The sequence below is a fragment of the Streptomyces sp. NPDC014006 genome (assembly GCF_043088925.1).
Taxonomy (GTDB): domain Bacteria; phylum Actinomycetota; class Actinomycetes; order Streptomycetales; family Streptomycetaceae; genus Streptomyces.
The window spans coordinates 115343-166838 of record NZ_JBICAJ010000014.1; the positions used below are offsets into that span (position 1 = coordinate 115343).

Below are 51496 nucleotides of genomic sequence, written 5' to 3' on the forward strand. Positions count from 1 at the left end.
CGGCCGGTGCGGGCAGTGCGAGTTCCGCCGCGTCTCCGGCGGCTCCCGCTCCCGCGCCTACGGCTTCACCGGCGACCCGTTTGCCGAGGAGCCGTGGTGCGGCTACCAGCCGGGCTCCTTCCCGCACCAGAGGGAACTGGCCGCGCTGCTGTCCGGCGACACGGGCGAACCCTCGCCGGCCCGTCCCGGTCCGACCGCCGCAGAGGGCGGCAAGGAGCACCGTGTACAGCAAGAACGATGACCCGGCCGGGGGCGGTGACCGCCCGCCCAGCAAATTCAAGGCGTCCGGCCTGCGCAGCCGCCACCTGTGCGCCCACGTCCTGGTCGCCGCCTGGGTGGTGCTCACGCTGACGGCGGCGAGCATCCAGCAGACACTGCCGGTGGCCCGCTGGCTGGCCATCCACCTGTTCCTGCTCGGCGCCGCCACCACCGCCATCGTGGTGTGGAGCGAGCACTTCGCCGTCGCCATGCTCCACGCCCGACTACCGGACCGGCGGTGGAGCAACGCCCGGCTGGCCGGCGTCAACACCGGCACGCTGGGCGTCCTTGCCGGCGTGCGGGCCGACCTGGCCGTCCTGACCGGCGTCGGCTGTGCGCTGCTGATCACCGCCATCGCCGCGCACCTGGTCGTGCTGGTCCGCATGGGCCGGGGCGCGCTGGGCGGACGGCTCGCCCCGATCGCCGACTACTACCGGGCCGCCGCCGCCGCACTGATCATCGGCGCGGTGCTGGGCTGGCTGCTGGCCACCGGCAAGGCAGGCCCGCAGCACTACAGCGGCCTGAAGCTGGCCCACGTGCACGTCACACTCCTCGGCTGGATCGGACTGCCCGTGCTGGGCACGCTGTTCATGCTGTGGCCCACCGTGCTGGGCGTGCGCATGGCCGAGCGCACCACCCGGCTGGCGCGCTGGGTGCTGGCGCTGACCGGGGGCGGCCTGCTGACCGCCGTCGCCGGACTGTCGGCCGGCTGGCGCCCCGCCGCCGCATGCAGTGTCGCCTGCTACGCGGCCGGTGTCGCCGTCGCAGCGCAGCTGTTCGCCCGGACGGTGCGCGGGCGGCCCGCGATCTCCGCGGCCGCCGCATGGATGCTGGCCGCCGCCACGGGATGGCTGTGCGTCGGCGTGACGGCGGACCTGGTGCTCCTGGTCGCACAGCCGCTCGACAAGGTCCGGGACGACATCGGCTCTCTTCTCCCGGTACTGCTCGTCGGCCTCGTCGCGCAGGTCCTCATCGGAGCCCTCACCTACTTGCTGCCCATCGTGCTGTCCAGCGGTCCCAAGGAGCGGGCTTCGCTCCGGGCGGTACTCGAGCGGGGCTGGGTGGCGCGGCTGAGCGCGCTCAACCTCGGCGTGGCCTTGCTGCCGCTGCCGCTGTCCGGTCCTCTCCGTACGGCGGGCATGCTGTTGGCCGGCGGGGCCGGGGCCGCTTTCCTCGCCCTTGTCGTGCGCGTACTGGTCCGCAGCGGAAGGGGTCTCCTCCACGACGCGGAGCAGGGCGGGGCATCACGGCGTCCGGTCCTGTGGGGCACCGTCGCCGGGACCGTCCTGATCGTGCTGGCCGTGCTCGTGGCCAACAGTGGCGGGGACACCAGCCCAGAGGCGAGCGCCGCCGGGGCAGCAGGTGCGGGAGCCGGAACCACCCGCACCGTCGCCGTCACCCTCGCCGACATGCGCATCCACCCGGCCCGGATCGAGGTCGCCGCAGGCACCGCCTTGAAGCTGAAGGTCACCAACACCGACGCCCAGCGCCACGACCTGAGGGTCGAGGACGGCCCCACCACCCCGATGCTCGCCCAGGGCCACACCCGCACACTCGACCTCGGACCGGTCACCGAGAACCGCGAGGCATGGTGCACTCTGCCGGGCCACCGGGCGGCCGGGATGACGATGGACATTGTCGTCGCCGGCGCCGCCGACGGCGCGAGCGCGCATGACGGACACTCCATGACTGCCACCACCGGTGGCGCTCTCGACCTGTCCGCTGACTTCACCAAGGGCTGGAAGCAGCGCACGGCCACCCTGGCCCCTGCGCCCGGTGGCACGGTCCACAAGGTCGAACTGCACGCCGCCCGTACGACGGTCGAGGTCGCTCCAGGCGTGAAGCAGCAGATGTGGACCTTCGGCGGCACCGCACCAGGCCCCACCCTGCACGGCAAGGTCGGCGACGTCTTCGAGGTAACCCTCGTCAATGACGACCCGAGCATGGGCCATGGCATCGACTTCCATGCCGGCTCCCTCGCCCCCGACAAGCCCATGCGCACCATCCCGCCCGGAAAACGCCTCGTCTACCGCTTCCGCGCCGAGAAGGCCGGGGCATGGCTGTACCACTGCAGCACCGCACCCATGCTCCAGCACATGGGCAACGGCATGTACGGCGCCGTGATCACCGACCCGCCCGGCTTGCCCAAGGTCGACCACGAGTACGTGCTGGTCTCCTCCGAGCTCTACCTCGGCACGCCTGGCAGCACCGCCCAGGTGACGAAGATGCGCCAGAATGCCCCGGACGCCTGGGTGTTCAACGGCGTCGCCGACCAGTACGAGCAGCGGCCCCTGAAGGTGAAGGCCGGGGAGCGGGCCCGCTTCTGGGTCATCGCCGCCGGTCCGTCCGACGGCATCGCCTTCCACATCGTCGGCACCGTCTTCGACACCGTGTACAAGGAGGGCGCCTACCTGCTCAAGCCCAGCCAGGCAGGAGGTTCACAGGTGCTGGATCTGGTCACGGCGCAGGGCGGCTTCGTCGAGACGACGTTCCCCGAGGCCGGCCACTACGCGTTCGTCGACCACGACATGCGCCACGCCGAAGCCGGCGCGCACGGAATGGTGGAGGTGAGTGGCTGATGGACGCCGTCGGCTGGTGGTCCCTCATCCGGTTCGTGCATGTGGCTGGCGCCGCCCTGTGGGTCGGCGGCCAACTGGCCCTGACCCTGGTGGTCCTGCCGCTGGCCCGCCGTCTGCTCGACCCGGAGGCCAAGGACCGCTTCACCGCGGCCGCCGGTCGCCGCTTCGGAATGCTGACCGGGGCGCTGTTCCTGCCGGCGCAGCTGGCCACTGGCTGGGCCATGGCGTGGCACAGGGGAGTCACCTGGGCCTCGCTCGCCGAACCCGGCTACGGCCGCACCCTCGCGGCCAAACTCGCCCTGTTCGTGGTGGTGATGGCCGCCGCGGGCGGGCACGGTATCGCCCACGCCAAGGGCCGCGCCGAACTTGCCCGGATCCTGGCGGTGGTCTCCCTCGTCGGCTCGCTCGGCGTCGTGCTGCTGGCCACCGCCCTGCCCTCCACCTGACCCGCGGCCGCGACGAAGAGAGAAGAGGAGGCATCATGCGTACCCAACCCCGGCGGCTGGACGCCGCCACCGTGGAGTCGCTCCTGGCGGCGGCCGTGGCGGCGCCGTCGATGCACAACACCCAGCCCTGGCGCTTCCGCCTGGCCCCCGACCACCCAGGTGCTGGAGGCGCATTCGGCCCCGGAGCGCACCTTGTCCCTGACCGACCCGATGCACCGCGCCCAGTACGTGTCCGTGGGCGCGGCGGTCTTCAACCTCCGGCTCGCCGCCGTCCACCAGGGCTGGCGGCCGGAGGTGAGGCTGCTGCCGGATCCACGCCGATCAGGGCTGCTGGCGACCGTACGGCTGACTGAACCACTCGGCGACGACCAGTTGGCGGACCTCGGTCTCTACGAGGCGATCGCACGGCGGCACACGAGCCGGATGCCCTTCACCGGCCGGCCGGTGCCGGAGCCGATCGTGGCGGAGATGATCAGCTCGGCCCGTGCCGAGGGCGCGCACCTGGACGTCCCCGACATCATGGGGACCCGACGCCTGTTGCGCCTGACCGCGGCGGCGGAGGCGCGCAACGCCGTCCACCCGGCCCGTGCGGCCGAGGCCCGTGCCTCGATCACAGCTCCGCGAACGAACACCTCCTACGGCCTTCCCGTAACAGCCCTCGGCCCGCGGGACGCGTCCGGGCGAATGCCGGTAAGGGACTTCACCGGAGCGCCGCCTGCCCCGTGGCTACCCGCCCTGCGATTCGAAGGCCACGCCCAGGTGGCCCTGCTGTGGACCTCCCGCGACCGGCGGGAGGACTGGCTGCGGGCGGGTCAGGCCCTTCAGCGCGTGTCGCTCACGGCGACCGGGCGCGGAGTGCGCCCTCGATGCTGCACCAGGCGATGGAGTGGCCGGACCTGCGGGCGGCGATGGCCGGATCGAGGCAGGGGTGCTGCCCGCAGCTGCTGATCCGCTTCGGATACGGCCTGGACGGCGCCAGGACGCCCCGCGCGTCTGCTTACCTTGTGTCTGGTTCCGTCGTGGAGGCGGAGCCGGAGGTGCTCATGTGAGGAGCGATTCCAGGTCCGGGCCGACGGACTGCCTCCGCACCCTCGGCTCGTGCCTTGCCCGCGCGGCAGTCGTCACAACTCAGCGGTCGCTGCGGGGTGCGGCTCACTGCGCGCCGCACGCCCCGTGAGCTCGCGGCCGGTGACCATCTCGGACTCGATCCGTACGAACACGGGGTCCTGCAGGGGCATCCAGGAGCTGGGGCCGGCCTGCAACAGGCGTTCGTGCTCGGCGATGTCGGTCACCACGGTGGCCCGGCCGGTGACGACCACGCTCCAGCCGGAGCGGGCGGCCGCGTCGAACTCGTCCGCCTCGAAGGCGACCACAACGCCGTCGATGGCGCGTACGAGGTCGGAGTCCGGCGAGGTGCACAGCAGGACGGAGGCGTCCGCGTCCAGGGAGAAGTTGATGGGCAGGACCGCGGGCAGTGCCTGCCGGGTGTACACCACGCGGCCGACAGGCACCCTGCTCAGCAGGCGCAGGCACTCCTGCCGGTCGAGTGCGCGAAAGGCGTCGTTCTGTGACATCAGTCCAGCGTCCCCGTAGGCGCCGCCAGGGGGTAGGGCCGACCGGCCCTCCTTTTGGAAGATCCCGTCGGGAGCGCCGGCCGAGGCCGCTCTTTCCCGTGCGCCGGGCCGGCAAGCCGGCGCACGGAGCAGTGGGAGCGGGGAGGGGCGGCCGGACCCGAACCCAGGGCCCGTCTGTCCGCCGATAGGGACCCATGGCCCATCCCGTCGGAAAGTCCGGATGCGGACAGTGGTTACCGGACGCCGACGGCAGGCAAGGGGCCTGCTGTGCGCGTGCGTACCCGGTGGCGCTGTACCACCAGGCAGAGGAAAGGGACGGACAACATGGTCCAGTCGTTGAAGTCGAAGAGCGGGAGCTCGCCGTCAGGTGCGCCGGTGTCCGGCCGGGCGTGGCTGATGCTGGCTCTGGCCACGGTCGGTTTCGCTGTGAACTTCTGGGCCTGGGCGCTGCTGAGCCCCCTGGGTCCGCGGTTCAAGGACGGCCTCGACCTCTCGTCGTTCCAGCAGTCGCTGCTGGTGGCGGTGCCGGTCGTGGTCGGTTCCCTGGGCCGGATTCCGGTCGGTGCGCTGACCGACCGGTTCGGCGGCCGGATCATGTTCCCGATCGTGTCGGCGGTCACCATCGTGCCGGTCCTCTACCTCGGCCTGGCCGGGCACTCCTCACTCGCCGCGCTGCTGGTCGGCGGGTTCTTCCTCGGCATCGGTGGCACCGCCTTCGCCGTCGGCGTGCCCTTCGTCAACGCCTGGTTCCCGCCCGAGCGGCGCGGCCTTGCCATCGGCGTCTTCGGCGCCGGCATGGGCGGCACCGCCATCAGCGCCCTGACCACCGTGAAGCTGGTCGACGCGAACAGCATGTCGACCCCGTTCCTGATCACCGCCGCGGTCCTGGCCGTGTACGCCGTGGCCGCCGCGCTGCTGCTGCGCGATGCTCCCGGCCGCACCGTGCCGACCGAGCCGCTGGCCCGCCGTCTGGCAGCCACCGCCCGCCTCGGCATCACCTGGCAGGCATCCGCGCTGTACGCGGTCGCGTTCGGCGGTTACGTGGCCTTCTCCGTCTACCTGCCCACCTACCTCAAGACCGGCTACGGCCTGACCCAGGCGGACGCCGCGAACCGCATGGCCGGCTTCGTCCTGCTGGCGGTCGCGATGCGCCCGATCGGCGGCTGGCTGTCGGACCACATCGGCCCGGTCAGGGTGCTGGGCGGCTCGCTGGCAGTGGTCGTGGCCGGAGCGGTCGTGCAGTCGTTCACCCCGGCGCTGGCCCCGGTGGGCACCATCGCCTTCCTGGCCATGGCCGCGGCGCTCGGCGCGGGCAGCGGGGCGACCTTCGCCCTGGTGGCCCTGCTGACCCCGGCGAACCAGGTCGGCTCCGTCACCGGCGTGGTCGGCGCCGCGGGCGGTCTGGGCGGCTTCCTGCCGCCGCTGGTCATGGGCTCGCTGTACGGCGAGTACGGCTCGTACGCGGCTGGTCTCGTCCTGCTCGCGATCGTGGCCGCCGCGGCGCTGGCCTACACCGTCACCGGTGTCCGCGCCGCAACCGAAGGCGGCAAGCGGAAGCCGCGCACCGGCGGTCGGCGCGAGCACCGCACCGCCGGCACCACCGCGTAGCACGACTCAGCCGAAGCCAAGGGGAACGAAGGACAGGGAGAAGACCGGTGTGTGAGTACTGCGGATGCCAGTCTCTGGCGTCGATCGACGAGCTGACCCGTGAGCACGACGAGGTGGTCCGCCTGATCAGCCACCTGCGCCCGGCCCGCCAGGAACAGGAGGGCGGGGTGGCCCGGATGGCGGAGGTCGCCCGGGAGATCGTCGCCGTGCTGGGCCCGCACACCCAGGTGGAGGAGCACGGCCTGTTCCCCGCTCTGGCCGGGGACTTCCCCGACCAGATCGCAGCCCTGGAGGCCGAGCACCGCCGCATCGAGTCGGTGCTCGAGGAGGCCGCCGACGGCGCGACGCCCTCGGACCCGGCCTGGCCGGAGAGGCTGATGGAGGCGATGGCCCTGCTGCGCGACCACATCCTCAAGGAGCAGGACGGCGTCTTTCCTGCCGCACTCGCGAACCTGAGCACCGAGGAGTGGGAAGCGGTCGAGACGGTGCGCACCGAGGCGGGCGGCGCCCTGTCCCGGCCGGCCGCCTGACCGGCCACGATCCCGCCCCTCGGGAGCACACCCACCCAACCCCGCACCCTCCGCCTCATCCCGAGCCGGGGGGTTGCGGGTGGTAGCCGTCGGCATGACCTCGTGGAGCCCGGTAACCACCCCTGCACGCAGACGGTCTTTACCGAGCCACATGTTGTCCGTGGTGTGGCGGTTGACCTTCGGGTGGGCAGCGGTCGTAGAGTCGTGTGCGGCCGGAACCGATCACGATTTCGAACGGGCCCGCGGTGCCCGGGGCGGAGTGGCACGGTGAGCGCGGAGATCAGCCCGGGACGGGCAGGCATGGACAGTGATCTGGCGGAGGCCCTGGTGCGCTCCCGCCGGTTCTTCACCCGGGCGGAGGTCTCCGACGACCTGCGCACGCTGCACCGCAAGGGCGGCCGGCAGGCGGACGAGTTTTATCGGGACCGCTGGTCGCACGACAAGGTGGTGCGCTCCACCCACGGCGTGAACTGCACCGGCTCCTGCTCGTGGAAGGTGTACGTCAAGGACGGCATCATCACGTGGGAGGCGCAGCAGACCGACTACCCGTCCGTCGGCCCGGACCGTCCCGAGTACGAGCCTCGCGGCTGCCCGCGTGGCGCGGCCTTCTCCTGGTACACCTACTCGCCCACCCGCGTGCGCTACCCGTATGTCCGGGGGGTGCTGCTGCAGATGTACCGCGAGGCCAAGCAGCGGCTGGGCGATCCGGTGGCAGCTTGGGCGGACATCGTCTCCGACCCCGAGCGCTCGCGCCGCTACAAGCAGGCGCGCGGCAAGGGCGGTCTGGCGCGGGCGAGCTGGGACGAGGCGACCGAGATGGTTGCCGCCGCGCACGTGCACACCATCAAGGAGTACGGGCCCGACCGGCTGGCCGGCTTCTCCCCGATTCCGGCGATGTCGATGGTCTCGCACGCCGCCGGCGCACGGTTCTACTCGCTGCTCGGCGGCGTGATGCTGTCGTTCTACGACTGGTACGCGGACCTGCCGGTGGCCTCGCCGCAGGTGTTCGGTGACCAGACCGACGTACCGGAGTCGGGGGACTGGTGGGATGCCGGGTATCTGATCATGTGGGGATCGAATCTGCCGGTGACCCGTACGCCGGACGCGCACTGGATGGCCGAGGCCCGCTACCGGGGCCAGAAGGTCGTGGCGGTGGCGCCGGACTACGCGGACAACGTGAAGTTCGCCGACGAGTGGCTGCCCGCCCAGCCCGGCACCGACGGCGCGCTGGCGATGGCCATGGGGCATGTGATCCTCAAGGAGTTCTTCGTCGACCGGCCGACTCCGTACTTCACCGGCTACGTCAAGCAGTACACGGATCTGCCGTTCCTGGTCACCCTCGACGAGGCCGAGAGCGAGCCGGGCACCTACGTGCCGGGCAAGTTCCTGACCGCCGCCGACCTGGGAGGCGCGGCTGCTTCGGCCGAGCACGCGGAGTTCCGGACCGTGCTGCTGGATGCGGCCACCGGGCAACCGGTGGTGCCGAACGGCACGCTGGGAGACCGCTACGGCGAAGCCGGGGCCGGAAAGTGGAACCTCGACCTCGGCGACACCGACCCGCTGCTGTCCGCCGAGGGCGGCGGGGAGGCACCGGTCGACGTCGACCTGCCCCGCTTCGACGCCCCCGACGGCGGGGCGGGACGGCTGCGGCGGGGGGTGCCGGTGCGCAGGATGGCCGGGCACCTGGTGACCACGGTGTATGACCTGCTGCTGGCCCAGTACGGGGTGGCCCGCGAAGGTCTGCCCGGCCGGTGGCCGTCTTCGTACGAGGACGCGGAGGAGCCGTACACCCCCGCCTGGCAGGCCGCCATCACGGGCGTCGATGCGCACCGGGCGGCCCGTATCGCCCGGGAGTTCGCGGCCAACGCCGAGGAGTCCGGCGGCCGCTCCATGATCATCATGGGGGCGGGCACCAACCACTGGTTCCACTCCGACACCATCTACCGTGCCTTCCTCACGCTGACCACGCTCACGGGATGTCAGGGCGTCAACGGCGGCGGCTGGGCGCACTACGTCGGTCAGGAGAAGGTCCGGCCGATCACCGGCTACTCGGCCATCTCCACCGCGGCCGACTGGAACCGACCGGCCCGTCAGATGATCCAGACCGCCTACTGGTATCTGCACGGAGACCAGTTCCGCTACGACCCGTTCTCCGCCGATAGCCTCGCGGCGGCCGGGGCCGGCGGCCCGTTCGCCGGGAAGACAACGGCGGATGTGATCGCGCAGTCCGCGCGGATGGGCTGGATGCCGTCGTATCCGACCTTCGACCGCAACCCCCTCGACCTGGCCGACGAGGCAGAGGTGGCGGGGCGGACGGTGGGTGAGCATGTGGTGGAGGAACTCAAGGCGGGGCGGCTGGGGTTCGCGGGCGAGGACCCGGATGCCCCGGAGAACTTCCCGCGGGTGCTCACCGTGTGGCGGGCCAACCTGCTCGGCTCCTCGGCCAAGGGCAACGAGTACTTCCTCAAGCACCTGCTGGGCACCGACGCATCGGTGCGCGCCACCGAGGCGCCGCCCGAGGCGCGGCCGAAGGACGTGGTGTGGCGCGAGGAGGCCCCCGAGGGCAAGCTCGACCTGCTGCTCACCCTCGACTTCCGGATGACCAGCACCACGGTCTTCTCCGACGTGGTGCTGCCGGCCGCGACCTGGTACGAGAAGCACGACCTGTCCAGCACGGACATGCACCCGTTCGTGCACGCGTTCAACCCGGCGATCGCCCCGCCATGGCAGACCCGCACCGACTGGGACGCTTTCCAAACGATCGCGAAAGAGTTCAGCCGCCAGGCCGCCGGGTATCTCGGCGTGCGCAAGGACGTGGTGGCCGCGCCGCTGTTGCACGACACCCCGGACGAACTGGCCAACCCACACGGCCGGGTGCTCGACTGGAAGGCGGGCGAGTGCGAGCCGGTGCCCGGCCGCACCATGCCCAAGCTGATCACGGTGGAACGCGACTACGCGGGCGTCGCCGACAAGATGGGCGCCCTCGGCCCCCTGCTGGACAGCCTGGGCGCCACCACCAAGGGCGTCACCTTCAGGCTGGAGCGCGAGCTGGAGTACCTGCGGCACAAGAACGGCACCGTGCGCGGCGGAGCGGCCGACGGCCGGCCCTCCATCGCCCGCGACGTTCACGCCTGCGAGGCGATCCTCGCGATGTCCGGCACCACCAACGGCCATCTGGCCACCCAGGGCTTCCACGCCCTGGAGGCCCGCACCGGAACGCAGTTGGCGGACCTTGCCGCCGAGCACGAGGGCAAGCAGATCACCTTCGCCGACACCCAGGCCGCCCCGGTGCCGGTCATCACCTCACCGGAGTGGTCCGGATCGGAGACCGGAGGACGCCGCTACTCCCCGTTCACCGTCAACGTCGAGCGTCTCAAGCCCTGGCACACCCTCACCGGCCGCCAGCACTTCTACCTCGACCACGACTGGATGACCGCGCTGGGCGAGCAACTGCCCGTCTACCGGCCACCCTTGAACATGCAGGCACTCTTCGACGAACCCCGTGTGGGGGAGGTCGGCGAGCTCGGCGTGACCGTGCGCTACCTCACCCCGCACAACAAGTGGTCCATCCACTCCGAGTACCAGGACAACCTGTTCATGCTGTCGCTGTCCCGCGGCGGGCCGACGATCTGGATGAGTACCCAGGATGCGGCCAAGGTCGGGGTCAAGGACAACGACTGGATCGAGGCGGTCAACCGCAACGGCGTGGTGGCCGCCCGCGCGATCGTCTCGCACCGCATGCCGGAGGGCACCGTGTACATGCACCACGCCCAGGACCGCCTGATCGACGTGCCCCGCACCGAGACGACCGGCCGGCGCGGCGGCATCCACAACTCCCTGACCCGCCTGCTGATCAAACCCAGCCATCTGATCGGCGGCTACGCGCAGCTGTCCTACGCCTTCAACTACCTCGGCCCGACCGGCAACCAGCGCGACGAGGTCACCGTCATCCGCCGCCGCACGAACCAGGACGTGGAGTACTGACATGCGCGTGATGGCCCAGATGGCGATGGTGATGAACCTCGACAAGTGCATCGGCTGCCACACCTGCTCGGTCACCTGCAAGCAGGCGTGGACCAACCGCACCGGCGTCGAGTACGTGTGGTTCAACAACGTGGAGACCCGCCCCGGCCAGGGCTACCCGCGCCGCTACGAGGACCAGGAGAAATGGCGCGGCGGCTGGGAGCTGAACAAGAAGGGCCGGCTCGCGCTGAAGGCGGGCGGCCGGTTCAAGAAGCTGATCACGATCTTCTCCAACCCGGTGCTGCCCACGCTCGACGACTACTACCAGCCCTGGACCTACGACTACGAGACCCTGACCAACGCCCCGCTGCAGGAGCACACCCCGGTCGCCCGCCCCAAGTCCCTGATCACCGGCAAGGACATGAAGATCGCCTGGTCGGCGAACTGGGACGACGACCTCGGCGGCTCGGCCGAGCACGGCGAGAAGGACGTGCTGCTGAACCAGGTCTCCCAGAAGATCAAGCTCGAGTTCGAGCAGACCTTCATGTTCTACCTGCCGCGGATCTGCGAGCACTGCCTCAACCCGTCCTGCGCGGCCTCCTGCCCCTCCGGCGCCATCTACAAGCGGGAGGAGGACGGCATCGTCCTGGTCGACCAGGACCGCTGCCGGGGCTGGCGGATGTGCGTGACCGGATGCCCGTACAAGAAGGTGTACTTCAACCACCGCACAGGCAAGGCCGAGAAGTGCACCTTCTGCTTCCCGCGCGTCGAGGTCGGTCTGCCCACTGTCTGCTCCGAGACCTGTGTCGGCCGGCTGCGCTACATCGGCCTGGTCCTCTACGACGCCGACAAGGTGCTGGAGGCCGCCTCCACCCCTGACGACACCGACCTGTACGAGGCACAGCGGAAGGTCTTCCTCGACCCGAACGACCCCGATGTCATGCGTGAGGCGGAGAAGGCCGGCATCCCCCGGGACTGGATCGAGGCCGCCCAGCGCTCCCCGATCCACGCCCTGATCAACACCTTCGAAGTGGCCCTGCCGCTGCACCCGGAGTACCGCACCCTGCCCATGGTCTGGTACATCCCGCCGCTGTCCCCGGTCGTCGACGCGGTCCGTGACACCGGCCGGGACGCCGAGGACCACCGCACCCTGTTCGCCGCCGTCGACGCCCTGCGTATCCCCGTCGACTACCTCGCCCAGCTGTTCACCGCCGGCGACCCGGCCCCCGTCGACGCCGTGCTGCGCCGCCTGGCCGCGATGCGCGCGTACATGCGCGACATCAACCTCGGCCGCGAGCCGGACGCCTCCATTCCCGAGGCGGTCGGGATGGGCGAGGAGCAGATGTACGACATGTACCGGCTGCTGGCGCTCGCCAAGTATGACGAGCGGTACGTCATCCCGCCCGCGCATGCCGAACAGGCCCACAAGCTCGAGGAGCTGGCCACCGAGTGCAGCCTGGATTACGAGGGCGGCCCCGGCATGGGCGGCTCGGGCCCCTTCGGCGAGACCTCCGGCGGCGCCGCGCCGATCGCGGTGGAGAACTTCCACGCCCTGCGTGACCGGCAGACCTCCGACACGCCTGCCACGCCCACCGGCAAGGCCACCCGCGTCAACCTCCTCAACTGGGACGGCAAGGGCTCCCCACCCGGCCTCTTCCCGGACCAACCACCCGCCGGCGGCACCAGCGCTGCTGGGAACAGCGGCGGGGAGGTTGAGCCGAAGCCATGAAAAAGAAGACCACGCGCGCAACCCGCCCCCAGTCCTGGCACCCGCTCGCCTGGCAGGCCCAGTCCCTGCTGCTCGCCTATCCCGACGAGCAGTTCGAGCAGCGCCTGGCCCTGGCCGCCCGTGTCGCCGCCACCCTGCCGGCCCCGGTCGCCCGCCCCCTGCTCCGCTTCACCACACACGCCGAGCGGACCGCCCCCGCCGACCTGGCCACCGCCTACGTCGCCACCTTCGACCACCGCAAACGCTGCTGCCTGTACCTGACGTACTACGCGCACGGCGACACCAGGAAGCGCGGCCTCGCCCTACTGCGGCTGAAACAGACCTACGCCGCAGCCGGATGGCAACTGGGCGACGACGAACTGCCCGACCACCTCGCCGTCGTCCTCGAATTCGCCGCCACCGACCCGGAAACCGGACACCGTCTCCTCACCGACCACCGCGCCGGCCTGGAACTGCTGCGCCTGGCCCTGAACGAGGACGCCTCGCCCTGGGCACCCGTCCTCGACTCCGTCTCCACCACCCTGCCCGCCCTCGTCGGCGACGACCGCGAAGCCGTCCTGCGTCTCGCCGCCCAGGGCCCGCCCGAGGAACAGGTCGGCCTCGACCCGTACACATCCAAGGTGTTCCTGCCCGACCCCGTCGTAGGAGGTCCCCGATGACCGCACCCGCGCAGCCCCTCCCGCTGGCGGCCGAGGTCGGCACCGGCGGCATTCTGCTGTGGGTCGTCCTCCCGTACGTCGCCCTGGCCGTCTTCGTCCTCGGCCACGTCTGGCGCTACCGCTACGACAAGTTCGGCTGGACCACCCGCTCCTCCCAGCTCTACGAGAACCGCCTGCTGCGCATCGGCAGCCCGCTGTTCCACTTCGGCATCCTCGTCGTGCTCCTGGGCCACATCGGCGGCCTGGTCATCCCCAAGAGCTGGACCGAAACAGCCGGCGTCAGCGAAGACACGTACCACATCGGCGCGGTCGTCCTCGGCACGATCGCGGGCGTCGCCACCCTCGGCGGACTGGCCGTCCTGATCTACCGCCGCCGCACCGTCGGCCCGGTCTTCTCCGCCACCACCCGCAACGACAAGGCCATGTACGTCTCCCTGGCACTGACCATCGTGCTCGGCCTGTCCGCCACCGTGGCCGCGAACATCGTCGGCGGCGGCTACGACTACCGCGAAACCATCTCGCCGTGGTTCCGCAGCATCTTCTACTTCCAGCCCGACCCGGACCTGATGACCGGCACGCCGATCCTGTTCCAGCTCCACGCCATCAGCGCCCTGCTGCTCTTCGCGGCCTGGCCCTTCACCCGGCTCGTCCACATGCTCACCGCGCCCGTGGGCTACCTGACCCGCCCCTACATCGTCTACCGCAGCCGCGACGTCCAGCTCGGAGCCCGCGCGCCCCGCCGCGGATGGGAGCGCACCCGATGACCTCGACCCCGAACGACTCCGGTGCGGTCGTGCCCCTGCGCAGGCTGGGCCAGGACCTGCTGGCCGAAGCCCGCACTGCCAGCGCCGGGCGGGCCGCACGCACCGTCGTAGCCGTGCCCGGATTGCGAACCACGCTGCTGGCCCTGACGGCAGGACGTGAACTCGCCGAGCACCAGGCCCCCGGCGCCGCGACCCTGATCTGCCTGGCCGGACGAGCCCGACTGGCCACCGCCGAGCGAGAATGGGATCTGCAGGAGAACGTCCTCGTGGCCATCCCCGATCAACGTCACAGGCTTATCGCCGACAGCGACACGCTCGTCCTGCTCACCGTCCGGCTGGACTGACAAAGCGACCGATCCGAGTAGCAAGGGCTGCGGTATCAGGTCCAGCACGGTGCCGCTGGTGAAGATGACCAGGACCGCCCATCCGACTTGATTCCGTCCGGCTGCGGCAGGGCGTACACGATCAGGCCGACCGCGATCGGAATGATCGCGCACTACGGGGCTCAGGCTAACGGAGAGGGGCACCGTCCATTCCACGATGGTGCCGGTGGGATCGTTCGGCTTGAGAGTGAAGCTGCCCCCGAGGTCGGTGGCGCGCCGGCGGAGGTTGTCGAGGCCACTGCGGCGGTTGACGGCCGGGTCCATGCCGGTTCCGTGGTCGGCGACGCGCAGGCGGACCCGGGTGCCGTCAGTCTCGGCAGTGATCTCGACGCCGGTGGCGTGTGCGTGCCGGGCGGCGTTCGACAGCGTTTCGCGCAACACCCGCCAGTTCGACAGCGTTTCGCGCAACACCCGCCAGCAGGTGCTCGGCATGGTCGGCGGGCACGTCGGTGTCCAGCAGGCCGGTCATGCGCAGGGCGGGAGCGAATCCGAGTACGGCGGCGGCCCGGTCGGTCTCGGCGAGCAGCTTCGAGCGCAGTCCGCCGCGCCCGTCGGAGCGGTCGCGCTCGCGCAGGGCGTAGATCGTGCCTCGTACGGTCTTGATGGTGTCGTCGAGGTCGTCGACGACCCGCTGGACCCACAGGGCCACCTCGGGCCGGTCGGACACCCGGCCGAGCACCGAGTTCAGGGTCAGTCCGGAGGCGAACAGCCGCTGGCAGCCTCTGATGAAGCGGGTCGCGGGTCGGGGCCGCGAGCGTTCCGCTGACCGCGAGCCACACCCGCGGCACCGCCTCGGCCAGCACTCGCACTTGCAGGATGACGATCTCCACCGGTTCCCCCGTTACTCACAGCACGCCGCGCTGGGCGTCGCCGAGGACCAGTACACGATCGTCCACAAGTACCTGTTCCGCGCCATCGCCGACGTGCTCGGCGACGCGGTCACCTGAGAGATGGCCGCCGCCTGGGACGAGGTGTACTGGCTGATGGCCGGCGCTCTCCTCGCCCAGAAGGCCCGCCTCTACCAGCAGGCGCACGTCGACCCCCGCAAGCGAGAGGGCTGACCTTCGCCCACCTGTAGAGCCGGGTCAGCGCAGCGGCCTCCCGGTTCCACTTCGTGCCGCCGATCCGCTGCGGATTCAACGGTGAATCGAGGCGCCATTCCTTGTATGCCTGCAGGTCCTTGCTGGTCGCCGGCCGCCAGGGAGCGCCCCGTCGCCAAAGCCACGACAGAAGCAGCCGGATATCCGTCGCACAATTTCCCGCGGCCATTTCGGCACGGACGGTGCGCACCGACTGCGTACTGACCGTGCCGAAAGGGCCGGCGCCGTGCCGGCCCCCTCACCCGTGGGTGAACACACATGCGATCCGGGTGCCCGGGTTGCTGCTCAGGCCCACGATCGCACCGCCGTCCGCCCGGTTCACGCGGGCGTGCGCCCCCGCGAAGCCGCGCGAGGTGAGGAAGATGCCGAGGACCGCGATGCACTCCTCGACCGCGCGGGTCGTCGGATCGAGGACCGGCTCGGTGCGCGGGGTCACCCGCTCCTGCACCACGTAACCCCGCTCGACGGCCGTCGCCAGCGCCGCGCGCCACTCGGCGTCGGAGCACTCCCAGCCGGCGAAGGTGTCCAGGCCCCCGTGGCCCGCGCCCGGCTTGAGGATCAGCTCCTCGCGGCGCTCGTGGCACTCCGCCAGGAGAGCTTCGGGGGCCGCCGGGCCCAGCGTGCGGCTCCACGGCAGCACCCGTTCCACCAACTCCCGTTCCGCGTCGTCGAAGGCGTCCGCCGAGCGCGGGTCGGACAGCATGGCGAGGGCGTTCTTGTGCGCGTACAACCCGCTCTCCAGCGTGGTGAACAGCACCGTCCGCCCCGCGTCGTGCGCGCGGAACAACTGCTCGGCGACCTCCGGGCCCGCCGGGTCGTCGAGCAGCTGGCTCGCGCCGAAGTTGCGCAGCACCAGGTCGAGGGGCGCGCCGTCCAGGGTCAGCTTCCCGTCGGAGCGGGTGCGCAGTTGGCCCACCTCGCCGATCCGCAGGTCGAGGCCCTGCATGGCCATCGCCTCCCGCATCGACCGCATCAACGGCCCGTACGAGGCGACGCCCCTGTGTCCCTCGACCAAGCCGATCACCGGCTCCACCGAACCGCCCGGCAGCACCGGCCGGGCCCGCTCGCGCAGGTCCTCCGCCAGCCGCGCGGCCGTGTCGACGTACTGCAAGCCGTGAGAGGCGGCGAAGTCGGAGAACTCAGGGACGCCGAGCAGCGCCGCGTTGCACACGGCCATGTCCATGCCGCCGATCTCGCTGCCGATGTTGAACTCCAGGAGCCGGTAGCCACGTCCGTCGTGGTAGGCGTCGGCGCGCGCCAGCTTCGCCGGGTGCCCGTCCGCCGAGCGCCGCAGGAGGGCCGTGTGCCGGGGCGCGAGCCCGAGCGCGGCCGCGTACCGCTCCCGGTCCCCATCGAACAGGCGGTCCGGCAGCGAGACGAGGAGAGCGAACAAGTCCTCCACGTCACGTGCGAAAACGGCAGTTTCCTCCGCGTCCACGAACCAGGGCCGAGGCAGCAGATGCCTGCGCCAGGCGCCGCCGTACACGGGCGGCAGCGCGGCACGCGCGACCACGTCCCGCAGCCCCTCGTTCCCGTTCCGGCACTCGTCCACGTAGATGCGGCTCAGCTGTGTCATGGGCCCAGTCGATCACGGACCCGCGCACGAAGGGGAGGCCCGCCGCACGAGTGAAGCCCGGCGGGAACCACACCTACTGCCCCCTGGCGGGGCCTTCGGGCACGGACCTTGAGCTCAACACCCACCGGAAACCGGCGGCGGCCGTAAGACGGCCGAGTCGGCGCCGCGACGTTCCCTCGTTCTCGTGTCAGCTCCCGGCGCGCTCGTGGCGTTGATCGCCCCGGGGCGCAGGGCGGCGGTCGGCCAATTCCCCTGCGCGCAACCAGCGCCGTATGTCCCTTGTCAGCAGCCCGGCGCAGCACGCGGACGAGGCAACGCAGCCGAGCGCCACTGCGGCGACCGACAGTTTCAGCGCGACATGGTCGGGTGCCCCCGGCGGCGGTCCCAGCCGGTTGTCGACGTGGTGAACCGGGTCGACTGTCATGACGACCTGCGTTCCTACCGGCGACTGTTCCCCCTGCAGCTTGTGCGTGGTGCCATCCGGAAGCCGTACGAACACCCCGGAGGTGGTTCCGTCCGGTGTCGTCGACTCCCACTGCTCGGCTACGACACCGGTCATCGCGATGCCGCGGTCATGCAGGGCCTGCTGGTCGGAGTCCTGCCAACCGAAGTACAGAACACAACCGAACGCACACGCGACCAGGAGGCCCAGGCCGAATCCGACGACGGTGGACGCCTGTTCATGCTCACGAGCATGGAGATACACAGCCGCCAGCACGGGGACGACCAAGGACACCGTGGCCCCACCGCACCCCATGAAGAGAGCCGCCGGCTCCCGGTGCCCATGTGCCCAGAGCGCCAGCGGCACCCATGCCATGAACAGGGTGAACCCGGTCGCCACGAACGACCCGATGGCGCACGCTGCCAGCCACGAGGCAGCACGCCCGGCTGCGCCTCGCATGGCCCGTCCCCACGACCTCACCATGCCGCTAGCGTGACCGCGGCTCCCGGCCACGAGCAAGCTGTCGGCTCACCTCAAATCGAGCCAATGTGCCGCCGCGAGTGACTTGGCCAGTCCGGCGCTGCGGTCTGCCCGGTTCCGCAACTCCACTGCTGATCCTTCCGCATGACGGATATTCACATTGCTTGCCCCTGCGGGAGGGCGGACACCACGAGCGGGATGCCCAGGCTCGACCGAGGCTCGAGGAGGCGCCACCCTTGGGTGAGGTCACCCCGCGTAAGCGCGCTTCCGGGTGGCTCTCCCGGCATCCGGGGTCACCCCGGTGAACGGGCGCTTCGATAGTGGCCGAGGAAGCGGAAGCGGCCGTTCGTGGACCGGAAGAGATAGAGGGCGTCCTCGTCGCGCACGTATGTGGTGGTGGTCGAGTATCGCAGCGTCTTGGTGATGCCGCGGTACTCGGTGTCGCGCAGCTGGTTGAGGACAGCCGCGCGTGCCGCGCCGCTCGGACCCAGTGCGGCCATCGCCGTGATGGCGAACAGTGCCGCGTCATACGCCTCGGCGGCGTACCAGGGCGGGGAGGCCGACCGGAAGCGTTTGCGGTAGGCGGTCACGAAGGGCTTCGCGGCGGACACCGCCGCGGGGTCGACGAACACCGTCGCGAACAGCCAGCCTTCCGTGGCGAGTCGGTCCGCTCCCCGCAAGAACGCCGGGGCGAGGGCGCGTTGTGTGGCCAGCCGCGCGCCGGAGTAGCCGGCCGTGCGCAGCGCCCGGGCCAGGCGCGCGGTGCGCTCGGGGCCGCCGGTGAAGACGACCGCGTCGACGTGTGAGTCGGTGATGCGGGTGGCGAGAGCGGAGAAGTCGCCGTCGGCTGCCAGGGTGCCCGCTACCGGCGCGACGGACCCGGCCGACCTCAGGCCCTCCGCGGCGTAGGAGCAGACGACGGAGCCGAACGTGCCCTCCGTCCGGTCGTCGATGAGCATCGCTCTGCGCGCGCCCGGGAGACGGTTGATGCAGGCGACGAGTGGGGCGGCCAGCGCGGCGTCCGACGGGTTCGTGGGCACGGCCTCCCGGGTGGTGACGGAGGACGCGGGCAGCTCGGTGGTGCTTTCGCCGACGGACACCCAGAGCGTGGGCACCTGCGCTTCTTGATAGGTGCGATGGACTGCCGTCGCACATGCGTCGGTGGTCGGGCCGATCACCGCGCGGATCCTGTCGTCGGCAGCCAACTGCTCCGCGATGGCCACGGCCCGTTTCGTCTGCCCCGCGTCGTCGTGGATACGCAGGTCCAGCAGGAAGGGTCGCCCGGCGCGGGAGTTGAATGCGTCCACGGCGAGCAGCACGCCGTCGCGCTGGGCGATGCCCGCAGCCTGGTGAGGTCCGGTGAGATCCGCCTGGACGGCGATGGTCAGACGCGGCGTTTTCGCCGCCGTCCCCGATGACGGGGTGCCTTGGCCGCGGTGTGCCGTCCACCAGGCCGCCGTGCCGCCGGCCGACACCACACCCGCCGCTGATCCCAGCACGAGGAACCGGCGGCGTGTGTACCGGGCGGATGGGGCGGTGATCCCGGCTGGCGGTGCCGCGGTCCCGGTCGGCGCAGGCGTGGTGCTTTCGGGTGTCGGCCCGCCGGCAGCGCGCCCGAGGCCCGCGGACGCCTCCGTCGCCTCGACCGCGGGCAGGGCGAGCACTGCCGCGGAGCGATGGGCGATCAGCCGCATGACCGGTTCGGGCAGCCACGCGTCGCCCGTCAGCGGTTGCGGTGGAGACGGTCGTGCGTCGTCCGTCAGCGATTCCGGTGGAGACGGCCGTGCGTCGTCCTTCTGCGGTTGCGGGGCGGGCGGCCAGGCCTCGCCTTGCCTCGGATCCGGGGCGGTCAGGGTCCGGCGCACCTCGGCGGCGGTCGGCCGGGACCCCGGGTCCTTCTCCAGACACGCCCGCAGCAGTGATGTCAGCCCGGTCGGTACACCGTCCAGGTCGGGTTCGTCGTAGACCGTGCGGGCGAGCATGCCGGCCGGCGAGCCCTCTCCGAAGGGCCGGACGCCGGTCACGGCGTAGGCCAGCAGACAACCGAGGGAGAAGACGTCACTGGGCGGGCCGATCTGCCCGCCGCTGCCCCGTGCCTGTTCCGGCGACAGGAACCCGGGAGAGCCGACCACCATGCCGGTGGCAGTGAGCGCCGTGTCCTCGGCCTCCCGGGCGATACCGAAATCGATCAGGCGGGGGCCGTCATGGGCGATCAGCACGTTGCCCGGCTTGACGTCACGGTGGACCAGGCCGGCCTCGTGCACGGCGTCCAGCGCCTCGGCGAGCCGGGCACCCAGACGCCGTGCCGGTGCCGGCGGCAGCGGCCCGCACTCCTCCACGACGTCGGCGAGCGTCGGCCCGGGTACGAACGCGGCGGCCAGCCAGGGCAGGGCCGCATCCGGGTCCGCGTCGACGAGGGGCACCACCCAGGGGCTGCGGACCCGGCCGGCCACCTCCACCTCGCGGCGGAAACGGGCACGGAAGCCGGAATCGTCTGCGTACCCGGCCCGAATGACCTTGACGGCGAGGAGGGCACCCCCGGGCGAGCGCGCCAGATACACCACGCCCATGCCGCCCGCGCCCAGCCGGTGCAGCACCCGGTGGCGGCCGACCCATGGCGGGTCGGTGGCGCGCAAGGGCTGCATCAGACCGGCACCTGGAACGGCGCCGGACCGACGTACTGGAACCTGCCGCCTGTGACCTTCCACAGGAAGACGCCGCTGCCGTCGATGCGCAGCGCACCGGTTGCCGTGTCGAAGGCGAAGTTCTTCGTGATGCCCCGGTAGGTGACGGCGCGGATGGCCTCCGTCAGTTTCCCGCGGTTGCGCTGTGCGGCGGGCAGGGCCTGCAGGGCGCTCGTGACGAGGCCGGCCGCGTCGTAGGCCTCGGCGGCGTACCAGTGCGGTGCGGTGCGGAAGCGTCTGCGGTGGGCGGCGGCGAACTTCCGTCCCTCCGGTTTCACGGACGGGTCGGTGGCGGGGGCGACGATCGTCCAGCCGTCGGCGGCGCCCCCCGCCGCACTCAGGAAGCGCTCGTCGAGGACGCCGTGAGCAGCCGCGCGCGCCCCGGTGAAGCGCCGGTCGTGCAGTTCCCTTGCCAGCAGCGCCGCCCGGTCGTGGTAGCCCGCGAACACGAGGGAGTCGATTCCTCCCGCGATCAGCTCGTCCAGCACGGCGGCGAAATCGGTCTGCAGCGCGCTGACCACCTTGGGCACGGTCGGCCGCCCGGCCTCCCGCAGCAGCTTGCTCAACGGGCCGCAGATCTCCCAGGCGTAGTCGTCCGCCTTCCGGTCGTCGATGAGCCCGACGGTCCGCGCGCGGGCCGTCCCGAGCAGGAACGCGCGCAGGTAGAACCCCAGGATCGAATCCTGGGGGCGGGCCTGGAAGAAGGACTTGTGCCCCTGGACGGACAGGCTGATCGCCCCCGGCGAGACCGCGACGACCGGCAGCAGCGCGGTGTCGTACGTCGTCAGGGACACCGCTGCCGTGGCGTCGGTGGTGGGCCCGATCACGGCGAGGACCGAGCGGTCGGCGGCCAGCCGCTGCGCCGCGCGCGCTGCCTCGGCGGGGTCCCCCCGGTCGTCCTCGGCCCGCACGGAGAGCGTGAACGGTCGGTCCGTGCGGGCGTTGAACTGCTCGACGGCCAGCCGGACCCCACGCTCCTGGGCCCTGCCGATGTCCTTGCGGTCCCCGGTCAGGTCGGCGTGCACCCCGAGGACGTACACGGGAAGGCCACCTGCGGTGGCCGGCGCGGGGCCGTCGTCGTGGGTCACCGCCCACGCGGCGACCCCGCCCCCGGCCGCGACGACCGCCGCGGCTCCGGCGAGCAGCAGCAATCGGCGGCGTCCCGGTGGTGTCGCTGCTTCGGCGGCGGCCTCGGTGGGCGCGCCCGCGGTGGGCACGGCCGCCGGGTCCACTTCGGTGGCGTCGATGTCCGGCAGCTCGAGCACGGACGCGGACCGTTCGGCGATCAGCCGGACGACCGGTTCGGGCAGCCACGCGGGGGATTCCGCCTCCGGTACGCCGCGCAACGCACCGGAGGCACCCTCTGCCTGGTCGGGTACCGGTCGGTCACCGGCGAACGCCGCCCTGACCTCACTGGCGGTGGGGCGGTCCTGCGGGTCCTTCTCCAGACAGCCGCGCACCACTGCGGCGACGTCCTGAGGTACGCCGTCCAGGTTCGCGGGGTCGTGCGCTGCGCGGAACATCAGCGCGTCGGGGGCGCCGGAGCCGAACGGGGGCCGCCCGGTCGCGGCGAAGGCGAGGACACAGCCGAGGGAGAAGATGTCGCTGGGCGCTCCCACCGACGGGCCGTCGCCTGCCCGGGCCTGCTCCGGGGAGAGGTATCCGGGGGTGCCGACCACCATGCCGGTCGCGGTCAGCGCGGTCTCCTCCGGTGCCCGGGCGATACCGAAGTCGATCAGTCGTGGCCCGTCGAGGGCCAGCAGCACATTGCCGGGTTTGACGTCGCGGTGCACCAGCCCGGCCGTGTGGACGGCGTGCAGGGCCTCCGCGAGCCGGGCCCCCAACACCGTCAGCCCGGGCTGTGCGAGCGGCCCGTGGGCCGTGACGGCCTCGGCGAGGGACGGGCCGGGCACGAACTCGGTCGCGAGCCAGGGGGCCGCTGCCTCGGAGTCGGCGTCGACGACGGGTACGGCCCACGGACTGGTGATACTCCTGGCCGTCGCCACCTCGCGACGGAACCGCTCGCGGAAGCCGTCGTCCTCGGCGTACTCCTCCAGCACCAGCTTCAGGGCGACGAGGGTGCCGCCCCTGGAGCGCGCCAGGTAGACCACTCCCATGCCACCCGCGCCGAGCCGACGCAGCAGACGGTACTCCGCCACCCTGGCCGGGTCGGAGGTACGCAGCGGTTCCATCAGCCCACCGTCCCCAGAGACGTCCGAATCCGTTGCAGCATCCGCACCAGTCCGTCGATCGCCGTCTGACTGAGCTGCTGCTGGGTGCAGCCGGCAGCACAGCGCGCCGACACGCCCACCGTCACCGTGCCCAGCCGGGCCACCAGCCACTGATACGTGAACTGTCCCTGACCGGCGGCGTCTTGGCCGTTCGCCGTCGCGCCGCCCAGGTCGTAGTGGCCGGCTTCGTAGACGGTGTCGTCGGCGTATTTCTGGTCGCCCTTGCCGAAGGGGTTGCCGAGCGATCCGAGGCCCGTCACCCGCTCGCCCGACCTGATCTGCTGGTCCGGGCAGCGCAGCACCTCTTCGAGCGTGGTGCTCAGTTGCTGGTCGGCGTCGGCCAGGGACGCGTGGACGGTGACCATGGCGGTCACTTTGATCGTGGCGGCGTCCGTGCCACCGGGCAGCTCGCTGTAGCGCGAGACGCTGGCCAGCACGCCGGCGGGGAGTTTCTGCCGCTGCCACCGGCACGAGTTGTCCAGCACGGCCCAGGTGCCCGGGGCGCTCGCGGCCGGCCTCTGTGCCACGAAGTCCTGCTTCCACTCGTCGGGTCGCAGTGCTACCGCGTCGGTCAGCCGTTCCGCGTCCGCAGTCGTCTTGGGCACTTTGGCGGCGTCGGGCGTGAAGGGGGTCGTCGGGGAGGCGCCGGTGGACCCGTTCCCCGAGGTACTGCCGGAGGGGGTCACCGGCGAGCCGGTGGATGTCGTCGCCGAGGGAGCCCCCCTGCGATGTTGCTGCCCCGCCGCGGACCCGTCGCCGCCGGACTGTGAACAGCCGGCCAGCAGGCCGACCGCGACCACAACAGCGGCCCAGCGCGCCCTCTTCCGGCCCCCCGGCCTGCGTATGGAACGCATACTCTCTCCCCCCGGCACGGCGTCTTGTCATCGGCACCCCGAGGCAGCCCCGGTCCCAACCGCCCCACGGCCTTCGTCCCGGCCCCGCGACGATGACCCCCCGCACCATGATCGTGGCGGCCCCAAGCTAGCAGGATCAGAAGGGCCGCACCTGTGGAACGTCCCAGTACGTCTGTCGAAGCATGCTTGCTGAACACCGTGCTGCTCGGCCCGCTCCGGTCGACGACGACGGGCCGTGCACTACTGGACCGGGTGCGGGACGAGCCGACCGGGCGCGGCTGTGGGGGTTTTTCGGGGGAGCTGAGCGCGGCACCGGTGCCCGGGCTCGCCGGGGCCGGCGCCGTGCGGAACGCCCGTGCGAATGCCTCTCCCGAGCCGTATCCGTATCGCACCGCGATCCCCAGCAGCGTCCGCTCACCGGCCGGTACCTCCGCGCCCGCGACGGTCAGCCGCCGACGCACGATGTACCCGGACAGCGGCATCCCTGCGAGCGCCGAGAACAGGCGGCGCAGGTGGTACTCCGAGGTGGCGGCGACTCGCGCCAGCTCGCCTACGTCGATGGAGCTGTCGGGCGTTCTCGTATCAAAGGTGTGGAACTCCGGTCTTGGACATGGACGTTGCGGTGCTGGTCTTCTGATGTCATGAGCCAAGACCCACTTGTCACGGGCAGACCAGAAGCGCGCACCGACCGCGGGCTCAACCGCCGAACGGTGCTGCGCGGTGCGACGCTCGGTGCCGCTTCCCCACTGATTCCGGCCATGTCCACCTCGGCCTCGGCCGGGGAACCGGTCCGAAGCAGGGGACACGCCGCTGGTTCGACGTCTTTTCGCTGGCTGGGCACCGCCGGCTGGCGCATCGATGTCGGCGCTCGGACCGTACTCTTCGATCCGTACCTCACCCGCTTCACCACCGGCCTGTACGAAGGCGCATTCGACCCGCACACTCCCCTGCAGACGCAGCCGGAAGTCGTGGACGCGCACATCGGCCGCCCCGAACTGGTCCTGGTGAGCCACTCCCATTGGGATCACCTCGCCGACGTGCCCCACATAGCCAAGACCACCGGCGCCCGTGTGGTCGGCACCCTGACCACGTATCACTTGCTGGTCGCGCTGGGAGTGGATGCTGCGCAGATCTCCGTGGTCAAGGACGGCGAGGTGCTGGACTTCGGCGGGATCGTCGTCGAGGTCGTGCCGAGCCTGCACAGCCGCAACAAGAACTGTTCCTACTTCGCACCGGGCACGCTGAGCACCCCTTCCGCGAAGGTCCCCCGCACCATCGCGGACCTGCCGGAGGGCGACACCCTCGCTTTCCAGGTGACTGTCGGGGACAAAGGACCGTCGGCGTTCCTCATGGGTGCCAGTGACTTCTCCGAGCGGGCGGTGCGGGGCCTGCGCCCCGATCTCGCGATGATCGCGGTGCCCTCGAGCACGGCCACCCACCGCTATGCGCCCCGGCTCGTACACGCGTTGAGCACCCCCGACGTCGTGATCCCCGTTCACTGGGACAACTTCGAAGTGCCCCTGTCCGGTTCGCCCGTGCGTGACCCGGTCATGGACGTGGACGCGTTCGTCGCCCAGGTCCGAGGGGTGTCACCGGCGACGCGAGTGGTCGTCCCGGACTACTCCACGGTGTACGACGCCACCATGCGGCCGGCCGCGCGCCGGCAGGTCTGATGAGCCGTTGGGCATTTGGGGTCGTGTGGTCGGCGTTCCAGCGGCAGTTGCCGTCAGGTGCAGCCCGAGATGCCCATGCCCGAAGCAACGACCACTATGCCCGAAGCAACGAGCCACTGCCCATCAAGCGACCGTATTAGCGGTCGTTGATACGGCGCGGCGCGTGGGATGCGGGGCTGGGGGAATGCGCAGGTGGTGATCGTGCCCGGTCCACCGTGGAAGTAACGTCTGTTTCCTGTGCTTATAAGTCCGGAGTAAGGGCATTCGGTGGCCAGGAGGTTGATAACGATGGTTCCCCTGCTTCTGGTTCTTCTGCTGGCTCTGATCCTCTTCGGTGCGGGTTTCGCGTTGAAGGCGCTGTGGTGGATCGCGGTGATCGTGCTGGTCGTATGGCTGCTCGGCTTCGTCGTCCGCTCCGCGGACGGTGCGGGCCGCAAGGGCCGCTGGTACCGCTGGTGACACAGGAATCCGTGTAGACGCGTCAGCGTGCAAGTGCGGGCCCGGCCGAGTACGGCCGGGCCCGCACGTGTGAGAAGGTTCTTTTCTGAAATGACGGAAAGACGGCTCAAATCGGCATAATTGCGGCGTAGGTGAGTGATGCATCGCAACGGGTGCACGGGGCAAGGCACCACAGGGAATCACGCTGCTCCAGGCGCGACACCCTCCGGCGCCCTGTCTCTCGTCCAGACAGTTCCGGACGTGGCTCTGACCGCCGGCCTACCACTGCTCAGGGCGTTGCAAATCCGAGAAATCGCTGGCCCGGCTCGCCGTTCAACGCCTCGCCGCTGCCCCGGCCAGCCCGAGTCCGTCTTCCACCCCCTGTCCCCTGGACGCTGCGGCCTCGGGATCGTGGACGGGGGCGTCCTGGCCCTGCGCCGGGGCCATCTCGTTGGGACGCGGGCAGCGGCTACCGCTGTGCGCCGGCTTGGCGTAGAGGGTGGGTCATGTCGCCGACGAGGTTGAGGCGGATCCGTCGTTCGGTGAAGCGCCACCGTCCGTCGCGGCACTCGAAACGGTCGTGGTAGCGGCCGCCGGCGATGATGTGCAACGGTCGGCGGGGCAGGGCCTGCAGCATGTGACGTAGGAGCGGGACACCGCCGAGCCGGCCAGTTCGTCGACCTCTATGGCGATGTTGCTGGCCATGCGCGGCATCGCCCGCCTTCACGACCTCGCCTTTGCCGGATGACCGGGAAAACGTGGCTGGGCCGTCTTGGAGAAGGCGCTCGGAGGCCGGGCCGGCACGGTCGAGGCGTACCGGGGGGCGTGGACGGAACTGGACGCGGCGCTCGCCGCAGCGCCGGAGCGGTTCATCGGCTTCCTGCCGGTGCCGGAGATCCCGGGCCGGACCCTGTTCGGCTCGGACGCACCGTACGGCGACCCGGTCCTCGCCCCAGCCCTGGTGGAACGGGTCACCAGCCCAGGCGAAGTACGCGATCGGGTCCTCGGCGGGACGATCGCCGAACTGGTCGGACTCGGCTGATACGGGTCGACCCGCCAGGCGCGCCCGGACGGAATGACCACGTCGGCTGCGAAGAAGGCGAGCAGCCGTGAACCGCGCAGCGCCTGCCTCTCCGGTCGATCACGATGGACTCAGCCGGTGAAGGGAGCGGAGGCACTGCCACAACACGGTGCTACGGTCAGTCAGCCGTCCATGGGAGCACGCGGCGTCCTTGGCGGCTCCGCTGCATCGCCGCCAAGCATGCCAAGCTGAGAAGCCCTACGGCAGCCAAAACGGCGGCAAGAACCAATGGCGCTCCCACATCGAGGTGGTGCGGCGCCGCCTTGACGGTGTGATGGTGGCGCTCAGGTGGGTTGTTGCCGTCTCCGAAGGCGTCCTTGAGCAGGAAGACCACCGCGTCGACGACATGAATCAAGCGGTTCTGTACACCGGCATCGACCCGGTCGGTGACGGCCTCCCACCACTGAGCGGCGGCGTATCCCGCACACAGAAATGCCAGACCCAGCGATGCAGTGGGAGCGATGTACCAGGTACGGGGTACACGTGGCGCTCCCAGCCGTTGTTGTGTCGAGCTTTGCCGGGGATGACGGGCGGAAGGCTGCATGGGCTGATTCTCCATCGCGTGTTCGGTCTTGGCATGAGTACGTCTACTCAGCTGCCAGGAGACGGACGGAGCGCGGGTGGGGATCTCGTCATCGCCCGCGGGCGAGGAGCCGGCAATCGCCCGCCGTGCCCGCCGCTTGGTGGCTCCGGTGGTCACCAGACGAGAAGTGAGCGCAACCAAGGGCTGAGGCGGGCGAAATGGTGATGCGATGGAGCAGCCCGCCCTACGACTTCGGAGACAAAGACGAGGGACAGCCAGGAGCGACGCGGCATGGTCGTTGCATTGCTGGCATGAGGACCGCAACTATGGCTCCAGGCTCGTCCGGTGGATCATGGGCCGAGCCAGGGCCGGACTGAGGCGAGGGCCGGCCAGTGCCCTAATCGTGTTGACCGCCCCCGGCAGGCAGTGCTGGAGTCGGCATGTGGACAGCATCCCCGCCAACCGGCGGCTCTGGAACCAGATCAGCAGCGCCTACCAGCGCAGGCACGACCCGCAAATCGGCGCCACACCCCGGCTGTGGGGCATGTACTCCATCCCCGACGCGCACCTGCACGCCCTGGGCGACGTCAACGGCAAGCGCGTCCTCGAACTCGGTTGCGGCGCTGGCCAGTGGTCCAGGGCGCTCGCCGCCGAGGGCGCCACCGTGGTCGGGCTCGACCTGTCCGAGGCCCAACTCGCCGCAGCGGCCGGCGCGATGGGAGCGGCCCGCTACCCGCTGGTGCAAGGCGCCGCCGAACAACTCCCCTTCGCCGCCGACAGCTTCGACCTGGTGTTCTGCGACTTCGGTGGGCTCAGCTGGGCGCCCCCGCACCTGGCCGTCCCGCAGGCCGCACGCGTCTTGGTCCGGGGCGGGCGCCTGGTGTTCAACGTTGCCAGCCCATGGTTCGAAGCTTGCTACGACGAAGCCGCCGGCCGCGTGACCACGACGCTGCAGCAGGACTACTTCGGGCTGAACACCATCGCCGAAGACGACGGCGCGACCAGTTATCAGCTCACCTATGGCGACTGGGTCAGGGTCCTGCGCGGCGCGGGTCTCATCATCGACGACCTCATCGAGCCGCGGCCCGAACTGGGAACACCCAACGGCTACAACGAAACCGACCCACCCGACTGGGCACACCGCTGGCCGGCGGAACTGCTCTGGATAACCCACAAACCGTAAGCTCCGCAGCGCCGAGACTTGAAGGCATCCCCTCGCCGGGCAGGCCTACCGTGCACGAGCTCGTTAGGTTTCGCAGAGAATCAAGGTGTTGCTTCGCGTGATTCGGCTCGTTGTTGTGATATGAGCGTCTCCGATGAGGTTCGTGGTCAACTCGCTGTGAAGTTCGGGGTGTTGTTCCCGCATCTGGACGAGCGTCAGCGCCGGTTGATGATGGGAGCCGAGGCCCGGATCCTGGGGCACGGCGGTATCCGGGCGGTCGCGAGGGCAGCCCAGGTCAGCGAGACGACGGTCCGCAAGGGCGTGGACGAGCTGGACGCCGGCGACGACCCTCTGGGCCGGGTACGCAGGACCGGTGGTGGTCGGAAGAAGGCCGCGGACCTTGATCCGGGACTGCGGCCCGCGCTGCTGGCACTGGTGGAACCCGATGAGCGCGGCGATCCGATGTCGCCGCTGCGCTGGACGGTGAAATCGACCAGGAGCCTCGCGGCCGAGCTCACCCGTCAGGGGCACAGGGTGAGTGCGGACACGGTCGGGGACCTGCTGCGTGAGGAGGGCTTCAGCCTGCAGGCCGGCGCCAAGACCATCGAAGGCAAGCAGCATCCCGACCGGGATGCCCAGTTCCGCTACATCAACGAGCAGGCCAGGGAGCACATGGGCGTCAGGCCAGCCGGTGATCAGCGTGGACACGAAGAAGAAAGAACTCGTCGGCGACTACAAGAACGCGGGCTACCAGTGGCGGCCGGCCCGTGAGCCGGTCCTGGTCAAGACACACGGCTTCCCGGACCGACAGGGACCGGGCAAGGCGATCCCGTACGGCATCTACGACATCGCCGCGAACACCGGCTGGGTCAGTGTCGGCACGGATCACGACACCGCCGCGTTCGCTGTCGCCTCTATCCGCCGATGGTGGCAAGCCCGCGGCCGGCACGACTACCCGGCCGCAACACGTCTGCTGATCACCGCGGACGCAGGCGGGTCCAACGGCTACCGCACCCGCGCCTGGAAAACTGAACTCGCAGCCATGGCCGCCGAGACGGGCTTGGAGATCACGGTATGCCACATGCCGCCGGGCACCTCGAAGTGGAACAAGATCGAGCACCGGCTGTTCTCCCACATCTCCATGAATTGGCGCGGCCGCCCGCTGACCAGCCACGACGTCATCGTGAACAGCATCGCGGCGACCACCACCCGCACCGGGCTGACAGTCCACGCCGAACTCGACCCGGGCACCTACGACACTGGTATCAAAGTCACCGACAGCGATATTGACGCTCTGCCCATGCACCGGCACCGCTTCCACGGCGACTGGAACTACACCTTCCAACCTCAGCGTTCCGACATCACAAGCGTGGCCAAGAACCCGCGGTCAACTGGGAGCCCGTCACCCCAGCCCTGCAGTGGGTGGCTGCGCAGCCCGGAGCTGACCGGCATGCCCGAACCGGTGCTGGACAAGCTCGTCGATCAACTGACGGTGCAACTGGACGAGTTACGGGAGCAAGGACGACGCCAGAAGCGAGGAGGCGAACGCATCCGCGCTCGTGGCGCAGGGGCCAAGGACAAGCTGACCACCGCCGACAGGGTCCTGGCCACCGTGCTCTACCTGCGCAAACTCGGCACCCGAGACCTGATCGCCCAGCTCTTCGGAGTCAACGGCAGCACCATCACCAGGGCCATCCGCCAAGTCCAGCCCCTCCTGGCCGAGCACGGCTACACCATTCCACCCTCGACAGCCAGGTTCCGGACGCCCGCTGACGTCACCGCCTTCCTCGCGAACAGCAGCCCCACAGAGATCAAATCAGCATGTTGATTCTCTGCGAGCCCTTAGTATCGCAGCGCTCTTGCGACTTCGGCGCTGACGGTGCCGGACAGCTTGCGATTGCTGCGGGCGGTGACGGTGCCCTCCTTTCCGGCGCCGACGCCGTCGACCGTCACCACGGTGGTGTCCAGGAGATTGCCTGCCTGGTCGCGCAGGTTCACCTGAACCACGAACGACTTCGTCGAGTCCGCGGTGTTGTGCACGGTAACGGCTACGGTGCTTCGACCGTCGTCGGCCCGTGTCGGCGCGCCGAGGCGGACCTCGTTCTTGGCGTCGATCCCGCCCTTCAACTCGTCCAGGCGCCGTCTGGCTTCGGCCGAGGCCGAAGCCAGAGCGGAGGCGCCCTCGGAGGCCAGGGAGGCCACGGCGGAGGAGGCCGCGGACGCCGCCGACGAGGCGGCTGAGGCCGCCTTGCTCCCGCCCGTCGACGGTGCTCCCGTGTCATCGGAGCAGCTGGTCATGCCGGCCACAGCGCAGGTCATGAGGAGCACAGCTGCGGTGCAGCGTGCGCTCCTCTTCCTCAGGCGTCCTGCCACATCTTCTCCCGTGCTGGACCGGTGGTACGACTTCCAGTGAAAGACGCCCGGCCGGTTACCGCATGCCTCACGGGGACGCGTCAGGGAAGTTCCACCCGAATAGCGCGGCCCACTCCGCCAGATGACACCGTGACGCCTTTGAGGCTGCGACGTCAGCCGCACCCGGACGGACGCAGTGGTGCGAGGACTCCCAGAGCTGAGCCGCCGCAGCGCAAGCGCAGGCCGACGCCGACACCTGGGCACGCCGTACCGCAAGAAGTAGATCACCACCTGCTCCGCGAGCGCCCGGAAGGCGAGCGCCGGGGTGTAACGCGCCGCCGGCACGCCGAGCTGGGCCCCGCGGGTCCGTGTCCCGGAACGAGGGGGGCCTCCCGGACTCACCCGTTTGCCCGCAGGCGGCGCAGGGCGTCCTCGGAGTCCCGGTCGTCGGGCAGGTAGGCCAGGAAGTGGTGACCGGGCTCGTCCACGGCGGCCAGCTTCACGTACCGCAGGCGCAGTTCACCCACGCCCGGATGCCGGAAACGACGGACCGAGGGCTGGAACCCGGCCGTCTCCCGGCGCTCGTACCAGCCGGCCGCGTCACCGTCCGACAGCAGCTCGCCGATGAGTTCGGCGAACCGCGGATCGTTCGGCCGCCGAGCGGCCCGTGCCCGGAACTGGCCGAGCAGGGCGCGAGCCTCGTGTTCCCAGTCGGCGAGCAGGGTGCGCGCCGGCGGCCAGCGGAACACCAGCCAGAGAAGGTTGCGCTGCTTGGGGTGCAGCCGCGCCGGATCGGTCAGCAGGGCGGCGTACCCGGCGTTCCATGCCAGCAGGTCCCAGTGCGGGTCGAGGACCACGGCCGGGTGCGGTGTCATGGACTGCACCAGACTGAGCAGGTTGCGTGACACCCAGGTGGGAGCGTCGGCGGGTGGCCCGCTCTCCTCCATGAACGACAGGACGTGCGCGGTTTCAGCGGCGTCCAGTCGCAACACCCGCGACACCGCGCGCAGCACCTGCTCCGAGGTACGCACCCGACCCTGTTCCAGCCACGTGTACCAGGAGACGCTGATGCCGGCGAGTTCCGCGACCTCCGTCCGCCGCAGCCCCGGCGTACGGCGGCCCGGGGCCTCCGGCAGGCCCACGTCTCCCGGCTTCAGCCGATCACGGCGGGACCGCAGGAAGGCCCCCAGTTCACGCAGGGGGGACTCGCCCGAGGGCGAGGGTACGGCGCTCACCGTCCACCATGCCGGCGGCCGGCCCCGACCGGCGAGGAACCGCCGTCCGCGAGGCGCGAGGCGCAGGTGTCCAGGGGCGACGGCCTACCGCGCGTCATCGTGCCTCTCCTCCGGACAGCGGGTGTCCGCCCGAACGCGGGCGCCCTCTTCTGATGCTGCCGTCACCAGGCCCGATGCCGAACCGGCAGACGGTGAGTGATGGTAATAGCCAGCGGTCTCCGCCTCGCAGGGCCCGGTGCTGAACTGATGACAGACCGCGTCCGCCCGGGATCGGTCGCTCCGTCACCCGTTGTCGTCGACGAAGCCTCTCGGAAGGGAGCGTTCACCCTTGACCACTACCACGTCGACACCGCTGGCGACCTTGCCCGCGTCCTCCCTGCGGCTGTTGCGCACCGCTGGATTCGTCAGCAACTTCGACCGCTTCTGCATCGCGCCCATGCTGGTTCTCATCGGCCCGCGGCTCGGGGCCCCGCTTCCCACCGTGATGCTGGCCGCGAGCGGCTATTACCTCGCCTACGGGCTCATGCAGCCGGTGTGGGGGGTGGCCGGCGACCGCTGGGGCCGCGTGTGGGTGATGCGGGTGTCGCTGACCGGCGCGGCACTGGCCGCCTTCGCCTCGGCCCTCGCTCCCAACGCCCCCGTGCTGATCGGGGCCCGCGCCCTGGCCGGGGCGTTCTTCGCCGCCTCCATCGCCGCGTCGTTGACGTACGTGGGCGACACGGTGCCCGCAGCGACACGGCAGCGCCCCCTCAGTGAGCTGATGACCGCGTTCGCGCTGGGCACCGCCGTGGCCACGGTTGTCGCCGGAGCGCTGGCGCACTACCTCACGTGGCGGCTGGTGTTCGCGCTGCCCGGCGTCCTCGCCGCGTACCTGGCGGTGGCGCTGCGCCGTCTGCCCGAGCCCGTGCGAGCCCGCCCCGGATCACTGCTGGGGCCCTTCCGCGTGGTCCTGTCCTCACGATGGCAGTGGTACGTCATGGCGGTCGCGATGCTGGAGGGGGCGGTGCTCCTCGGCTTCCTGACCTACCTGGCCCCGGCCCTGGAGGCGCGCGGAGTTCCCATCACCCTGGCCGGCGCGGTCGCGGCCCTGTACGGGGTCGGTTCCATGGCCGCGGCGCAGGTGGTCAAACGGCTCGTCGGACAGTGGTCCCCGGTCGGCCTGATCGTGGCCGGCGGGGCGCAGATGGCTCTGGCGTACCTGCTCGCCGGCTACAGCCAGTCCACCGGGACGCTCGTCGTGGTCGCCCTGCTCCTCGGGGGCGGCTGGTCCTTCATGCACTCCACGATCCAGTCGTGGGCGACGGCCCTGTCTCCGGCGGCCCGCGCAACGGGCGTGGCCATGTTCGGCGTTGCCCTGTACGTGGGCAGTGCCGTGGCCACCGGGCTGGCGGCCTCCACCGCTCAGGCGCACGACTACCGCCCTCTGTTCTGGCTGGCGGCGCTCCTGACCGTGCCCCTGACGTCGGCCGCGGCGGTGGGCCGGGCACGCTACCGCTGAGGGACCGTCCGGGCACGTAGGCCGCGCAGGCCGCGTTCCGCAAGCCGGGCGCAGCGGCAGGGCGCCGGCGTGCATCTGGGGCCCGCCAGAGGCCGGTCCGGTGCTGAAGCCGGTACGCGACTGACCAGAACCGCCGGTGATTGACGGTGCGGATCGTGGAAGGAGTGCTGGGCAGGGGCACACGCCCGCGAGCCCTGGACCGATGCGGTCGGGGCTCGCTCGCGTATCCGCCGCCTGACCTGCACGTCGGTGCCCGTCGATGCTGGTGAAGCCGTCCCACGGTGGCTCACTGCTCGCCGAAGTCCTCGCCGAATCCCTTGAGGACGGGGTCCAGCTCGGCGGCGGCGCCGCGCAGCGGTGAGTCGGGGAGTACCTGACCTGTGCCGAACCTGCCGGTGAGCGCATGCTGTCGAGTGCGTGGGACAGCAGCGCGGCGGGTCGCCACTCAGACGGCCGGCAGGGGCTCGTCGCCATGGAAGAGCGCGGTCGCGTCCGGGCAAGCCCAAGGATCGGCAAGGGGACCGTCCTGGTTCCAGCCGTAGCGCCGCAACTGTCGGGCCCGGTCGGCTCTGCCTTCTTGCCAAGAGCTGGACCGTTTCCAAGCGCGGGAACCCGGTGTCCGGGTTCGACATGCGCCACTCACTCCGCCAGGAGTCCTGAGCGGCTTGCGGCCGGCCGGGGGACCAGGGCAGCACGCGCGTCATCCAGCCAGCTGCCTCACGTCTCCCTGGCTCTCCCGGTCATCCCCGTCGACGAGATGGCGCCCTCGGTCACCGGTGGGCGCGGCGGGGTACGGGCGGGGCGGGGAGCGGTGCGCAGTGGCACGGGGGCTTCGTTCGAGGACGGCTCGCTCGGTTTCCCAGCTGCGTGAGGTGACGCGAGAGGAAAATCCGCGACGTCGGAAACCAGGGCCGCCCGGCCCGTCGCGGCGCTCGACACACCCTAGGTTCGGCGCTCAATCCCCCCGGACCGCGTATACGGGTTGGAGGCCCCCCTGCTCCGGCTTTGCCCTGTCGTGCGGCAGGTGCAAGCTGGAGGGGAGGCCGCCTCACGATCCTGGGAGCGGGCTCGGGACATGCGGTCTCGCCATTCCGAGTGGGCTCCGTCGAGCCCGGCGGGAGGTAAGCGAGATGACAGAGCAGGTCACCACCGGTACGCGCTGGCGCCTTGCCGGTGATTGGTTCGATGTGTGCAATTGCGCGATACCGTGCCCCTGCACGTTTGCGCAGCCCCCGACCTACGGCAACTGTGAGGGCGTGCTGGTGTGGCACATCCGCGAGGGCAGCTTCGGTGACGTGCGGCTCGACGGTCTCAACGTCCTGATGCTCGGCTCCTTCGTCGGCAACGTCTGGGCCGGTGAGCACACCGACGCGTATGCCGCGGTCTTCCTGGACGAGCGCGCCGACGACCCGCAGCGAGGTGCGCTCGGCGCCATCTTCGGAGGTGAGGCCGGCGGGTGGCCGGCGCGGTTCGGGGGGATGCTCCAGCCCGAGATGCGCGGTATGGACTTCGCTCCCATCCACGTGGAGATCGACGAGGACCTCGCCACCTGGCGGGCCGAGATTCCTGGCCGCGTCACGGCCACCGTCGAGGCCCTGGCCGGTCCGACGACTCCGGACGGCGCACGCGTCCAGGTCCACAACGCCCCGGGCGCCGAGGTCGGGCCCGGCCAGGTCGCCACCTGGGGTCGGGCCACCACCGACCGCGCAGAGGCATTCGGGTTCTCCTGGGAACGCTCGGGGAAGTCGAGCAAGCACTTCCCGTTCGACTGGAGCGGACCCGACTAGACCCCGGGAGCGGACCCGGCCAGGCCCGGGAGTGGACCCGGCCAGGCCCAGACCCGAGAGAGCCCATCGAAAGCACGGACAGCCCATCGCCGGAGCGCGGTGCGTCACATGCCGCCCATCGACGGCATCGCGCCCTGCAGGCCCGGCAGCAGCCAGTCCTGGAACGGGGCCACCACGGCCAGGACGAGAAACGCGACACCCACGGCCCGGGCGAGCAGCGGACCGCGGGACCACAGCTTCTCCACGAAGATCACCAATGCCAGTCCGGCCATCGCCGCCACGTTCATCACGCCGAGCGGGACGAGGACGACCATCAGTCCCGCACAGCAGCCGGCACAGTAGGCGCCGTGGTGGACGCCCACCCGGAGATCGCGGGCCGGCGGCGGGAAACCGGCGTATCGCACCAGGTGGCTCATGGGATCGCGGCAGTGCCGCAGGCAGACGTGCTTGAGGGGGCCGAGCTGGTACAGGCCCGCGAGCAGGAAGGACACGGCTCCGATCCAGCGTCCGGCGGTCGGATGGCCGTCCACCAGGCCGCCGGTGAGGGCGAGCACCCCGTAGGCGAGCAGCCCGCACGCGGTCCACACCAGTAGGTATCCCCCGACGAACTCCGCGGTGCGCGCGGTCCGCGCCCAGCCCGAGGACTGCCGGCCGATGCCACGCGCCCAGGTGATGGCCACCGGCGCCATGGACGGCAGCATCATGGCCGCCATCATCGTCACCCATAGCAGCAGGAACAGCGGCAGCGCCATCCCCATCGTGCCGGGCTCGACCCCCATCTGCCGGGCCTGCCCGATGGTCAGCACCCAGGCGGGCACCGCGATCAGCACGACGAGGAACCACGCCGCCGCGAGTTCCCTGGCCGGAAGCAGGCCTCCGCCCGCTCCGGTCGGTGCCGGCGATCGGGCGGATGTGAGGGCAGAAGTACGGCTTCGCATCGGCGTGGGGCTCCTGAGGCTCCTTCCAGAACAGCACGCATCAGCGAGCAGCGCATCTTCCGGTGGGTGTTCGACGGCACCCACATCTACGGAGCGGACAGCCGGACGGTGCAGGCCGAGCAGACCTACTGGACCGACGCGGGCGGCTACCTCGTCGGGAAGACCAAGGGCGGCCCCGGCCAGACCTGGAAGCTCACCCCGTGGAAGCCCGCCCCCGAAACCCGCACCGACGTGGGAGACGCCGTACTCACCGGTCTCTTCGGCCCCTTCGCCGGCCTCCTGCGCAACTGGTTGCGCAACTGACAGCGCACACCACCCAGCCGCCCACCCTGGAGCTCAGCGGAATCTGTCCACAGGCAGATCGCCCTAGCGTCCGTATCCGGGTGGGTGTCCGCTTCTCGCGGCACCGTTGCGCCCCGCACATGCTGTGCTGCTGTGCTGTTGAGGCGGTTTCGCGGACTGCCGCTGCGCTCCGCGAACGGCTCCGCAGCCTATGCCGTGAGTTGCGGCGGCGGTTCGGGCGGACCTTCGATCCGACCGGTCGAGCTCGCCGCGGGCGCCGAGTTCGTCGAGGAGAGGCCGTGCAGCCTTGCCGAGACGCGAACCGAACAGTCGGCTACGGACCGAGGGGCGGCACGGCCCGGGGAAGCTGCGGACCGGATGTTAGCTTTCCTTCCCGTGATGGAGCATCAGGAACGGACCAGGGCGGCCTACGACGGGGTCGTCGATCTGTATGCGTCCAAGTTCGCCAACCGGTTGGAGACGCATCCATTCTCGCGCAACATGATCGGCACCTTCGCCGAGCTGGTGCGCGGTACGGGAAATCCGCGGGCAGTCGACGTCGGGTGCGGGCCGGGACATCTGACGGCCATGTTGCACGACCTGGGGTTGGACGCCTTCGGCTTCGACCTCTCCCCGGGCATGGTCGCCCACGCGAGGCGGGCCCACCCGGCGCTGCGGTTCGAGGAGGCGCGGATGGAGGCGCTTCCGGTCGAGGACGGCGCACTCGGCGGTGTGCTGGCCCACTACTCGATGATCCATATTCCGCCCGGGGAATTGCCCGCGCTGCTCGCCGAGCAGGTACGTGTCCTCGCCCCAGGAGGCCTGCTCCTGATCTCGTTCTTCGCGACCGACGGACCGGAGCCGGTTCGCTTCGACCACAAAGTGACGCCCGCCTACAGCTGGCCGGCGGACCGGCTCGCCGAGTTGCTTGCCGGGGCCGGCCTCGTCACGTTCGCCCGGCTGTTCCACGATCCGGCCTCCGAGCGGGGATTCCTCGACGCCCACTTGCTGGCCCGCCGCCCCCAGGAACTGTCCGACGGATCATGACGTCAAGGGGATCCGACCGTGATCGATGTGCAGGTCCGTGGCGAGAGCGGCACGATCGAGACCCGCGCCGAGCATGGCGTGATGTGGAGTCCAGAGCCGGCCGGTCTCGATCAGCTGGTGTTTCCGATGCCGGGGCAGCTGTTGCCGTACGCGGATACCGTCTTCAACCACCGCCTGGTGTCCACCCTGCTGGAGTAGATGCAGCTGCTGCCTCCGGGCGGTGCTCACCGATGACTTCGCGCGGGAGCTCATTGAGCTCGGCCAGACGGTTCTCGACGGACAGCACTTGTGGCTGTGGTTCCTCGGGGGACTGAGACAGCAGGTTGCCTCAGCCTCGGAGCCACAGTCGGACGGCTGCGGTTGCGACGGCGCCGTGGAAGACACAGGCCCGTTTGTCGTCGCGTGGCGACGGCCCGTGCCTTCTCGAGTCGCACCGCGTAGGCCCGCCACCCCAACGCCGTCCGTCATGACCAGCTCGGCCACCTTCGCCCCGTCGGCTCTCAGGGCCTCTCAGCCGATATTCGTACGGCAGCGTGCCGCCCCGCGCCCAGCCGCATCCCCGCCAGACGCAAACGAGCGGTGACTCGCCACCCCGGCCGCTCCGGCCGCCCAAGCCTGCTCCACCGTGAGCTGCCCTGGCTCCAAAGCCTCGCCCACTGGCTGCAAAGCGGGCCGGACCCTATGCACCGACAACTGCTGCGCCCTCAGAATCGATGCCTGATCCGGGCGCGACCTCGCGCCGCTGGTGTCATGCGCGCCCGTCCCGGGCCTGCTGGAAGGCGTCCGACAGCGCCTCGGCGGCACCCGACAGGATCCCCTTCGTCGCGCCGCGGGAACCGGCGCCCTCGAGCTTTCCGGGGAGCTCGGTGAGCCCTGCCGGTTTCCGCGGTCCGGATTCCAGATCCAGACGGTTGCACGCTTCCGCGAAGCGGAGGTAGGTGTCGACGCTGGCGACCACGATACGGACGTCTATCTTGAGTATCTCGATGCCGACGAGGGACACCCGTACGAACGCGTCGATCACCAGGCCACGGTCGAGGATGAGCTCCAGTACGTCGTAAAGGCCACTCGAACCGCCACCGCCACCACTCTGCCGCGCCACAGCCACCCCGACCACCCCTTGTCGTCGATCCCGCACACTCCGCGACCCTGCATCGGGCCGCGATGGAGGCTGCCGGTTCGGGTGACCGCTTCCTCGCGACTGCAAACGCGTGTTCAGGGGGCCCATTCACCACGACTCTGTAGCGGCTGGGCCGGTCGGTGCGCAGCGCCTCGTGCCGGGCCACGAGCCGGCCGACAGCGCGACACAGCGCTTCCTCGTCCGGCGGGACTCGGAGGGGAGGCACTCACCCTCTGCCCCACCAAAGCCGAGGTGGCCGGTCACGGCCCGGATCAACTGCTCCCCGCCGACCGCAACCAACCTCGCCCATTGATCCTCTTTCCATACAGTCGGGTGATCTTCCCGACCGGATCACGTGCGGTAGAGCAGCACGGCAGGTGGGGAGCAGCACGGGTGAAGAGGCACAACAAGCGGGGCAGGCTCTGCGGAGCGGTGGCGAGTGTGGTCGTGGCGGCCCTGGCTGCGGGCGGCTGCGATGCCGGTGGTGGCACCAGAGCCGCCTCGCCTCCCGCACCGGCGCAGCCCACTGCCACAGGCGGTACGACCGCCGCCGCGCGTGCCGCCGAGGCCACGCTCTGGCGCAAGTGGGGTCTGACGCCGTTGCCCTCGGCCCCGCAGCCTCCTGCCGACAAGCCCGTGAAGCTCTCCGCCTCCGCTCCGGTTCCGGTCCTCACGCACATACCGACGTCACAGAAGGTCGTCTTCATCACGATCGATGACGGGCAGGAGAAGGATCCCAGGTTCGTCGAGATGATGCGGGACCTGAGAGTCCCGTTCACGATGTTCCTGACGAACGACGCCGTCAGGTCCGACTACGGGTACTTCAAGCAACTGCAGGCGCTGGGCAACCACGTCCAGAACCACACCCTGCACCACCCGCAGATGAACACGCTTCCGCCGACCCGCCAGAAAGAAGAGGTGTGCGGCAACCAGGAGATCCTCACCCGGGAGTACGGCACCGCCCCGCTGCTCTTCCGGCCTCCCTATGGCGCGTACAACGCCGACACCAAGAGGGCAGTGGCCGAGTGCGGGCCCAGGGCGATCGTCTGGTGGCGTGAGTCCATGCAGATACACAACATGGCGTACCAGGACCCGGACAAGAAGCTGCATCCCGGGGACATCATCCTGGCCCACTTCCGCGGTCCCTCGGAGCTCAAGGGCACCACGATGACCCGGATGTTCGCCGACCTGCTCAAGCACATCCACGAGCAGGGCTTCACCGTGGCTCGTCTGGAGGACTACATCCAGCCCCCGACGGGACAGTGACCGGCCGACGACGGGACAGTGACCGGCCGACAGGGCTGACGGGCCGCCGTCGGCCGGCATACGCTCTTCGGCCTTCAGTTCTTCGCCGGGACCAGCGGGCCGAACGACGCCGCTGCGATGCGCTGGATCAGAGCCATCTCCGTGCCGTTGAGGTTCGTCGGATCGACCGAGTAGACGATCTTGCGGGAGAGGTCCTTGGTGGCGAAGACGCCGCTGGTCCATCCTGGGCGGGAGCCCGTCTTGCCCCAGACCACCACGCCGTTGGCCGCCGTCACCCGCATCAGGCCCATGGTCATGCAGGCCCGGCCGGCGTCGGCCTGTGTGCGGCACTGGCTGCTGTGACTGCTGGGGACGTCGGGGACCTCGAAGAGCCTGGCCTGCTGCGCCTTCGGGAGCAGACGGCCGCTGAACAGGGCGGTGACGAAGCGGTCGAGGTCGGCGGGTGTGGAGATCATGCCGCCCTCGGCCCACGGCCAGGGGCTCTGTTCGGTGACGTCCACCCGATGTGTGGCGCCGTCCTGGGACTGGACCGTCAGATAGCCGTGGGAGTGCGGGCCGGGCAGGCGCGGGTCGTCGGCGTCGGGGACGTAGGTGCCGCGCAGACCGAGCGGGCGAGTGATCCGGGTCAGTACCTCGTCGGCGAAGGTGCGGCCGGTGACCCTCTCGATCAGCAAGCCGGCGACGAAGTAGTTCATGCCGTTGTACTGCTGGGCCGTGCCCGGCGCGAACTGCATCGGCTGACCGGCCAACGTGTCGATCACCCGTCGCGGGGTGAAGCTCTTCAGACGATGGGCGGCGAACCACTCGGGGCTGCCGTCACCGAACTCCGGATTCGATCCGCCGCGCGGCAGGCCGCTGGTGTGATTGAGCAGCCGGCCCACGGCGACGGGCGGCAGGCCGGAGGGCAGGACACCCGGCAGGTACTGCTGGACGGGCCGGTCCAGATCGATCCGGTGCTCGGCGGCGAGCTGGAGCACGATCGTGGCGGTGAACACCTTGGAGATGCTGCCGATGCGGATGAACGCGTTGGGCGGTACGCCGTCACCGGTCTCCAGGTCGCCGACACCTGAAGTGCCCGACCAGTGGCCCGCTCTGCCGGTGATCCGCAGCAGCGCGCCGGTGACGTCCTCGTCGGGCAGCCCGGCGACAGCAGCCCGCAGCACGGCCGGATCCAGACGCGGCAGCGGCGCGGTCGCGGCGGCCGGCGCCGACGTCACCGCCGGCCGCGATACGGCTAGTGCGGGCGCGGCCATCCCGCCGGCCAGCGTCATGGTCAGGGTGCCGCAGACAGCCAGGGTGATCCAACGGGTGCGACGGGCGGAACGGTTCACGTCGGTGCCTCCGGGCGTGTGGTGGTCGGGCGAGTGATCATCGGCCCGGCCATGAGTCTCCGCCGCGCCGCTGCTCCGGCTCATCGGGGAACGGCCCTGATCGAACCCCGATCGGACCCTGAGAGCCGGCGTCGAAACGTCAGGGAAGCGAGCGTTCTACGAGCAGCTCGTCCATCGCTGGTTCCCCCGGTCCGCCCGCCCCTTGCGCCCCGAGCCGGTCGGACGTGTGCTGCTGCAGGCGATGAGGCCGGCCGGGATGCCCCGACGTCGTACGCGTCGCCCGAGCCCCGACTATTTGAACATGTTCAAATGTGCCTCTACGATCGTGGCCTCGCCGTCGCACGGAGGAGGGGGCATGCACCGCGAGGAGGGATCGGCCACGAGAGGGCCGCGGCATCTGCTCGGGCAACTGTTCCGATTCGGGGTGATCCAGGCCCGGGCCTGCGCCTTCGCTGTGGCTCTGCTGGCCGGGATCGGAGCATCCCGGCTGCTGCCACCGCTCCCCGTGGCCCGCTACGACCTGGTCCTGGCCTACGGCGTGCTGCTCACCCTAGTCGCCCGCCGGGTGGGCTGGGAGACCCGGAGGGACACCGCCGTGATCGTCGTGTGCCACGGGGTAGGGCTCCTGTTCGAACTGGTGAAGGTGCGCCTGGGCTCGTGGACTTACCCGGAAGACGCCCTCAGCAAGATCGCCGGAGTTCCGCTGTACGGAGGGTTCATGTACGCGGCGGTGGCCAGTTACGTGTGCCGGGCGCGACACCTGATGCGGCTGCACTACACCCGCTACCGCGCCGCGGCCACGACCGCGGTGGCCGCGGCCGTCTACCTCAACTTCTTCACCCACCACTGGCTGCCCGACCTGCGTTGGCCGCTCGCGGCGGCGATGGCCGCCGCGACCGCCGGGACCTGGGTCGGATTCAGCGTCGGCGGGCACCGCTACCGGATGCCGTTGGCCGTGTCCTTCGTCCTGATCGGCTTCTTCCTGTGGGTCGCCGAGAACGCGGCCACCTACGCGGGTGCCTGGAGCTACCCGCAGCAGCTCAGCGGCTGGCAGCCCGTGCCGTTGGCGAAGTTCGGCGCCTGGTCCCTGCTGATCAGCGTGACGTTCGTCCTGGTCGAGCACCTCGCGGCGGCCCGCCCGGAGCCGGTGTCCGATGCGCGCAAGACCGGCTGACCGGCCGCCGCTTCCTGCGCCGCTGCGTCGAACAAGGGGGATCGGGAGTCGCGCTCGTCGAGGACGACATCCGGGCGGAGCAGGGTGGGGGAGCGGTAGAGGAACGCCTGCCCGCCCCGGTTGCCCTGTTACCGAATGCGGACAGACCGGAGTGAACGATGCCCGCGCGGGCGTCATCTCATGGGGTGCAGCCAAACAGCGGAGGCGGCCGGTCGCTCTGCGGGAGCAGGGCAGGTGCCGCGTTCCGGCAATCGTGGGGGGCTTTCATGATGACCACGCACCGTGCCCGCCGTACCGTCCGTTCGGCGGCCCTGGCCACCGTCACCGCCGCGCTCGCAGTGGGCCTGACCGCCTGCGGAGGCGCCGACGACGGTTCGAAGGCGGCGGGCGGCGGCCACACCGCCGGCACCGCGCCGAGCCGGTCCGCGTCCGATGGCAACGGCATGGGCAGCGCGGAACAGACCGGCAGCGGCGGGAAGGCCAAGGAGGGGACGCGCTCGCCGACCGCCTCGGGCAGGACGAAGGAGGCCGCGAGCGAGGGCGCAACGGCTGACGCCAGGCAGTGCCGCGGAGACGAGATGCTGGTCACCGCGGTGCACCGCTTCGCCGGTCAGCAGGGCGACCACCTGCTGGTCACTGCATCGAACGAGGGGTCCAAGCCGTGCTGGGTCACCTCGTACCCGGCCGTGAAGCTCGGAGGCGACGTCGACCGCGCCGCACTGCCTCACTCGAAGAAGGACATCCCGGGCGGCGACAAGCACATCGTTCTCCGGCCCGGAGGCAAGGTATACAGCGCGGTGAACCTCTTCGACTACGGCTCGAAGAACCACACGGCGCAGTCGTTCGCCATCGCGCTGCGGGGCGCGGACGGTCACATCGACCCGCTCTACTCCGTCGACACCACGGGCGACAAGCCGCAGTTCAGCTGGAACGAGGCCGACGTTTTGAACTGGAACACGAGAAAGCCGTACGACTTCTGACGACGTCAGAGCGCGACGCCTACAACAGGCCCCCCAAGGACACGATCATGGAGTTCGACCCGGCCGCGACCGGATCGAAGCTGACGCCGGTCCACCAGTGGGACATGACGTCGCAGTTCCCCCAGCTCGACGCCGGCAGCAAGGACGACGGCAACCTGGGCTTCGAGGGCGTCGGCTACGTGCCCGGCAGCCTGCTGACCGCGAACGGCTGGGGCGACCCGCTCACCGGGGCCGCCTACAACCCGGCGAACTACCCGCTGCACGGGCCGGGCCTCGACCTGCGACGACACCTGGGGCGAGACGCACACCTTCATGAAGGTCGACACCGCCGGCACGATCGTGCCGGACGTGACCTATACCCACCCGGCCGCCATGCCGATCGACAACCTGGAGGGCTTCGCGAGGCGAGCCCACGTCGGCCTGTGTCAAGGGGCTGCGCGAAGCGGTCGGGAGCGATGACGGCATCTACGGCCTCGGCTCCGGAAGCTCCTCCTGCGGACACACCCTCTACAGCAACTCTTTCCCCCGCTGGTCCCGCTGGTCCCGCTGGTCCCGCTGGTCCCGCTCGTCCCGCTGATCGCAGGTGACGGCTCACGCACGGGTCCGCCTCCGAGCGAGGTGGGGCCAGGGCTCGACAGAGCTCCCCGGCCCGTAGGCAAGGACGAAGCTCCCGGCAGACGGTGGCATGACGCCCACCGACTGCCGGGGGCTTCGTCGTACTCGTCCAGTGGCGTCCCATCGCGAAAACCCCTTGCTCAATGGTCAAGAATCGTTGACCATTGCTGGCATGCCTCCCGATGAGCTTCCCGAGACGTTTCACGTCACGACGGACGAACAGCTGCGCGCCGTCTCCAATCTCACGCGCCACCGGATCATGGCCGTGCTCCGCTTCGAGCCCGCGACGATCACGCAGATCGCCGAGCGGGTGGGCCTTGCCAAGGGGAGCTCCAGCTATCACGTACGGCTGCTGGAGCGGGCCGGTCTGGTGAAGGTGGTGCGGACACGGAAGGTGCGGGGCGTCACCGAGCGGTACTACGCGATGGCCGCACGGTCGATCGTGCTGCCGGATCCGGGGGAGGGAGGGCCGGACATGCTGATGCGCCACGCCGTGGCGGACCTGGAGGCGTCGCCGGTGGACGGTGAGCGCCACGTACAAATGGCCCATCTCAGGCTCACCGAGGAGCAGTTCACGCAGCTGGGGGCGCGGCTCGAGGCGCTGGCGGACGAGTACCGGGAACTGTCCGATCCGTCGCTGCCGGACGCGTCGCTCGTCTTCGCACTCTTCCGCCCGGCACCGCGCGAGCAGGCCGGGAAGGACGCCAAATGACCTCGGGCAGACGTACGTTGCCGACCGGGTTCGGACGGCTGTGGACGGCGCAGACGGTGTCCTCACTCGGTGACGGGGTGTCGCATGCCGCGCTGCCGCTGCTCGCGCTGATGTTGACGCGGCAGCCGATGGCGCTGGCCGTCGTCACGGCCGCCGGGACGCTGCCGTGGCTGCTCTTCGGAGTGCTCGGCGGTGCCCTGGTGGACCGCTGGGACCGCCGGCGCACGATGTGGGTCACGGACGCGGCGCGTGCGGTGCTGCTCGCGATACCGGCAGCAGCGGCCGCGCTCGACGTGTTGAGCATTCCGCTGCTTGCGGCCGTCGCTTTCCTTCTCGGCCTCGGCGGACTCTTCTTCGACACGGCCGCCACGGCCTATCTGCCGGATCTGCTTGGTCGCGACCCCGCACTCCTGGAGCGAGCCAACTCCCGTTTGCGGGGCGCCCAGACCACCATGTCCGGCTTCGCGGGGCCTCCTGCGGGCAGTGCGCTGCTCGCGCTCGGACGGGCGGTTCCGCTGCTCGCCGACGCGGTGTCGTTCATGCTCTCCGCTCTGCTCGTGCGTTCGCTGCCCGTCATGCCGCGGCCCGCGGTGGAGGTCCGTGAGTCGCTGCTTCGGCAGGCGCGGGCCGGGGTCTGGTACGTCGTCCGGGACCGGGTGCTGCTCGGCCTCGCGCTCCGCCCGGCGGTCGGGAACATCGCCTTCCTGGCTGTGGAGACCGTCCTGGCCCTCTTCGCGCACGACCGTCTCGGCATCGACACCTACGGCTTCGGCCTGCTCCTCACGGCGGAGGCCACCGGCGGTCTGCTCGGGGCAGGCATCGCCTCCCGCCTTGGCCGACGACTCGGCACCGGCACCGCACTGACCTGCACAGCCGCAGTCGAAGGGCTTGCCGTCCTGGGCCTTGCCGCTGCCCCGAACCCGTACGTGGCCGGGCTGGCGCTCGCCGTCTGCGGAGCCGGCATGGGCGCCACGATGGTGCTCGGGCCCTCCCTGAGGCAGGCGATCGTCCCGGCCCACCTCATGGGCCGGGTCGCCTCCACCTCCCGCATGCTGGCCATGTGCGCCGCCCCCGTCGGGGCCTTCCTCGGCGGCTGGCTGGCCACCACCTACGACATCCGCACCCCGCTCTACGCCGCTGCCGTCCTCCTCCTGGCGATGACGGCCGTCACGGCATCCATGACCAGCAACCGCCGGGTCGAAGCGGCGTTGCGTGCCGCCGTCCCGGCCGCCGGTCCCGATCGCCCGGCATCCGAGGACCCCGCCCAGGAGAGTGCACCCGGCTTGGTGTGACGCCTGCTGCGGCGGCGTCACGACAAGTCGGGCGCCAGGCCCTCATGGTGCAACGAGTGGCCAGGCCGCTCGGCTGTGTGGGCCGTCGATCCTCGTCGTCGCCGGCGTCCGAGTCCCGGAAGGGGCGCGGCTCCCGTGATGACAGAGCCGCGATATCAACCTGAACCCGACCGCCCTGTGGCCCGGTGGTTGGTTCAGTGCCGGGCGTAATCAACGCGAAGTGTCCCTGCTTGAGGCCAAGTTGCCCATTCATGACGATCGGGTGGGCCGTAGACGCTTGCCCAAGCGCGCAGCGTTCTCACATTGCCTCCCTGCGCCACGGTGGAGCCGTACCCGCGGTGCGTACGGCCTTCGGTGCCGTCGGGCGCCGGCCGGTGCCCCTTCGTGCGGTCACCGGGGATTCGGCGGCTGTGATGCGGTCTGGGGCCGCCGGCGTCTTCGCGGTGTAGCGACGTGCCAGGGGAGTGTTGCGGCCAGGGGGCGCCGCGGGTGGGAAGCCCGTACCGGAAGCCCCGCTCAAACGCGAGGGCATTCGCTCCGCGAAGTCCGCGACCTCAGCTTCGCTGAGGTAGGAGCGAGGCGGCGACGGGCCCTCGGATCGGGCGACTGTGGCGTCTGCCGCTTGCCGACCGGGTGCTCATGGCGGCTGTCTAATACCGGAAGAACCTCACCATGTGGCAGCTCGCGCCACGGTTCGGGGTCTCGCCGGCCACGGTGTGGCGGGTCATCCAGCGGCTGCGGCCGCTCCTTGCGCTCGGGCCGGTCTCTCGCCCCGCGGTTCTCGGCGAACGTGCAGGTCATCCTCGAGCCGACACACTTCTGGTGGTGGCCGCAGCCCGTCCGGCTCCGTGCAACAAGTCGCCCCTTGTCTGGCGCAACTCCGGCCCACCGGAGCAGTGCCAGGATGTCACGGTGCTTGGCGACGGCGCCTACATCAACACCAGCCTGGTCGTCCCGCACCGCAGACCCGGCCGGCCCTTGCCGGCGGGCGAGGAAGCCGACAACGCGGAGCATCGCCGGGTCCGTGCGCGGGTCGAGCAGGCGATCGGCGGGCTGAGGCACTACAAGATCCTTCGTGGTTGCCGACAGCGCGGCGACGGCCTCCACCACGCCGTGCAAGCCGTCGCACACACGCACAGCCTCGCCCTGGCTACGTGATCAGAAGAGCCATAGTCGGACCCTGACCTGCAAAATCACTGCATTCTGCAACGCGCTTCAGGCACCACTCAGGCCGCAGAGAGCCCGCAATCGGCGGCCTGAGCATCGACGAAGGGGAGGAAGCGGCCCATCGAAGAACCTGTACGGAGGCTCCGAGGCGCCGCTCACCATGGTGCCCGCCCGCAGACCGGCAGCCGGAAGTCTCGGCTGCCGGTCTGCGAGGGGTTCGATCAGCTGGCGGTTGTATCAGCCCGACCACAGGACGCGGTACAGGTCGTGTCAGCGGTCGTGTGAGGGCTGGGTTGTCGGACGAAAGTGGTGGTCAGGCGGAACGCTGGATCGCCGAGGCCGGGCCCTGCATGGGGTCCACCACCGTGACGGCGATGCGGAACCGGGGGTCGAGCGCGGCCCAGATCTCCTCGAGGAGGTCTTCACCCGTCTTCGCCTCGATGGAGGTCTCGACGAACGGATCCGCGACGGCGACCTGCTCACCGTCGGAGAGATACGTCGTCAGCAGCACGGCCTCGCCCGGTTCCAGGGCCTGGACCGTCAGCGTCATCACGTTGGTCGTCAGGCGGCTGCCACGGCTCGGCCGGGCGGCACCGAACACCGCGGTGCGCCCCGCGTCACGGTGGAGCAGCGCCGTGATGCGGGAGGTGCGGATCGGCGGGTCCGGCTCGTACTCGAGGCCGCCGAGCGCCTCGGCCGGTGCCGTCCCCGCGGTCAGGCGCTGCGCCACCTGAGACACCTGCTCGCCGTTGCCCAGCACCAGCCAGTCCCCGGCCGTGGTCGCCGCGGCGTAGTGGCGCAGCGGGTCGTGCTCCGTCTCGGTCAGGGGGCCGACCAGGAGGTCGTCGCCGACCAGGCGCAGGGCACGGTCACGGGAGGCCGGGCTGCGCCCCGTGAGGAAGTAGCCGCCCAGGACGGCACCGGAGTACGTGCGTGCGCACAGCACTCCGCGGCCGGGATACGGGTTGGTGGACAGTACGTCGTGAAGGTTGGGCATCCGGTTGTACTTTCTGATCAGTCTGAGATCCGGTGGGATCTCAGTTCGTCCAAGGTGAGCAGGGAGTGCAGCGGCATGCCCAGTGCGGCCAGCCGCGCGGCTGCTTGCCCCAGCCGGTCCACGACGACCCAGGCGCCCACTACGTGCTGTCCCAGTTCGCGCAGCCGGAGGACGGAACGCTCGAGGCTGGCTCCCGTCCCGGCCACGTCGTCGACCAGGGCGAAGCCGCTGCCGCGTGGCGAAGGCGTGTTCAGTACTCCTGGCACACCGTACTGCTTGGGTTCCCGCCGCAGGAGACGGACCTGGAGCAACCTGTCCCTGGAGAGGGCCGCTTGGCTCGCCGCGATGATCCCGGCAGTCTTGGGCGGTTTGGCCCTGGTGGCGATTTTTGACCTCATGCCGTCGGCCTGGGCGGGCATCTTGCCCGAAGTGGGATTCCGTAGCGGCTGGTGGATGGCTCTTGCGCGGACGTGCATCAGCCCGGCGACGCTGTGGGGTCCGATCGTGCTGGCGCTGGCCTGGGCCTACCTCCGGCGCCGTCGGCCTGCCTGATGGGTTCGTCGGTCCAGATCCGACCGAGGCGGGCGTCAGTCGGATGAGATGATCTTGCTGTGGCTGGTGTGGTGATCACGGCGTCGGAGCCCTCCTGACAGCCCCCGCTCACCGGGCTCAGCCCCCGGGACTTTCGCAAGCGGATGGCGGGCCTGAGCCAGGAGGGTGGCGATGAACTTCGCCGGGGCGGACCTTGGAGTCCGCCCCTGGAGGACCGGTTCCAGCTGGTTGCTGCATACGGCCAACCTGACATTGCGCCAGATCGCGCCGCTGTTCGGTGTGTCCAAGTCGGCGGCCGACCGCATCATCGACCACGTCGGCCCCCTGCTGGCGCTCAAGCCCCGGCGGCGGTTCAGCAAGGACGCCGTGCTGATCGTCGACGGCACATTCGTGCCTTCCCCGCGACCGCGCCATCGCCGAAGAGTCCGTGGACGCCATGGGGTTCCCCAACTGTGTGCTGAGCCTTGAGCTTTACCCAGAGGAGCGTCGGTGAGGCATTCAACAGAAATGGACTCCGCCCGCCGGGGGTTGTGGTGGCCAGGTTCTCGTGGAGCGAGGTGAAGCCGACACCGCGGCGAGAGCCCATGGAGGAGAAGTCGATCGGATGCGACACGGTGGGCCTGAGCACCACAGGCTTCCGCGTCGGGGCGGCGTATCTGATCCGATACGACGCAGTGGGCTGCGGGCGTGCCCCTGCCGGGCCGGCGGTGATGCCTTCTAGGCGGATCGGTTAGTTCACCTCCGGCTGCGGCCGCATCGCGCCGCCTTCAGCGCTGCACGGCCATGCGGTGCCCGAGCCCATTCCTATCACTGCCACCGCGACCACGGCGCGACCCCGGGCGACCGCCCGCCTCGACGAGGACGACGACACAGAGCAAGGAAGCAACCGTGCGTCAGGCGGAGTCGGGCGACAATGCGGCGAGAACGGCCGCGAGGCTATGCGGGTCGCGACGGGCGATGTTGTGGCCGACGGGGATCTCGTGAACCCGCCAGCTCGAGTCGTTGCGCAGCCGTTCGGTCAGGGCCACGAACGGGCTACCCGGCCACGCACCGCCACTGATGAACGTCCGGCCGAGCAGGTCGCTGGGGGTGCCTTCAAGCTTGATCGACTGGACGAAGCTTGCCAGTGGGTGCGGTCGCGCACGAGGGTCGAGTCCTTCGGGGACAGCGACCCATCGACCGTCGGCGCGAGCGCCGGCTATGAACAGGTCCCGGAACGTGTCGCTGGTCAAAGACCAACACGAATCCCCGTCGTCCGGGACGTAGGCGTCGATGAAGACGAGCTGATCGAGGCGGTTGCCGAGCCGATCCGCGACACCAGCGATCACCATCCCGCCGTAGCTGTGCCCGCACAGCGCGACGGGGGTTCCGTCGTCACGGTCAATGATCTCGGCCACCTGGTCAATGTGGGTGTCGAGGTTCGGCGGACGGTCCACATCGACTGGGCCGTCCGACTCCAGCCCCGACAGGGTCACTGCCTCGACGTGGTGACCGCGTCGGTTGAGCTCAGCGGCTACCGAGTCGAACACCCACCCACCTTGCCAGCCACCCGGCACCATCACGAACTTCACCGCGTCATCGTAGGCCAAGCGCAACCGAACGAGTACAGCTGGTGGTCGCACACTCGGCAACGATCGGGCTGCGGCGGCGATTCCGGCCAGTGGACAAGGACCCCTACTGGGCGGCTTCCCCGAGTTCGCACTCTGTGACGCAGGCAAGGCGATCGTGACCGGCACCGTCCTCATGCATGGGCTCCACGCTGTGCCCCACCACCCCGACTTCGCCAAGGGAGGGGGTCATCCGTGCCCGAGAGCCTTGCCTAAATCGCCAACGCCTGGGCCGGCAACCGCCTCAGCGCCGACGACCTCTACATCACCCGTGCCCGCGGCCGAGCGTATAGCCGACCATGAGCCTGTCGAGGTCGGCGCCGCCCTCAACGGCCGGGAAGCGTCCGCCCTCGTCGACCTCGCACTGACCTGCTGCGTCGGCCGCCTGGGCCGAACCGACGACTGGCCGTCCATCGTGGAATCCGGCGGAAGCGAAGGCTGGGCCCACGACCCGGCAGACAGGACAGCGCCGAAGTACTGATCCTCGACCCACGGCCGGACGACCCGCCAGCCTTCTTCAGGTATGCCGACGGTGGGCCACAACTGCACTTCAACCCCGGCGTCGGCCAATACCTTAGCGGCGTCGAACCCGACCTACTGCTCCCCGCCCTGGAGGTCGCAGTCGCCATCGCCGCGGAAGCTTCAACGGCTGGCTCGGCAACGACGACGAACTGGGGACACAGAGCCGAGTCCAGCTCAGTGCGCCCGCTCGGCGCCTCAGACGTTGAAGGTCCCGGGAAACGCGCCGTGGCTCGCACCGGGTGCGGTGAGGGCCAGCCAGCCGTGGCCGCGCACCACGGTGTCCGG

Annotated in this window: 43 protein-coding genes and 7 pseudogenes (1 of these 50 only partly in view); 31 read left to right on the forward strand and 19 right to left on the reverse strand. The window is 70.4% G+C overall.

The genetic code is table 11. From position 1 onward, the window contains the following. The 4 genes and pseudogenes from ACF1GV_RS35910 to ACF1GV_RS35925 form a co-directional block, all read left to right on the forward strand. Positions 1–241, forward strand: partial view of a TIGR04053 family radical SAM/SPASM domain-containing protein gene (locus tag ACF1GV_RS35910; RefSeq protein ID WP_391689646.1) — the 3' end only. 1034 nt of this gene lie to the left of the window's left edge; 241 of the gene's 1275 nt are visible here — the last part of the coding sequence; its start codon lies off the left edge, out of view; it ends in the stop codon at positions 239–241. Continuing rightward, on the forward strand, positions 222–2837 hold the full coding sequence (locus ACF1GV_RS35915; RefSeq protein WP_391689648.1) for a cupredoxin domain-containing protein: 2616 nt from the start codon (positions 222–224) through the stop codon (positions 2835–2837). Before ACF1GV_RS35910 ends, ACF1GV_RS35915 begins: the two co-directional genes overlap by 20 nt. Then, the gene (locus ACF1GV_RS35920; RefSeq protein ID WP_391689651.1) at positions 2837–3283 is read left to right on the forward strand and encodes a hypothetical protein; all 447 of its coding nucleotides are present in this window, start codon (positions 2837–2839) and stop codon (positions 3281–3283) included. The genes ACF1GV_RS35915 and ACF1GV_RS35920 overlap by 1 nt, the downstream gene beginning before the upstream one ends. A 35-nt stretch (positions 3284–3318) precedes the next feature. Further along, positions 3319–4332 (forward strand): annotated as a pseudogene (locus tag ACF1GV_RS35925) (Acg family FMN-binding oxidoreductase). Between the two features lie 72 nt (positions 4333–4404). On the opposite strand, the gene ACF1GV_RS35930 reads toward ACF1GV_RS35925, so the two are convergent. After that, positions 4405–4857 (reverse strand): pyridoxamine 5'-phosphate oxidase family protein, encoded by a 453-nt coding sequence (locus ACF1GV_RS35930; protein ID WP_391689653.1) that lies wholly within the window; start codon positions 4855–4857, stop codon positions 4405–4407. Positions 4858–5253: 396 nt separating this feature from the next. Between ACF1GV_RS35930 and ACF1GV_RS35935 the strand changes: the two genes are divergently transcribed. The 7 genes from ACF1GV_RS35935 (at position 5254) to ACF1GV_RS35965 (ending at position 14454) form a co-directional block, all read left to right on the forward strand. Further along, positions 5254–6465 (forward strand): MFS transporter, encoded by a 1212-nt coding sequence (locus ACF1GV_RS35935; protein WP_391689764.1) that lies wholly within the window; start codon positions 5254–5256, stop codon positions 6463–6465. 47 nt (positions 6466–6512) lie between these two features. Further along, positions 6513–6995: a hemerythrin domain-containing protein gene (locus ACF1GV_RS35940; protein ID WP_391689656.1), complete on the forward strand. Its 483-nt coding sequence runs from the start codon at positions 6513–6515 to the stop codon at positions 6993–6995. 300 nt (positions 6996–7295) lie between these two features. Further along, the gene (locus ACF1GV_RS35945; protein ID WP_391689659.1) at positions 7296–10979 is read left to right on the forward strand and encodes a nitrate reductase subunit alpha; all 3684 of its coding nucleotides are present in this window, start codon (positions 7296–7298) and stop codon (positions 10977–10979) included. Position 10980: 1 nt separating this feature from the next. Further along, positions 10981–12687: a nitrate reductase subunit beta gene (gene narH / locus ACF1GV_RS35950; protein WP_391689662.1), complete on the forward strand. Its 1707-nt coding sequence runs from the start codon at positions 10981–10983 to the stop codon at positions 12685–12687. Further along, positions 12684–13346: a nitrate reductase molybdenum cofactor assembly chaperone gene (gene narJ, locus ACF1GV_RS35955; RefSeq protein ID WP_391689665.1), complete on the forward strand. Its 663-nt coding sequence runs from the start codon at positions 12684–12686 to the stop codon at positions 13344–13346. The genes narH and narJ overlap by 4 nt, the downstream gene beginning before the upstream one ends. Then, positions 13343–14110: a respiratory nitrate reductase subunit gamma gene (gene narI, locus ACF1GV_RS35960; RefSeq protein ID WP_391689668.1), complete on the forward strand. Its 768-nt coding sequence runs from the start codon at positions 13343–13345 to the stop codon at positions 14108–14110. Before narJ ends, narI begins: the two co-directional genes overlap by 4 nt. Further along, positions 14107–14454, forward strand: a complete 348-nt coding sequence (locus ACF1GV_RS35965; RefSeq protein WP_391689671.1) for a cupin domain-containing protein — start codon at positions 14107–14109, stop codon at positions 14452–14454. The genes narI and ACF1GV_RS35965 overlap by 4 nt, the downstream gene beginning before the upstream one ends. Positions 14455–14685: 231 nt before the next feature. Here the strand turns inward: ACF1GV_RS35965 and ACF1GV_RS35970 are convergent. Next, positions 14686–14904, reverse strand: a pseudogene (locus ACF1GV_RS35970) (ATP-binding protein); the annotation flags it as partial. Further along, positions 14801–15172, reverse strand: a complete 372-nt coding sequence (locus ACF1GV_RS35975; RefSeq protein WP_391689674.1) for a hypothetical protein — start codon at positions 15170–15172, stop codon at positions 14801–14803. The gene ACF1GV_RS35975 and the pseudogene ACF1GV_RS35970, both read right to left, overlap by 104 nt. Positions 15173–15341: 169 nt before the next feature. Between ACF1GV_RS35975 and ACF1GV_RS35980 the strand changes: the two are divergent. After that, positions 15342–15533, forward strand: a pseudogene (locus tag ACF1GV_RS35980) (globin domain-containing protein); the annotation flags it as partial. Positions 15534–15831: 298 nt separating this feature from the next. Here ACF1GV_RS35980 and ACF1GV_RS35985 read toward each other — a convergent pair. From ACF1GV_RS35985 to ACF1GV_RS36010, 6 genes and pseudogenes are all read right to left on the reverse strand, one after another. Further along, positions 15832–17169, reverse strand: coding sequence for a hypothetical protein (locus ACF1GV_RS35985; protein ID WP_391689677.1), 1338 nt, complete (start codon positions 17167–17169; stop codon positions 15832–15834). A gap of 187 nt (positions 17170–17356) precedes the next feature. Further along, on the reverse strand, positions 17357–18010 hold the full coding sequence (locus tag ACF1GV_RS35990) for a hypothetical protein (RefSeq protein ID WP_391689680.1): 654 nt from the start codon (positions 18008–18010) through the stop codon (positions 17357–17359). A 374-nt stretch (positions 18011–18384) separates the two neighbouring features. Then, positions 18385–20736 carry an ABC transporter substrate-binding protein gene (locus tag ACF1GV_RS35995; protein WP_391689683.1) on the reverse strand — a complete coding sequence of 784 codons (2352 nt, stop codon included), beginning with the start codon at positions 20734–20736 and terminating at the stop codon, positions 18385–18387. Continuing rightward, positions 20736–22967, reverse strand: a complete 2232-nt coding sequence (locus tag ACF1GV_RS36000) for a bifunctional serine/threonine-protein kinase/ABC transporter substrate-binding protein (protein WP_391689686.1) — start codon at positions 22965–22967, stop codon at positions 20736–20738. The genes ACF1GV_RS35995 and ACF1GV_RS36000 overlap by 1 nt, the downstream gene beginning before the upstream one ends. Next, on the reverse strand, positions 22967–23611 hold the full coding sequence (locus ACF1GV_RS36005) for a hypothetical protein (protein WP_391689689.1): 645 nt from the start codon (positions 23609–23611) through the stop codon (positions 22967–22969). The genes ACF1GV_RS36000 and ACF1GV_RS36005 overlap by 1 nt, the downstream gene beginning before the upstream one ends. Positions 23612–24132: 521 nt before the next feature. Continuing rightward, positions 24133–24420 (reverse strand): annotated as a pseudogene (locus ACF1GV_RS36010) (helix-turn-helix domain-containing protein); the annotation flags it as partial. 81 nt (positions 24421–24501) lie between these two features. On the opposite strand from ACF1GV_RS36010, the gene ACF1GV_RS36015 reads away from it, so the two are divergent. Together ACF1GV_RS36015 and ACF1GV_RS36020 are read left to right on the forward strand one after the other, a co-directional pair. Beyond that, complete coding sequence (locus ACF1GV_RS36015) at positions 24502–25533, forward strand: MBL fold metallo-hydrolase (protein WP_391689691.1); 1032 nt, start codon at positions 24502–24504, stop codon at positions 25531–25533. A gap of 288 nt (positions 25534–25821) precedes the next feature. Beyond that, positions 25822–25992: a hydrophobic protein gene (locus ACF1GV_RS36020; RefSeq protein ID WP_146464684.1), complete on the forward strand. Its 171-nt coding sequence runs from the start codon at positions 25822–25824 to the stop codon at positions 25990–25992. Between the two features lie 448 nt (positions 25993–26440). On the opposite strand, the gene ACF1GV_RS36025 is transcribed toward ACF1GV_RS36020, so the two are convergent. Further along, positions 26441–26608 carry a hypothetical protein gene (locus ACF1GV_RS36025; protein WP_391689695.1) on the reverse strand — a complete coding sequence of 56 codons (168 nt, stop codon included), beginning with the start codon at positions 26606–26608 and terminating at the stop codon, positions 26441–26443. Between the two features lie 135 nt (positions 26609–26743). Here ACF1GV_RS36025 and ACF1GV_RS36030 point away from each other — a divergent pair, with 135 nt between their 5' ends. Then, positions 26744–27013 (forward strand): hypothetical protein, encoded by a 270-nt coding sequence (locus ACF1GV_RS36030; protein ID WP_391689698.1) that lies wholly within the window; start codon positions 26744–26746, stop codon positions 27011–27013. Between the two features lie 157 nt (positions 27014–27170). On the opposite strand, the gene ACF1GV_RS36035 is transcribed toward ACF1GV_RS36030, so the two are convergent. Further along, positions 27171–27752: a hypothetical protein gene (locus ACF1GV_RS36035; RefSeq protein WP_391689701.1), complete on the reverse strand. Its 582-nt coding sequence runs from the start codon at positions 27750–27752 to the stop codon at positions 27171–27173. Positions 27753–28017: 265 nt separating this feature from the next. On the opposite strand from ACF1GV_RS36035, the gene ACF1GV_RS36040 reads away from it, so the two are divergent. Continuing rightward, on the forward strand, positions 28018–28758 hold the full coding sequence (locus ACF1GV_RS36040) for a class I SAM-dependent methyltransferase (RefSeq protein WP_391689704.1): 741 nt from the start codon (positions 28018–28020) through the stop codon (positions 28756–28758). A gap of 120 nt (positions 28759–28878) precedes the next feature. Then, a pseudogene (locus ACF1GV_RS36045) lies at positions 28879–30565 on the forward strand (ISAzo13 family transposase). 14 nt (positions 30566–30579) lie between these two features. On the opposite strand, the gene ACF1GV_RS36050 reads toward ACF1GV_RS36045, so the two are convergent. Both ACF1GV_RS36050 and ACF1GV_RS36055 read right to left on the reverse strand, forming a co-directional pair. Further along, positions 30580–31035 (reverse strand): FxLYD domain-containing protein, encoded by a 456-nt coding sequence (locus ACF1GV_RS36050; protein WP_391689767.1) that lies wholly within the window; start codon positions 31033–31035, stop codon positions 30580–30582. Between the two features lie 452 nt (positions 31036–31487). Next, a complete protein-coding gene (locus ACF1GV_RS36055; RefSeq protein WP_391689707.1) occupies positions 31488–32324 on the reverse strand; it encodes a helix-turn-helix domain-containing protein in 837 nt (278 codons plus the stop codon). A 328-nt stretch (positions 32325–32652) separates the two neighbouring features. Between ACF1GV_RS36055 and ACF1GV_RS36060 the strand changes: the two genes are divergently transcribed. Continuing rightward, complete coding sequence (locus ACF1GV_RS36060) at positions 32653–33822, forward strand: MFS transporter (RefSeq protein ID WP_391689711.1); 1170 nt, start codon at positions 32653–32655, stop codon at positions 33820–33822. Between the two features lie 1130 nt (positions 33823–34952). Beyond that, positions 34953–35609, forward strand: coding sequence for a DUF1326 domain-containing protein (locus ACF1GV_RS36065; protein ID WP_391689714.1), 657 nt, complete (start codon positions 34953–34955; stop codon positions 35607–35609). A gap of 104 nt (positions 35610–35713) precedes the next feature. On the opposite strand, the gene ACF1GV_RS36070 is transcribed toward ACF1GV_RS36065, so the two are convergent. Continuing rightward, complete coding sequence (locus ACF1GV_RS36070; protein ID WP_391689717.1) at positions 35714–36547, reverse strand: DUF2182 domain-containing protein; 834 nt, start codon at positions 36545–36547, stop codon at positions 35714–35716. A 66-nt stretch (positions 36548–36613) separates the two neighbouring features. Here ACF1GV_RS36070 and ACF1GV_RS36075 point away from each other — a divergent pair, with 66 nt between their 5' ends. The 3 genes from ACF1GV_RS36075 (at position 36614) to ACF1GV_RS36085 (ending at position 38074) form a co-directional block, all read left to right on the forward strand. After that, on the forward strand, positions 36614–36850 hold the full coding sequence (locus ACF1GV_RS36075) for a hypothetical protein (RefSeq protein ID WP_391689720.1): 237 nt from the start codon (positions 36614–36616) through the stop codon (positions 36848–36850). Positions 36851–37228: 378 nt separating this feature from the next. Further along, positions 37229–37876 (forward strand): class I SAM-dependent DNA methyltransferase, encoded by a 648-nt coding sequence (locus tag ACF1GV_RS36080; RefSeq protein ID WP_391689723.1) that lies wholly within the window; start codon positions 37229–37231, stop codon positions 37874–37876. Between the two features lie 18 nt (positions 37877–37894). Next, positions 37895–38074: a hypothetical protein gene (locus ACF1GV_RS36085; RefSeq protein WP_391689726.1), complete on the forward strand. Its 180-nt coding sequence runs from the start codon at positions 37895–37897 to the stop codon at positions 38072–38074. Between the two features lie 550 nt (positions 38075–38624). On the opposite strand, the gene gvpJ is transcribed toward ACF1GV_RS36085, so the two are convergent. Next, positions 38625–38984: a gas vesicle protein GvpJ gene (gene gvpJ / locus ACF1GV_RS36090; protein WP_391689729.1), complete on the reverse strand. Its 360-nt coding sequence runs from the start codon at positions 38982–38984 to the stop codon at positions 38625–38627. 405 nt (positions 38985–39389) lie between these two features. On the opposite strand from gvpJ, the gene ACF1GV_RS36095 reads away from it, so the two are divergent. After that, positions 39390–40262 carry a polysaccharide deacetylase family protein gene (locus tag ACF1GV_RS36095; protein WP_391689731.1) on the forward strand — a complete coding sequence of 291 codons (873 nt, stop codon included), beginning with the start codon at positions 39390–39392 and terminating at the stop codon, positions 40260–40262. A gap of 74 nt (positions 40263–40336) precedes the next feature. Here the strand turns inward: ACF1GV_RS36095 and ACF1GV_RS36100 are convergent, their stop codons facing one another. Further along, positions 40337–41593, reverse strand: a complete 1257-nt coding sequence (locus tag ACF1GV_RS36100) for a serine hydrolase domain-containing protein (protein WP_391689734.1) — start codon at positions 41591–41593, stop codon at positions 40337–40339. 355 nt (positions 41594–41948) lie between these two features. Here ACF1GV_RS36100 and ACF1GV_RS36105 point away from each other — a divergent pair, with 355 nt between their 5' ends. The 6 genes and pseudogenes from ACF1GV_RS36105 to ACF1GV_RS36130 all read left to right on the forward strand — a co-directional run. Next, positions 41949–42767: a DUF817 domain-containing protein gene (locus tag ACF1GV_RS36105; protein WP_391689737.1), complete on the forward strand. Its 819-nt coding sequence runs from the start codon at positions 41949–41951 to the stop codon at positions 42765–42767. A 266-nt stretch (positions 42768–43033) separates the two neighbouring features. After that, entirely contained in the window at positions 43034–43747 is a 714-nt protein-coding gene (locus ACF1GV_RS36110; RefSeq protein WP_391689740.1) for a DUF4232 domain-containing protein, read from the forward strand. A gap of 312 nt (positions 43748–44059) precedes the next feature. Then, on the forward strand, positions 44060–44206 hold the full coding sequence (locus ACF1GV_RS36115) for a hypothetical protein (RefSeq protein ID WP_391689743.1): 147 nt from the start codon (positions 44060–44062) through the stop codon (positions 44204–44206). Positions 44207–44534: 328 nt separating this feature from the next. Beyond that, a complete protein-coding gene (locus tag ACF1GV_RS36120; protein WP_391689746.1) occupies positions 44535–45074 on the forward strand; it encodes an ArsR/SmtB family transcription factor in 540 nt (179 codons plus the stop codon). Continuing rightward, positions 45071–46366: an MFS transporter gene (locus tag ACF1GV_RS36125; RefSeq protein WP_391689749.1), complete on the forward strand. Its 1296-nt coding sequence runs from the start codon at positions 45071–45073 to the stop codon at positions 46364–46366. Before ACF1GV_RS36120 ends, ACF1GV_RS36125 begins: the two co-directional genes overlap by 4 nt. 572 nt (positions 46367–46938) lie before the next feature. After that, positions 46939–47524, forward strand: a pseudogene (locus ACF1GV_RS36130) (transposase family protein); the annotation flags it as partial. A gap of 322 nt (positions 47525–47846) precedes the next feature. On the opposite strand, the gene ACF1GV_RS36135 reads toward ACF1GV_RS36130, so the two are convergent. After that, the gene (locus tag ACF1GV_RS36135) at positions 47847–48530 is read right to left on the reverse strand and encodes an IMP cyclohydrolase (protein WP_391689752.1); all 684 of its coding nucleotides are present in this window, start codon (positions 48528–48530) and stop codon (positions 47847–47849) included. Positions 48531–48547: 17 nt separating this feature from the next. After that, the gene (locus ACF1GV_RS36140) at positions 48548–48796 is read right to left on the reverse strand and encodes a phosphoribosyltransferase family protein (protein WP_391689756.1); all 249 of its coding nucleotides are present in this window, start codon (positions 48794–48796) and stop codon (positions 48548–48550) included. 345 nt (positions 48797–49141) lie between these two features. Between ACF1GV_RS36140 and ACF1GV_RS36145 the strand changes: the two are divergent. Continuing rightward, positions 49142–49509: pseudogene (locus tag ACF1GV_RS36145) on the forward strand (transposase family protein); the annotation flags it as partial. A 466-nt stretch (positions 49510–49975) separates the two neighbouring features. On the opposite strand, the gene ACF1GV_RS36150 reads toward ACF1GV_RS36145, so the two are convergent. Continuing rightward, positions 49976–50653: an alpha/beta fold hydrolase gene (locus tag ACF1GV_RS36150; RefSeq protein WP_391689758.1), complete on the reverse strand. Its 678-nt coding sequence runs from the start codon at positions 50651–50653 to the stop codon at positions 49976–49978. 307 nt (positions 50654–50960) lie between these two features. Here ACF1GV_RS36150 and ACF1GV_RS36155 point away from each other — a divergent pair, with 307 nt between their 5' ends. Then, the gene (locus ACF1GV_RS36155; RefSeq protein WP_391689761.1) at positions 50961–51170 is read left to right on the forward strand and encodes a hypothetical protein; all 210 of its coding nucleotides are present in this window, start codon (positions 50961–50963) and stop codon (positions 51168–51170) included. Positions 51171–51496 lie beyond the last annotated feature (326 nt).

Bases quoted from the DNA above. Each gene is read 5' to 3' on its own strand.
- ACF1GV_RS35920 (WP_391689651.1), top strand. From the start codon at position 2,837: ATGGACGCCGTCGGCTGGTGGTCCCTCATCCGGTTCGTGCATGTGGCT.
- ACF1GV_RS35930 (WP_391689653.1), bottom strand. From the start codon at position 4,857: ATGTCACAGAACGACGCCTTTCGCGCACTCGACCGGCAGGAGTGCCTG.
- ACF1GV_RS35935 (WP_391689764.1), top strand. From the start codon at position 5,254: ATGCTGGCTCTGGCCACGGTCGGTTTCGCTGTGAACTTCTGGGCCTGG.
- ACF1GV_RS35945 (WP_391689659.1), top strand. From the start codon at position 7,296: ATGGACAGTGATCTGGCGGAGGCCCTGGTGCGCTCCCGCCGGTTCTTC.
- narH (WP_391689662.1), top strand. From the start codon at position 10,981: ATGCGCGTGATGGCCCAGATGGCGATGGTGATGAACCTCGACAAGTGC.
- narJ (WP_391689665.1), top strand. From the start codon at position 12,684: ATGAAAAAGAAGACCACGCGCGCAACCCGCCCCCAGTCCTGGCACCCG.
- narI (WP_391689668.1), top strand. From the start codon at position 13,343: ATGACCGCACCCGCGCAGCCCCTCCCGCTGGCGGCCGAGGTCGGCACC.
- ACF1GV_RS35965 (WP_391689671.1), top strand. From the start codon at position 14,107: ATGACCTCGACCCCGAACGACTCCGGTGCGGTCGTGCCCCTGCGCAGG.
- ACF1GV_RS35985 (WP_391689677.1), bottom strand. From the start codon at position 17,169: ATGACACAGCTGAGCCGCATCTACGTGGACGAGTGCCGGAACGGGAAC.
- ACF1GV_RS35995 (WP_391689683.1), bottom strand. From the start codon at position 20,736: ATGCAGCCCTTGCGCGCCACCGACCCGCCATGGGTCGGCCGCCACCGG.
- ACF1GV_RS36000 (WP_391689686.1), bottom strand. From the start codon at position 22,967: ATGGAACCGCTGCGTACCTCCGACCCGGCCAGGGTGGCGGAGTACCGT.
- ACF1GV_RS36015 (WP_391689691.1), top strand. From the start codon at position 24,502: ATGAGCCAAGACCCACTTGTCACGGGCAGACCAGAAGCGCGCACCGAC.
- ACF1GV_RS36020 (WP_146464684.1), top strand. From the start codon at position 25,822: ATGGTTCCCCTGCTTCTGGTTCTTCTGCTGGCTCTGATCCTCTTCGGT.
- ACF1GV_RS36025 (WP_391689695.1), bottom strand. From the start codon at position 26,608: ATGCTGCAGGCCCTGCCCCGCCGACCGTTGCACATCATCGCCGGCGGC.
- ACF1GV_RS36050 (WP_391689767.1), bottom strand. From the start codon at position 31,035: ATGACCAGCTGCTCCGATGACACGGGAGCACCGTCGACGGGCGGGAGC.
- ACF1GV_RS36065 (WP_391689714.1), top strand. From the start codon at position 34,953: ATGACAGAGCAGGTCACCACCGGTACGCGCTGGCGCCTTGCCGGTGAT.
- ACF1GV_RS36070 (WP_391689717.1), bottom strand. From the start codon at position 36,547: ATGCGAAGCCGTACTTCTGCCCTCACATCCGCCCGATCGCCGGCACCG.
- ACF1GV_RS36080 (WP_391689723.1), top strand. From the start codon at position 37,229: ATGGAGCATCAGGAACGGACCAGGGCGGCCTACGACGGGGTCGTCGAT.
- ACF1GV_RS36105 (WP_391689737.1), top strand. From the start codon at position 41,949: ATGCACCGCGAGGAGGGATCGGCCACGAGAGGGCCGCGGCATCTGCTC.
- ACF1GV_RS36110 (WP_391689740.1), top strand. From the start codon at position 43,034: ATGATGACCACGCACCGTGCCCGCCGTACCGTCCGTTCGGCGGCCCTG.
- ACF1GV_RS36115 (WP_391689743.1), top strand. From the start codon at position 44,060: ATGAAGGTCGACACCGCCGGCACGATCGTGCCGGACGTGACCTATACC.
- ACF1GV_RS36120 (WP_391689746.1), top strand. From the start codon at position 44,535: ATGCCTCCCGATGAGCTTCCCGAGACGTTTCACGTCACGACGGACGAA.
- ACF1GV_RS36125 (WP_391689749.1), top strand. From the start codon at position 45,071: ATGACCTCGGGCAGACGTACGTTGCCGACCGGGTTCGGACGGCTGTGG.
- ACF1GV_RS36135 (WP_391689752.1), bottom strand. From the start codon at position 48,530: ATGCCCAACCTTCACGACGTACTGTCCACCAACCCGTATCCCGGCCGC.